The following is a 57671-nucleotide window of genomic DNA, read 5'->3' on the forward strand; positions in this document are numbered from 1 at the left end:
ATACGTTATTAAAAAAAGTACCAAACATATTATCATCATGACAAGAAAACTGACGACTGCTAAGTATATTGGAGGTTGAATGTGTTTGGCTAAAAAGAATTCCACTCTAAACCTTCCGATATAAAAATAAAACATTGTGGAAGTCAGTATCACAAAGGAAATAACACCTTTTAGTTTAGAAAAATATTTTTTAAAGTATTTGTTAAAAAAATTATAGATAGAATGACTAGCCATATATCCAACCAAAAAAGAACAATGACAGGAAAAAAATAGTAAGCCAGAAATTGGTAGATCACCAATCACCTGTAGTCCTGGCATCATAATAATAAAAAAAAGTTCATAGATAACTATAGAGGTCACTAACTTAAACAAGTGAATAGCATATTTTATTTCTAACCCCAAGAATGGAAGCATTCTTGCAGTAAACAAAGAACTCTTTTTTATTAATATAATCGATTGAGACAGCTGAAAAATAAAGATACCAACAATAAAAGATAAATTATTATAGCTACTAATTGATAATTTGATAACCATAGCTAACTCTGAAAGAGAAAAATCATTTCTATTCTGCCCCAATTTTGCAAATTCAACAGCATTAATGTAAAAATAATAAAAATAAGCAAGGAAAAATAAAGAGATTACACTAATGCGCCCAAATTTACTTTTAAAGATAGGACGGTTTAATACACCATGGAAAGAATCATTAATAAAAAGTGTTAAAATCTCCCATATATTTTTGTAATTTATCAAATTTTTCACCAGTTTGTCCTATTTGTTTAATTATGTTCTTAATATCCTGACTTAGTCCCTTATAAGGTAACAAGCATCCTTTGGACATTATATAGATATTGTTAGAGAAACGATTAAGAGTATTCATATCGTGAGACACTATTACAAAACTTCTGTATCTTTTTTGAAAATTCAATAATTCTTCTAGTAATAGAGCTGTATCAAAATCCAATCCACTAAATACTTCATCCGCTAAAATGTAAGGAGTTCCCGAACAAAAAGCTGCAATAATTTGAATTTTCTTTTTCATTCCGAAAGAATATTTTTCTAATAAGACGTCTTTAAATTCTTTCAAATCAAAAATTTCCAGTAATATATCGATTTGATTATAATTAGCATTCTTATAATGTTTCAAAATAAAAGTCAAGTATTCAATGCCAGTCATATATTCTGGTAAATAAAAGTCCGATGGGATATAAAATATCTGCTCTTTATATTCTTTACTTCCAATTTTGTAACCGTTACAAATAATTTCTCCTGTACTGTACGGGATCATCTGTGCTAGGACGTTCAAAAACGTTGTTTTACCACATCCATTCGTTCCAACAATAATGCTGATTTCAGAATCTGGAAATGTACAGGTAATTCCATTTAAAATGTTATCACTCTTAAATGATTGGCTTAATTCACATATATTAAACATATCTTCTCCTAACAATTAGAGAGCTTAGTTTTCTTTAGCTAAGCTCTCTAATTGTTTACTTACATGCAACTCCCATTTGTCCTGACTTAGGCCAATTATATCGCACATTAAAAGCAAAAGAACGACCTCTACTCGTGCAGTACCAAGCATATAAACCAACTGCAGCTAGAACAACAAGGGCTACTACAACCCAAATCCACTTATTTTCCATAGTTTCTTCATATTTTTTATTTAAATAAAGTGAATATTGAATGATAGATGAGTTAATTTTATACGTTAAGTGGCTTAATTTATTAAACACTTTCTATTCCCTATTTATAATTTTATTTTATGATAACGATACTTTGATGTCAATATTTATTTAAAATTAAATTATTTTAAATAAAGGAACTAATTCTGGCGATGATATTATAGTTTTTTAGGGAGCTCCCAAAATCGAAGATAGTTAATTTTATAAAAGAATCTATAAATCCAAAAAAACTAAAAAGACTTAGCCTTTGTAATACAGAGCTAAATCTTTTCGATAATTAATTATCCAACTTTTGGGGTGCAGTTCAAGTCTTCGTTTCTATCAACGCTCTTCGAAAATCAAACTCAGGCGTCGTTGACTTGATTTGATAAATTTCATGTCTACCTGTATCAGTGTCTCCCAGTCTAAATGTGATTTTCATTGAGTGTCGTCTGCTGCATTAACTTTGAAATATCATCACTTCCGACTTACCTTACTCAAGTACGGTCCGCATCTCAGTTCCTTGTTTGACAGTTAATTCATTTGACTATATAGGCAGCAAGCAAAAAGTCTCTGATTGATTCAGAGACTTTTTAACAACAATTAAACCATATCAAATTTAAGTTTCCCTTGTTTGACACCGATTTTGAGAATATTACCAGCAGCTAGTTCCCCTGAAAGAACCAGTTCTGCCAAGTGATCTTCCACTTGTGTCTGGATAGTACGGCGCAGTGGACGTGCACCCATTTCAATATCATAGCCATCCTCAGCCAAATGTTTGAGAGCTGACGGCTGGAATTTAAGAACAATATCTTTTTCAGCCAATTGTTTAATCAACGGTTGAACCATAATCTTAACCACTTCTTTCATGTGGTCTTGCGTCAAGCTGTGGAAGACAACTTTTTCATCAATACGATTGATGAACTCAGGACGATAAGCCTTCTTAAGTTCTTCCAAGATACGTTTTTCCATCGCCTCATGGTCATGTGATAGATCTTGCGCTCCAAAACCGACTGTCTTATCATCACGAAGTGCCGTCGCCCCAAGGTTTGAAGTCATAATAATCAGGGTATTTGAAAAATCAACCTTGCGCCCACGAGAATCTGTTGAAACACCATCGTCAAGCACTTGAAGTAGCACATTGAAAATATCAGGATGGGCCTTTTCAACCTCATCGAACAAGAGAACCGAATAAGGTTTCTGACGAACTTTTTCTGTCAGTTCGCCCCCCTCATCGTAACCAACATATCCTGGAGGGGCACCGTTCAGACGTGAAGCGGCAAATTTCTCCATGTATTCAGACATATCAAAACGAATAAGGGCTGATTCATCATCGAAAAGAACTTCTGCTAAGGCCTTAGCCAACTCTGTCTTACCAACCCCAGTCGGTCCCAAGAACATGAAAGACCCAATTGGACGTTTACCAGTTCGAATGCCAGACTGATTACGACGAATCGCACGACTGATAGCCGAAATTGCTGTATCTTGACCAATAACACGTTTATGTAATTCTTTTTCCAAATTAAGATACTTTTGATTATCTGCCTGCGTCATTTTTTCCACAGGAATCCCTGTCAGACGACTAAGAGTAGCCATGATATGGTCTTCGCTTACCTTGACAATTTTGGGAGTAGCAAGGGTGTCTTCTTTTTTAAGTAAACGCGAAACAGTCTTGAGATCTCCACTTAAAAGTGCTTCATCAATTGGCGAAAGCTCTGCTTGAACTTCTTTTTTTACCATGGTTTGAACAGTCGCACTAGCCTCATCTATCAAATCGATAGCCGAGTCCGGAAGGTTTTTACTGGTCATATAACGATGAGCAGCTTTAACAGCTGTCATCAGGGCATCATCCGAAATCGATACATGATGATAGGCTTCATAACTCGGACGAAGTCCTTTGAGAATCTCAAAGGCATCTTCAACAGCAGGCTCTTCAATAATGATTTTAGCAAAACGGCGCGACAGCGCTGCATCTTTTTCAATATGCTTTTGGTATTCTTCTTGGGTGGTTGCGCCAACCATATGGAGGGTGCCACGAGAAAGAGCTGGTTTGAGAATATTAGCCGCATCCAAGGTACTGTCCATCCCACTGCCAGAACCCATAATCGTGTGCATTTCATCCACAAAGAGGATAATATGCCCATCCGTCTCGATATCTTCGATGATTTGATTCATACGCTCCTCAAAATCACCACGGAATCGGGTTCCTGCAACCACGCTCATCATATCTAATTCCAGAACTCGCATATCACGCAGCTCATAAGGAATGTCACCACCAGCAATGCGTTGGGCTAAACCATAAGCCAAAGCTGTTTTACCAACACCAGCATCACCGACTAGGACGGGATTATTCTTAGTTTTACGACTGAGCACCTGTACCATACGAGAAATTTCTTTGTCGCGGCCCACAACCGTTTCTAAAGCGCCAGCCTGCGCCATAGCTGTTAAATCGCGTGTGAAATCCGATAATTCTCCAGCTGTTGATGGTGGTTTCATCATATCTGTGAAATTATTAGCCTTAGGGCGTTTGGGTTTTTTCAACTCGTGAATGGATTTGACTTGATCTTTGGTAAAGCCCGCATGCTTCTCTAAACTTTGACGGAGACTAAAAATCGAAGACCCCTCACCATCGTTTTTGAGTTTAAATCCAGCTAATTCCAAGATACGGATGGGCATCATTTGCGGATTTAGGAGCATCGCCATCAAGACATGCTCAGTACCAACCTCGTCATCTCCAGTAATCTGACTAATTTGTTCCGCAAAAGCCAAGATGTCAGCGGTCGCTACTGATTGCTCATGAAGATCAAACTGATTAATGCTCTCATCAAAAGTCTTCTCCGACGCTAAAATAGCAGCTGCAAAATAATCATTTTCACCAGTCTCACTGTCAAATTCTCGGAAAGTTAATCCTGCAATGGTTTCATCACTGGAAATTAATCCAAGCAAAAGATGCCAACTTTCTAGCAATTGGCAAGAGAACTGTGTTGCAATAATTTGTGACAGGCCAAAAACTTCCTGCATTTTTTGTGAATACTTAACCATTATGATTCCTTTTTCCTATCCAACCGATGGAGGAGTTTCTTTAACATTCTAGTTCTAATAAAAGGGGCATCTTGTCCTAATACGGCATCAGAAGTCATTGATAACAGCAAGTTGCCTTCTCGCTCCGTGATCACCTTTTCTTCAAATAAGAGTTGAATAAGATCATCAAAAACCTGTTGGCTAACTCGCTCACCAATGGTTGCCATCAAAGAACCCAGCAATTGATGATTATCTGAAAACTTAACCTTGGCAATACGGATGTAGCCGCCACCACCACGTTTACTTTCAACCAAATAACCTCGACTCTCTGTGAAACGTGTCTTTATAACATAGTTGATCTGACTGGGAACAACCTGAAAAGACTCAGCCAGATGAGATCGCTTAATTTCGGTCATACCTGACTGAGCCAACAACTGCTTGATATACTCTTCAATCTGGTCCGAAGTATTTTTTGACGACATTAAGGACTCCCTTTCTTACTTTGACTATAACTGACTATAATTATATCAAATTTTTAAGACATTTAAAACCTTAAACCTTAAACCTTAAGCCTTAAGAATCCTTAGACAGACGAAAAATGTCGGACAATTCCCTCAAGTCTTTTCCGTTTGTTCACCATGTGATATAGTCGAATAAATTAACTTTGAGACAAAGAACTGAGATACGGGCAACAATTGAGTAGGGTAAGGCGAAAGTGAAGATGTCTCAATCTTAATTCAAAAGACTATAAATCCGCAAGACAATAAGAGATAAACTACCTCCTACAAAGGGGAATTAATAGCATTCTAACCCCATATCCTGAATAACTTGGGTTGACATCAGTGGTGTCGCAATCAAACCGATATTACCAGTTATGATAGCCATACTAGTAACAAAGGTTTGACGACCGTCAATGTCACAAGAGTTTGCGACACTTGCAGAAATCGCTGATATCCCACCCACAAAACCAGAAACAAGCAAGAACGCACCTAAGTAATAGAAAACAATAGCGGCATTGTCAAAAATGGCGACTCTGCCCTATTAGACTGCTTCAAAATCAAAAATAGCGGCAATCCAGTCTCTGTGTACAATCGATTATATAGTAAAATGAATTAACTTTAAGACAAATAACTGAGAGGCGGGCAGCACTTGAGTAGAGCAAGGTGAAAGCGACGATGTCTCAACCTTAATTCAAAAAACTATAGTTAGGAAGAAATGACTTGTTTTGTCATAACATTACAATTTCGCTATTTCTAAATTTTGTTAAGTATTAGCCCTTTTAGTCGCGTTTAGCCATAAGAAAGGCACCTCTTTTAACGAGGTGCCCTAGATTAACGATTAATCAATTATTTACCAAGAGCTGCTGCCATTGTAGCTGCAACTTCGTTTTCAAAGTCATTTGAAGCTTTTTCAATACCTTCACCAACTTCGAAACGAGCAAATGCAACAACTTTAGCATTTACTGATTCTAAGTATTGCTCAACTGTTTTGCTGTCATCCATGATGTAGACTTGTGCAAGAAGTGTGTATTGTTGGTCAACTTTAGTGTTATCAAGCATAAAGCGATCCATTTTACCTGGGATGATTTTGTCCCAAATTTTTTCTGGTTTACCTTCAGCAGCAAGTTCTGCTTTGATGTCTTCTTCAGCTTTTGCAATTACTTCATCAGTCAATTGTGCTTTTGATCCATACTCAAGGTGTGGAAGAGCTGGTTTGTTAACCATAGCACGTGATTCGTTGTCCTGATCGATAACGTGGTTCAATTGTGCTAATTCATCTTTAACAAATTGCTCATCAAGTTCAGTATATGAAAGAACTGATGGATTCATTGCAGCGATATGCATTGAAATTTGCTTAGCAAGGGCTTCGTCGCCACCTTCGATAACTGAGATAACCCCGATACGTCCACCATTATGTTGGTAAGCACCGAAAGCTTGATCATCTGTTTTTTCGATAACAGCAAAGCGACGGAATGAAATTTTTTCTCCGATGGTAGCTGTTGCGTTAACATATGCTTCTTCAAGTGTTTCACCTGAAGCCAATTTAACGTTAACAGCTTCTTCGTTGTTAGCTGGTTTAGCTGCTGCAAGTGCTTTTGCAGTTTCGTTTACCAATTCAACGAATTGAGCGTTTTTAGCAACAAAGTCAGTTTCAGCGTTAACTTCAACAACGGCTGCAACATTACCAGCAACGAAAACTCCAGTCAATCCTTCAGCAGCTACGCGGTCAGCTTTTTTAGCTGCTTTGGCCATACCTTTTTCACGAAGTAATTCAATCGCTTTATCCATATCGCCATCAGTTTCAACAAGTGCTTTTTTAGCGTCCATAACACCAGCACCTGATTTTTCACGCAATTCTTTAACGAGTTTTGCAGTAATTTCTGCCATGAGTAGATCTCCTTAACCTATAATCTGAGACAACAATTCCTGGGTATCAGTTCTTGTTACTCTTTAATAACTAACCAAATAAAAACAAAAGAGACTAGGGCTTAGCCCTGCCCCTTTCGCAAGTAATGTCCATTCTTGCCAATCAAGCTCAAATGGTAAAGTGGACCAGTGTCCTTGTTACTTTTCTTAGTTGTTGTCGCCTTCTACAACTTCAACGATTTCTTCGATTGATTCTGCGCTTGCTTCTTCTTGGAAGTCAACACCAGCATCTTCGCCTTGGTTACCTTCGATAACAGCGTCAGCCAATTTAGAAGTAATCAATTTAACGGCACGAATAGCATCGTCATTTGCTGGGATGATAACATCGATCTCATCTGGATCAGCGTTTGTATCAACCATAGCTACAACTGGGATACCAAGTTTTTTAGCTTCTTTAACAGCAATTTGTTCTTTATGTGGGTCAACGATGTACATAACATCTGGAATACGAGGCATATCTTCGATACCACCCAAGAATTTTTCAAGACGTGCACGTTGTTTGTTCAACAAGGCAACTTCTTTCTTAGGAAGAACGTCGAAAGTTCCATCTTCTTCCATGCGTTTGATCTCTTTCAATTTAGCGATACGTTTTTGGATTGTATCCCAGTTTGTAAGAGTTCCACCCAACCAACGGTGGTTGATGTAATATTGACCAGCACGAGTAGCTTCTTCTGCAACTGCTTCAGCTGCTTGTTTTTTAGTACCAACGAACAAGATAACTGCATCGTTTGCTGCTGCGTCACGAACGAAGTCGTAAGCTTGATCAGCTAATTTTACAGTTTGTTGAAGGTCGATAACGTGGATACCGTTACGCTCAGTAAAGATATACTTAGCCATTTTAGGGTTCCAGCGACGAGTTTGGTGACCAAAGTGAACACCAGCCTCAAGAAGTTGTTTCATTGAAATTACTGCCATGAGTAGTTTCTCCTTTTATGTTTTTTTCCTCTTCCAGCCGTCAACTTGCAAGACCACCACGCGGGCAACAGCCCCACAATGGAGCCAGAATGAGTATTTATTGCCTAAGCAACTAGTACAGTCTATCAAAAATCATACCAAAAAGCAAGTCATTGCCTGACATTTTAGCGGCTTCTTTACCCTTTAGATAAATGATTTGTACACATGCGGATGCATTCGGATTTTCTTTTGAACTCCAAAGAGTTCACTTAACCACTTGGTTCAGTCTAATTGGCAACCTTTTATTATCAAGCAATACGGCTACTTGCTATCCTAAGTAACGCAAAAGAAGTGGAGATAGCCTTCTCAAAAGGTGCTCTCCTACTTCTTTAGAGTGCTTGATACAGCCTTGACTTAGTCAGATATAGGATTTCGAATGAGATAGTCAAAGGCGCCGATAGCTGCTGTTGCTCCAGAGCCCATGGAAATGATGATTTGCTTGTAGGCAGAATCCGTACAATCCCCCGCGGCAAAAACACCTGGAATGTTAGTGGCACCCTGCTTGTCAACCACAATTTCACCTCGCTGGTTCAACTCAATACCGCTATCGCTTAACCAAGAGGTGTTTGGAACCAGACCAATTTGTACAAAGACACCCTCTAAGGAAATGCTCTTGTCTTCTTTAGATTCACGGTCGCTATAACGTAACCCTGTCACTTCAGTATCTCCTAAAATCTCTTGAGTAGCAACATTTTTCAGAACGGTTACATTGTCAGTTTGTGCAATTCGTTCTTGTAAGACTTGATCAGCTTTCAGTTCTGGTAAAAACTCTAAAACATAAACATGCTTAGCTAGGCCGGCTAGATCCAAAGAAGCTTCAAGTCCAGAGTTTCCACCACCGATAACAGCCACGTCTTTCCCTTCAAAAAGCGGGCCATCACAATGTGGGCAGTAGGTGACGCCTTTATTACGAAATTCAGCTTCCCCTGGAACGTTAATATTGCGCCATTTGGCACCTAGGGCCAGAATGACTGTTTTCGCCTCTAGAACAGCACCATTTGACAAGGCTAAGGTAATCACTTTGTCTTTCTCAACAGAAGTCACTTTTTGGGCTTTAATGATGTCAACATCGTAACTCTTAGTGTGTTCCTCTATTTGCGCCATCAACTTAGGACCTTCTGTATAGAGGTTTCCGATCATGTTTTCAATGCCAACAGTCTCCATGACTTGTCCACCAAATGTCTCAGCTACTAAGCCTGTTTTCAAACCTTTTCGCGCAGCATAGATAGCCGCACTATTACCAGCTGGACCGCCGCCAACGACTAGGACGTCATAGACTCCCTTATCGGCAAAGGCTTCTTTTGACAATGGACCTGACACCTTATCTACCAACTGTTCAATAGTTGCGCGACCTGATGACCACTCAGAACCATTTAAATATACCGTTGGAACAGACATGATTCCTTTAGATGTTACCTCATCTTGAAACATCCCTCCTTCGATCATCGTATGCGAAATGTTGTCATTTAATACCGACATGATATTTAAGGCTTGAACCACATCGGGACAGTTATGACACGTTAGACTAACATAGGTTTCAAAGTGAAGTTTTTGATCAATAGCTCTGATCCGATCCATCAGATCTGACTCAATTTTCGGAGCACGACCAGAGACTTGCAAAATAGCCAAAATAAATGATGCAAACTCATGTCCTAATGGAATTCCTGAAAAGATGATCCCACTAGCTTCTCCTTTTTTTGAAACTTGAAAACTAGGAATTCTCTCCAGAGTTATCGTCTCACGACTAATACGATCTGACATAGTCTCAATTTCCGTGATAAACTCATCCATTTTTTGAGAATTGGTATCATCGCCAAGACAAACCTGCAATACAATATCTGACTCCAATAACTCTAAATAACTTTGAAGTTGAGATTTGATGTCGTTAGATAATGTCATAGACGTCCTCCTCGTTTTTCGTTTTTCTGATTATATTTTTCCAACTAAATCTAAACTTGGCGTCAAGGTTTCAGCGCCTTCTTTCCACTTAGCGGGACAAACTTCTCCTGGATGCTCGCGAACATACTGAGCTGCATGAATTTTATCAATCAAGGTGCTAGCATCGCGTCCAATACCATCAGCATTGATTTCCATCATTTGAATGATACCATCAGGATCCACAATAAAGGTTCCCCGTTGGGCGAGACCATCTTCTCCTAAGACGTCAAATCCTTGTGATAAAACGTGAGAAGGATCACCAATCATTGGGAAAGTGATTGTTCCCACGACATCAGACTCGTCATGCCAAGCTTTATGAACAAAGTGCGTATCTGTTGATACCGAATAAACTTCCACACCTAGTGATGTCAACTCCTCATACTGATCTTGTAAATCTCCTAATTCCGTTGGGCAAACAAATGAGAAGTCAGCTGGGTAGAAACAAAAGATAGCCCATTTACCTTTGATGTCGTCACTGCTAACTGTTATGAATTCACCTTGATGATAGGCTTGTGCTTGAAACTCAACCATTTCTTTTCCAATTAATGACATATGTGTATCCTCCTTAAATATAATGATATGGTTTAGTCCTATTATATAACAATAATCTTAAATATTCCTTTAGGAGGTACTGAAATGTTCGCGCTTCCATCATTGTTCTTATCAACTTTTCTGTGTCATTTAGTGACAAGTAAGTGAAAGTGACAGAAAATTGATAAACGATCTCCCACCACAGTGACTGTCGTTATCCCAAGACTCGTTATCGTCTTAAATGACCTTATTTCTCAATAGAAGTTTGTTAAAGATTACAAAAGTCAACAATTTGATTAGAGCATCTATGCTACAAGCAAATGATTGACTAGAAGAAAGAAAGTTGGAAGCTAGGTTGCTTAGAAGGGGCTTGCTAAAAAGAAAAGATTACGTTATATTGAAGGTAATTACTTATGGAGGCGCTTACAAATGGTAGATATCAACTTAAAATTACTTGGCAACCCCCAAATTTTTTTAAATGGCCAAGAACAATTTTTCACCTTTTCTAAAGTAAATGCCCTCCTCTACTACCTTGCCATCAATGGTTCTGTCAATCGCGAAGTCGTCGCTAGCTTACTCTGGGAAAACAAAAGTACCCAAACAGCTAAAAAGAATCTTCGAAATACTATTTACCAAGCCAATAAAGGAACTAAAGCTGATATCATTATTTGTCCTAACAGAAACACTATTACATTGAACCCTGATTTAAATATCACAATTGACGTTGACCTCTTTTTAAAGTCACCCAAACATCATTTGGATCTGTATCAGGGCGATTTTTTGCAGGGATTTTATCTCAAAAACTGTGAGGAGTTTGAGATTTGGATATCTAAGCTGCGCCTTCAATATGAACAAATCTTTTTGAAAGCCTCCTACCAAAAGGTAGAAGAAGGCCTTTCTCTTGATAACGAAGAAGATAATGAACAATACCTAAAACAACTCATTGATCGTGACGAATACGAAGAGCGACATTACCAATTATTAATGCGTTTTTACCAACAACAAAAACGTCCTAGTAAAGCCATTGAAACCTATTATCAATTAACCAATCTCCTCGAGAAAGAACTTGGTATTCAACCCAGTAACCAAAGCCAACAGATTTATCAAGAAATTCTAGCCAATCATCGCAATGATTGTACCGTTAGTCACTTTCTCCGAACCAGCGATACCTTTTTAGGACGAAGCGAGGAAATTCGACAATTGGAAACTTTTTTAGCCAGCTGTTTGAACAACCATGATGCCGAAATGATGCTCCTGATTGGAGACACTGGAATAGGAAAAAGAACCTTGGCTAGACAGGTTTTAGCTGCTCAAAGCTCACGCTTTCAAATGGTGACAGCGGAGTGTTTCCGCGAAGAATATGAGAGTCCCTTTCAACTATGGCGTACTCTCCTAAATCACTTAGGAGATCTGGTTATTCAACATAGATTACTAACTCCTCAGAGTTGGAAAATGTCTTTGAAACAACATTTCACCACTATCCTTGGGCAAACAGAAAGCGATGATCATTCGGTTTCACCTAAGCAATTAAACGCTCTTAGCTACTTCCTTGTAGATATCTTACAGCAACTATCTGCCATTAGACCAATGGTTATTCTGATTGAAGATATCCACTGGATTGATCAAGGAAGCTTAGCAATTCTTCAAAAGGTTATTCATCAAGTTACAGCTAGTCCTCTAGCGTTCATCTTTACCAAACACCCGGGAACACCGATTCATCTAGAACATTATTTGAATGCCTTAACGAGTCAAAAGAAATTACATGCCATCGTACTAGAGCCATTCACGCGCCAAGAAAGTTTTGATTTTATTCATAGTCAACTAATTAATCAGACAATCGATCCCGAAGAGTTCGAACGGCTCTATCAAGTCAGCCAAGGCATCCCCTTCTTTCTATCTGAATACACCAAACTCCTTATCAATAAAGAGAAGTTTGTTCCTCTCACACCAGCAATCAAGGCTAAGCTGGGGCTAAAGTTAGCCAATCTAAATAGTTTAGCTAATGAACTATTAAATCTTTTAGCCTGCTGTCCTCAAGCAGTCCCACTTAATACCCTCGCACAGCTAATGTCTGTTTCCTTAGAGGAAATCATAGCTATTGTTGATAATCTTTGCAGCTACTACATTTTAATGGAATCTAACCAAGATGATGATATCGTCATCAATTTTCGAAAACAGATCGTGCGACTTTATTGCTACGATAGATTATCCAAATCGAGAAAACAACTGCTTCACGGACAGATTGCTAAGCGTTTGGAAGAAACGCTTGCTATTTTGCCACCTACACCAAAACTGTTACAAGAAATAGCCTACCATTTTGACCAATCTCATCAAGATATCAAAGCATTAGAATATAGCCTGAATTATCTCGATAACACCTTGGACTATCAACATGAACTTTTTCCCATTTATTCTAAATATTTAGCACGAAACGAATTGTCAACAGATGACCATCAAAAACTCATCGAAAAACAATTTAAAAATGTCCAAGAACGCATTGAACATTTGGAAGCAAAGTATGAAAATAATAGGGATTTTCAAGAGTTAGTGGTTCGTTTTTCTTACTTGGAAGGACGTTACGATATTCGAATTGGTCGCTACCAAGAAGGCATTAGACATATTCGAAAGGTTATCGCCCTGGCGACTGATCTCAAACAATCTTCTTTTTTATTAGAAGGCTACCGACAACTCATCCACTACTGCATTCAAGTAGAAAATAAAGTCGAGATGAAATACTACGCCGAACTATCTTTAGAAGCCGCTGTAGCTGCCAATCATTTTGAAGCTATCGCAATTAGTTTAAGGTTTAAAGGGCTCTATCATCTGATCATCGGAGACTTGGACGAAGCTAAGCGACTTTTAAGGCAATCCATTGATTTTTTCAAGGTTACTCCCTCTTTAGAATCTCAATACACGATTCAAATAGCGGCTGCTTTAGACTATTTAGCCGAAATCTATCAAATCAAGCAAGAATTTGATAAAGCCATTCATTATCAAGAAACGGCTATAAAACTAACCGAAAAAGCAGATGCTGAAGTGCCTGCAAGCGTCTTTTATATCGGATTAGGTATTTCCTACTTCATCATTGGTCAGCTTGATACTTCAGAGCAGATGTTAACCATTGCTAGACAAGGTCTTAACAAACATCTACGCCCTTGGAAGGAAATCCAGTTAGACATTTACTTGGCTATCGTCCAATGGAAAAAAGGAGTTACTGGTCCTGTTATAGACTTACTAAGACAAAAGGATAAACTGGAATCTAGGTATGGTAATCCAAGAGATAAAGGCTTTATTTATTACGTTATGGCAGTGGTTAAATACCATCTACTAACTGCTAAAGAGTCGTTAAGCGAATCCGATTGCTATTATTTAGAAGCGACACTAACAGAATCTTTTGAACGATATTACGAGATTGCTATGGCTAATCTTAATCCTTATCGTGATCACCACCTCTGTTGTGAATTGACACGTTTACGACAAAATTAGCTTAGTTCACACTAAAAACTCCCCATAGTCGCTCTTAAAGAGGTGACATGGAGAGTTTTTTGTGGCTCTTTGTCAACTGTAGTGGGTTGACTTATAGTTAACACCGAGAGAGGACCAGTTTGGTCTTCTCTTTTGTTGTATTCAAAGCAAGATAAATCCGTTTTTTGAAGTTTTCGAAGTTCCTAAAGCCAAAAGCATTTCGCTTAATGACTTTAATAAGGTTGTTGGTCGCCTCTAGTTTGGCATTGGAATAAGGTAGTTTCAGGGCGTTGATAATCTTTTCCTTGTCTTTTAGAAAGGTTGATAAGACGGTCTTGAAGATGGGATGGACTTGTTTGATGGTATCAGAAATGAGTTCAAAGAAGTGTTTCTCCTGCTTTTCTTGGAAATGAAAGAGAAGGCATTGGAAGAGTTCATAGTGGTGACGTAGCTCATCAGAGTAGCTCAAAAGACGTTGCACAATCTCTTGATTGGTCAAGTGCATGCGAAAAGTTGGACGATAAAACCGTTTATCGTTTAGGTTACGACTATCTTGTTGGATGAGTTTCCAGTAACGTTTCAAGGCCTTATATTCGTGAGATTGACGCTCAAATTGGTTCATGATTTGGATACGGAGACGGTTCATAGCGCGAGATAAATGTTGAATAATGTGGAACCTATCGAGAACAATCTTCGCCTTAGGAAACAGTGTCTTAGCGATGTCATAGTAGGGACTAAACATATCCATGGTGATGACTTTAACACGACTGCGCACCTTGTGAGAATACCGCAAAAAATGATTTCTGATGACAGCTTGCGTCCGACCATCAAGGATAGCGATAATCTTGTTAGCATCGAAATCTTGGGCAATAAAGCTCATCTTTCCCTTCTTAAAAGCATACTCATCCCAGGACATGTTCTCGGGTAACCAGGTTAAATCGGTCTTGCACTCAAAGCGGTTGAGCTGCCGATAGACGGTTGACACAGAGACAGACAGGTCTTCAGAGATTTTTGTCATTGCCTCACGACTCATGAGTTTGTCGGTGATTTTGTGGTTAATGATGTTGGGAATCTGGTGATTTTCTCTGACCAGAGAGGTCTTAGCAACAGCCATTTTCCCACACGCTTGACATTTGAAGCGACGCTTTTTGAGACGAATCAGTACTTTACAACCCGCCATTTCCAGATAGGGAATTTTGCAAGGCTTTTGGAAATCGTACTTTGTCATTTTTCCTTGACAAACAGAGCATTGAGGGGGATCATAATCTAACTTGGCATGATACTCTCTGTGAGTGAAGAACTTGTCAAATGTCTTTTCAAAAGTGATGTTAGGGTCTTTAATGTCGAGCGAATCTTTGATATAATCTAGTTGTTCCATATGAGTCTTTCTAATGAGTGGTTTAGTCGCTTTTCATTATAAGTCATATGGGACTTTTTTGCTATATTCAAAAAGACTCCATAATCTCCGAGAAGAATTTACCCACTACAGAAATTATAGAGCCTTTTTTGTAATGTCGTGATAACCCTACTAAAACCTTTAACCGTGTTGCTGTGCCATGATTTGAACCAAATAGAAGACAAACGTTGCAGCAAGGTTAGCAGTGTGCTTATCAATATCATGTGGCGGAGATACTTCCACAATATCGAACCCCACTAACTTGCCACTGGCAGCAATATGTTGTAGCAACAAAACGGCTAGATTTGGATCAACACCAAGTGATTGAATGGCACTAACCCCAGGTGCTGAGCCGACTGCAAAGCAGTCCATATCAATAGTCAGATAAACTCTTGTTTGATTTGCTAAAAAATCATCAATCTTTTGACACACTTCTTGATAGCCCATTTTATAAATATCCTGGCCAGTTAAAAAATGAATGCCTTTTGACCTTGACACAAAGTCAAAGAGAAATAAATTATTATTATGTTCTTGAATACCTAATGCCAAGTAGTTAAATACTCTATCTTCTTGCAAGGCATCATCGAACATTTGGCGAAAACCTGTTCCAGAATTTGGACCCGTATAATCGTAAGGCCTTAGATCAAAGTGAGCATCAAAATTGATCACAGCTAAGTCATCATGACTAGCCAATGTTTGCCTCAATCCATGGTAGTGTCCATAAGCAGTTTCGTGCCCACCACCTAGTACAATCGGTTTGAGATTAAGATCACACATCCGTTTGATAGCCTTGGATAAACTCATTTGTAGTTGTTCCAAAGAACGATTAGGACCATCAATATCTCCCACATCATAGACCATGACCTTATCCCCTAAATGCCATGGTAACTTAGCTAACTGACTACGAATAGCCCACGAACCTTCAACTGCACCGACACGGCCATTGTTAATATAAACGCCCTTATCGCTTTTGAAACCAATGATTGCAAAATGCGTTCCCTCAAAAGGTATTAAGGAAGCATCATTGAGATCAAGAAAGGTCATGACCATACCCCATTTGGCGGTATAGAGATTGTCTTCTATGGCCCCATGGTAGTAACTAGTATTTGATGGATAATAATCTTCTAACACACCTATCCCCTCCTTATGCCTATCGGCAAATAGGTCTGGCTAACAAGACCTAACGACTATTTGCGACAAGCTAACTGTCAATCATTATATCAAAATTGTGCTAAAAAGGCTCTGACACTTGTCACAGCCTTTGATAAATAGCCTAGAATTGAATGGCAAGGTCAACAACCTCTTCAATTTTTTCAAGGAAATTTGGATTCTCTATAACAGCTGAAGCTTTGTTTAGTTCATCATAAATTTCAATGTCTTTATCATCTGATATCATGTCGACTTCTTTGCGGAAAAGATCATAAGCAACTTTTGTTCCAATACCAAGGTCATGATTGTCTGGTTTCAAATCTAGGGCTTGGCAGGCTGCCATAATCTCTGTCGCCACAATACGGCGAGAATTCTTAAGTATTTCGCCTGCTTTTCGAGCAGCTGTTGTCCCCATGCTGACAAAGTCTTCTTGATTTTCACAGGATGGGATAGAATCGACACTAGCTGGATGTGACAACACTTTGTTTTCGGATGCTAATGACGCACAAGCGTACTGAGTAATCATAAACCCTGAATTTAAGCCAGGATGTTTGACAAGAAATGATGGTAATTGACTCAACTGATGATTAACCAAGCGCTCTACACGGCGTTCCGAAACATTACCGATTTCTGAAATCGCAATGCCTAAAAAGTCAAATGGTTGGGCCATTGGTTCACCATGGAAGTTTCCTCCTGAAATAACATGGCCGTCTTTACAGATAATTGGATTATCAGTTACAGAGTTGATTTCAATATCGACTTTTGTTTTCACATAAGCGATACTATCTTTACTTGCTCCATGAATTTGAGGAATACAACGAAGAGTGTAAGGATCCTGAACCCTAGACTGTGTCGCTACCGTTGTATTCTGGCTGTCTTTCAATAGATTACGGATATTTCGCGCAGTTGCTAATTGACCACTTTGTGGACGGATGGTGTGAAGATTTTCTTCGAATGGGCTAGAAATACCATTGTGAACTTCAAGAGAGAGGGCTCCTGCTATATCTGATAATTTTAGTAGTTGTATCGCATCGTAAGTTGCCAAAGCTCCTATTCCCGTTAAGATAGTTGTGCCATTAATCAAAGCCAGACCTTCTTTGGCGGCTAAAGAAATTTTAGAAATGCCAGCTTTATCAAGAGCTTCTTGACCTGAAAGCAACTCACCCTTGTAATAAGCTTTCCCTAGACCCAGCATTGGCAACACCATGTGAGCAAGTGGAGCAAGGTCTCCTGAAGCACCAAGTGATCCTTTTTCAGGAATAAATGGATGAACTCCCTTATTTAATAATTCCAATAATTTTTCGATGGTTGATAAACGAATACCTGAATAACCTTTTACCAAAGAGTTAATCCGGATAAGCATAATGGCTCTGACCGCATCTTCTGCCAAAGGATCTCCATAACCGCTAGAATGCGTACGAATCAAATTTTCTTGAAGTTGGACGGTATCTTCTGTCGAGATGCTGACATTACAAAGAGAACCAAAGCCTGTCGTAATACCATAAACAACTCGTTCTTCTTTGACAATATCATCAACAATTTTTCGAGAAGCATTTACCGCTTCCACGGCACGATCATCGATTTGACAAGTCACGCCTTGACGCGCAACTGCAATCACATCTTCAAGGGTAAGGCTTTCGCCGTCTAGTTTTATCACTCTTGTCATATCTTTTCTCCTAGTTCTATTCTTTATATCAGATGATGATTGGCATGTTTCTTTCGGCCATGCATGACATAATAAACGCTACTTGCAATGACAATTCCTATGGCACCACGAACGAAGTGCATTGGATTATCACCCCAAATCATTAAAAGACTAATCACTACCGCTAATACTGGGATAACTGGACCAAATGGTACGCGGAAGACTACTTTTGCATCTGGTTCGTCTTTTCGTAATTTCATAACTGCTAGAGCAGTTGGGATGTATTGGAAGAAACGAAAGACTACACTCAAACCTGCCAAGGTTTCAAAAGAGCCTGTTAGTAAAAGTGCAATCGTAATCGCACTAGAAATAGCAACTGCTACAACAGGAGCTGCATTTTTATTTTCTTTGGCAATCGATGCTGGAAGCAAACCTTCTTTAGCAATCGCAGCACCAAACCGCGGTACCATGATAGATTCCCCCATATTTAATCCAGTAATTGAAATTAAAGCGCCAATCGAAACCAGCCAAGCGCCAACAGGGCCAATCATTTTAACAAATGCGTCTTGGACAGGAGCATTGGTATCCATGATACCACCACCTAGCATGGCGATCGTTCCGCCGATAATCAACATGTATAAGACAGAAACAATACTAATTGATCCTAAAATAGCACGTGGAACATTTTTTTCTGGATCCCGCATTTCACCTGCAACGATTGAGAGGGTTTCAAAACCAATAAAGCCATAGAAGATATAGACGGCAGTATTTGAGACAGCTCCTAATAAATTTGTTCCTGGTTCCAATTGAACAAAGGGTGTGAAGTTGGGTAGACCGTTCTTAATAAAGAATAGGGTACAGGCTGAGAAGGCAACGATTGGGATCAATTTAGCAATAGTTGCTGTAATGGTAAAGATTTTAGAAGTTCTCAAACCTGCAATATTCATCAGAGATAGCAGGATAACCAAAGCAATACTCAAAGGAATGTTGTATCCTTCAAATGCTGGAAAGGTGATAATGAACATCTTCGCAAAACCTGCTGCCATGGCCGCCCAGGCAAAGATGGTAACTGCCCATCCAAGAAAACCAACATTGAAACCAACGAAGTCACCAAAAGCGCGCTTCGAATATTGAAAAGCACCACCGTTTTTGCCAAAATACCCCGCAACTTCCGCAAAACAAACGGCTAACATGATGGTCAATATCGCTGTCCCAAACATGACAGCGATGGAAGCTGGACCAAGACCTTTATAAATTGACTGTGGCAAGAGAAAAATACCTGAACCAATAACGGCGTTTATCCCATAAAGAGTCGCACCACTCAAGCTAAACTTTGCTTTTTCTCTTTCTTGTTCATTCATATGATTTGACGCCATAATAATACTCTCCTTTTTTGTACATTTTGCGTTCAAATGTTAGCAATAAAGTCATCAGGTGATTATCCCAGTGAATGACTGGATGCTCTACCTGATCAAAGGGATGTCATAAAATAAGTAGCGATGAGAAACTAAGTAGTCCTCATAAAATGTGTAAACAACTTTCATCAAGACGCAACCACAGCCATAGTCACTGTTTGATGCTAATCAATCATCGTTGGGACAGAAATCATAAGGGATTGACGATTACCTACAAGAATGACTTCACTTTTTCCATAATCCAGCCCAAACGGCAAGAGGACGATGATTTTCTTGGTGCTGACTGGGATGGATTTGGGCATCTGCTATCGATGAATCCATTTCCATAACTACCAAATGATTCTCTGCCAATGATAACTTTTTGTGATTGTTCCAATAAATTGTAAGATCAGTAAGGGCATAAATCATTTCAACATCAGCCCTTTTAGGATTGTCCTTGGTCTCTGGCCAAATCGCTTGTAATTGCCCTTGGTAGTGATCATCAAAGATGAGATTCATATCTTGACAGGTGCCGCGACTAATGATCCGGCGATTTCCTTCAAATGCGTAAGGCTGGAAAGGAACCACAGTCGTTTCACGATTGTCATCAATGTCACTGAGAGTTATCGGCTTATCCAATGTCATGATAAGGCGATGATACCCTTCTAGTGAGGTAAAAGTTGTTTGTCTTATGGCTACTGTTGCAGTAGAAAGACGATAGGAAAACTGTCTTTTTCCATAATCGCCAGTTTCAGGATAAAGGTACAATTGTTGCGTTTTTCCACCTGACCAATCCGATAAAATATAGTCCGAAGGTTTTCTAACAGTTACGATTGTCATCTCTTATCTCCTAGCATTGTCTTAGAATAATCCGGTAATATTGCCCTCCTCATCAATGTCAATTTTTTCACTAGCTGGCACTTTAGGCAGACCAGGCATGGTCATAATCGCTCCTGTCAGAGCTACTATAAAGCCTGCTCCCGCAGATACCTTAAGCTTGCTGATTTTAACCGTAAAGTCCTTAGGTGCTCCCAGCTTTTTGGCATCATCGGAGAAAGAATACTGCGTTTTCGCCATACAAATTGGGTAATGCCCAAAACCTAGGCGTTCTAACTCAGCCATTTCTCGTTTGGCAGCTGGAGTTAGGCTAATGCCTTTACCTCCGTACACTTTAGTCACAATCTTGGTTAGTTTTGTTTCAATGCTATCATCTTCATCGTAAACAAAGTTAAAATGATTGTCTTGCTCAGCTAGTTCAACAACTTTTTGAGCTAATTCACGACCTCCTTTGCCACCACTTGCCCAAACATCTGAAATCACTACGTCGACACCACGTTTGGCACAAGCATCATAAACAGCCTGTAATTCAGCATCCGTATCCAGAGGGAATTTGTTAATAGCAACCACAGCAGGTAAACCATAAACCTCTTGAATATTTTCCAAATGTTTGTCGAGATTTGGCAGACCATCGATCACTGCTTGAACATTTTCGGTACCAAGGTCTGCTTTAGCGACACCGCCATGCATCTTCAATGCTCGGATAGTCGCTACCAAAACAACAGCTGAAGGACGTAAGCCTGACATGCGACATTTGATGTCAATAAATTTCTCAGCACCTAAGTCGGCCCCAAAGCCTGCTTCTGTGACTGCATAATCTCCATATTTCAAAGCTAGTTTTGTCGCAAGCACACTGTTACAACCATGAGCAATATTGGCAAATGGCCCTCCGTGAATAATAGCAGGTGTGTGTTCTAAGGTCTGAACCAGATTAGGATGAATGGCATCTTTAAGCAGAGCTGCCATAGCGCCGCCAGCTTTTAAATCTTTAGCGGTAACTGGATTGCCCTCGTAATTGTAACCAATAATAATCTTTTCCAAACGTGCCTTCAGATCAGCTATATTTTCTGATAGACAAAGGATAGCCATGATTTCAGAAGCAACAGTAATGTCATAACCATCTTCACGAGGAACGCCATTAACCTTACCTTGCAAACCGTTGACAATATGGCGCAGTTGACGGTCATTCATGTCTACAACACGTTTCCAAGTAATACGTCTTGAATCAATGCCCAAATGATTGCCTTGATGAATATGATTATCAATCAGAGCTGCCAATAGGTTATTAGCCACACCAATAGCATGGAAGTCACCGGTAAAGTGAAGGTTGATGTCCTCCATAGGAACAACTTGGGCGTGCCCACCACCAGCTGCCCCGCCTTTTATCCCAAAAACAGGTCCTAAGGACGGCTCCCTAAGAGCGATAACAGCCTTTTTACCAATAGCAGTCAAAGCATCGACTAACCCAACTGAAGTCGTTGTTTTCCCTTCACCGGCTGGTGTTGGAGAGATGGCTGTCACCAGAATCAGCTTGCCATCTGATTTATCTTTAAGAGAAACTAGCTGCCGGGCGTCGATTTTGGCCTTGTATTTACCGTAATGACAGAGCACTTCTTCATCAATACCGACTCGGTTGGCAACGTCACTGATCGGTTCCATAGTGACTGAATTTGCTATTTCAATATCTGATAAAACCATGTTTTCTCCTTTATTATTTAAACCATTTCAACGATTGTGTCATAAATGTTATCTGCTAGGCTACAGCCTTTTTTAAGCAGTTCTTCCCCTTTTTGACGATAAGTTGTCACAAAAGCTTCATCCTTAATGCCAGATAAGTTTATGAGAACGTTCAACCATGCTCCTTGTAAGCCTGCTTTGAGGTTTAAAGAGGCAACTCCCAAATCACTAGCCGCGTTGGTGTTTGATTTTCCGACAGCTTTTTGGGTTGTCTCCAAAGCTTCTACCATCAAGACCATCATGTCATAAGGAGACTGGGCTGCTTCTTTCAAAGCACTTTGCATAGCCGTCCGTCTGGCTGCTTTTTCATCATCGGTTTCCTTGGGCATGTCAAAGACTGCTGAAACTAAATTGAAAGCTTCGGTATCCTTATCAATGGCTACTAAGAGTTTATCTTGTAAAGCGCTACTCTTCTTGTGAACGTCTTCAATCTCATCTTGGAAGTCGGCATATTTTTTCTTTCCTAAGGTCAGTTCACAGACCATTTTCGTTAGGGAAATCCCATTGGCCCCTGACAGCGCTGCAGCGGATCCGCCTCCTGGTGCGGGAGCATCTGATCCTAATACTTGAGCAAAATCTCTTACACTTAAATCAACTAATCCCATAGAAACCTCCTATCCAAGTAGATGATTTTCCAAAACTTGTTTACTGTAATCAAAATCTTCAACCTGCAAGTAGTATTCAGCAACATCAACCAAAGCCTTAGCTGGAGCAAGTCCAATCACTTCAGAACCAATAATATTTACCCCGTAGCGCTTAGCTTCAAAACGAATGGTTTCAAAGGTTCGATAAAGTGGGCATTTTTCAAAATTAACCATGTTCATAGACACTTGGGCAATATGGCGATCTTCTAGCATGACACCGATGCCCTTACAGTATTTGTATCCACCACCTGAGCCTCGAATAATTTTAGCTATTTTATTGGCAATATCAACATTGTCCGTATCCAAGTTTACATTGAAAGCTACAAGTGGCATACGCGCTCCTACTGCTGTCACTCCAGCTGTCGGATGGATTTTTCTATCGCCGTAATCTGGAGCCCAGTCATCTTCCAATAATTTTTCTGGCATGCCTTCAAACTGACCTTTACGAACCTTGGCAAGATTTTGACGCTCTGGACGTGTCGCTGAATCTTCATAAAGGAAAATAGGAATACCAAGTTCACTGTTTATACGTTGGGCAACTTTTTTAGAAATGTCAATACATTCAGCTGTGGTGATATCCTTAATTGGCACAAATGGGCAAACATCTGTCGCTCCCATGCGAGGATGTTCTCCCTCATGCTTGGTCATATCAATGTGTTCAGAAGCATATTTTACTAGCTGAAAGGCAACTTCTTGAATCGCTTGGTCATCGCCAACAAGGGTAAATACACTACGATTATGACTAGCATCCGAAGAATAATCTAACAAGGTTACCCCAGCAATACTTTTAGCTGTCTCAACCAGACCATCAATAACGTCTTGATTACGTCCTTCAGAGAAGTTAGGAATACATTCAACAATTTTTGCCATAACAATTTCCTTTCAAGTTATTGAGTTAATAGCGTCTTTTGAATCAACTTCGATAGAGCATCACGGTCGATTTGTCGTACTCAATGACAATCAAAAGCAGACTGAACGACATTGATGAAGATAGAACTGAAAGTCATCAACTCAAGTCAACAACGTCTGCTTTTGATAGCCTATCAAGTACTGTCCGCGTCTTTTGGTTCCTTGTCTAACAGTTAATTCATGTGACTATACCAGTTTTTAGATAACGCTTACATTTTTATTTAAATAAAGTTGCCACTGCTGATGAAACAAGGTCGTCATCAGCTAGGTATGGAATTGTAATGTGATCAGTGTCACCGTGCAAACGATTGTACTCAATAGCTGTTTCAATAGCATGGTCATTTCGTGCCCAGTTACGTCTTGCAACACCGCCCATGGTATCCCAAGCAATCGCTGACTTAACAATCTCATCAACACGTTCGCTACCATCTAAGACTAAGCCAAAGCCACCGTTAATAGCTTTACCAATACCAGTACCACCGCCGTTATGAAGGGCAACCAAACTCATACCACGCGCAGCATTACCAGCATAACACTGAACTGCCATGTCGCAAGTAACGTTTGAACCGTCTTTAATATTTGAGGTTTCGCGGAAAGGTGCATCTGTTCCAGAGACATCATGATGGTCTCGACCAATCATGACTGGACCAATCTTACCTTCACGGACTAATTCATTAAATTTAAGGGCAATATTGACGCGTCCTAAACAGTCTTGGTATAAAATACGCGCCTGTGTACCAACAACCAATTGATTTTTCTCAGCATCACGAATCCAGTTGTAGTTATCTCGATCTTGGTAGCGACGATTTGGATCAATGGCTTCCATGGCAGCATGGTCAGTCGCAACCAAGTCATCATGATTGCCACTCAAGCAAACCCAGCGGAATGGACCGTAACCATAGTCAAACAACATCGGACCCATGATGTCTTCTACGTAGGATGGCCAGATAAAGCCATCTTTATCATCAATACCATTTTTAGAAATTTCTTTGACACCTGAGTCGTAAACAGATTTCATAAAGGCATTACCATAGTCAAAGAAGTAAGTTCCATTTGAAGTTAGTGTCTTAATGGCTTCGAAATGGCGGTTTAAGGTGTCATCAACCATCTTGCGGAAGGTTTCCTTATCTTCAGCCAATAGTTGAGTTCTTTCATCAAAGGTGATCCCTGCTGGACAATAACCACCGTCATACACATTGTGACAGGACGTTTGATCTGACAGCAGATCAACGTGAATACCTTCTTCATTGACATACTCAAGCAAATCAACAATATTGCCATGATAGGCAATGGAAGTCGACTCCTTAGCGTCAAGCGCTTTTTGAGCCAATGTTAGAGCTTCTTCTGGAGTTTCTGCAATTTGGCTGACCCAACCTTGAGAATGACGTGTCTCGATACGAGATTGATCGACTTCTGCCACAATTGCTACCGCTTTGGCAATCTCAGCAGCCTTGCCCTGTGCGCCACTCATACCACCTAAACCAGATGAGATAAAGAGTTTACCAGTCAAATCGCCATCATCTGCTACACCAAGTTTTAAACGACCGGCATTCAAAAGAGTATTAAAAGTACCATGGACAATCCCCTGAGGTCCTATGTACATCCAACCCCCAGCAGTCATTTGTCCATAATTGGTAACCCCCATTTCTTCAGCGATTTCCCAATCCTTCATATTGTCATATTCGCCAACCAAAAGTCCATTGGTAATAATAACACGAGGAGCCTCCGGTTTTGAATGGAACAAGCCGACAGGGTGACCTGATTCAACAACCAAAGTTTGATCTTCAGTCATCACTTCAAGGTATTTTTTGATGAGCTGGTACTGCATCCAGTTGGCACAAACAGACCCTGTTTCTCCATAGGTAACTAATTCATAAGGATAAAGGGCAATTTCAAAACTCAAGTTATTGTCAATCATAACCTGCATGGCTTTAGCTGCTGTGCAATTTCCCTTGTAATCATCGATTGGTTTGCCATAAATGCGTTCTTTAGGTCTCCAACGATAGCCATAAATACGACCTCGCGTTTTGAGTTCTTCCAAGAATTCTGGAATCACTTCTTCGTGAAATTTTTTAGGAACATATCGTAACGCATTTTTCAAAGCGAGTTCAGTTTGCGCTTGAGTTAAACGAAAACCTCTATCGGGTGCGCGTCGAATACCGTCTTGAAATACCGTCTTCTCAGGTAGCACATCATCTAATTTAACTGTCATTGCTGATGCAATGTCTGCTTCACTAAAATATGACATAAAAACGCCTCCTCAAAATATTATTGTCGATGATAGTTTAACAATGGATGGTCAATAAAAAGTCTTTTTATGAGGAACCTAGCTAAAAAGATAAAAAAAGATGCTACTCAGGCTTTTTTGACTAAAATTTGACGCTTTATGGGTAATCTAATAGTATTAACTCATACAATCAACTATAAGGAGGTTTTACATGGTTGCTGATATTTTACTCACGCATTTCAATCAGGTTTTCTGTCCAAATGATCCAGGACACCCTCTCTTCGGTCAGGAAATGAATGATACCCAAATCCTTGAAGACGGATATATTGCTATAAAAGATGGCCTTATTCTAGCCGTTGGGTCAGGTCAACCTGACGCTTCTTTGATCGGTCCAGAAACGGTGACCCACTCTTATGAAGGGAAAATTGCAACTCCAGGCATCATCGATTGCCACACCCATCTTGTTTATGGAGGCAGCAGAGAACATGAATTTGCTAAGAAATTAGCTGGCGTTTCTTATTTGGACATTCTGGCACAAGGCGGAGGAATTTTAAGTACCGTTAGAGCGACCAGAGAAGCTAGTTTCGACACTCTTTATCAAAAATCCAAGAAACTATTGGACTATATGCTACTGCATGGGGTTACGACTGTCGAAGCTAAAAGTGGGTATGGCTTAAATTGGGAAACTGAAAAACGGCAACTCGATGTTGTTGCCGCCCTCAATAAAGACCATCCGATTGATCTCGTTTCGACCTTCATGGCAGCACATGCTATCCCAGAAGAATACAAAGGCAAGAGTCAAGCCTATCTAGATCTCATCGTTGAGGAGATGCTTCCAGCGGTTAAAGAAGATAATCTAGCAGAATTCTGTGATGTCTTTTGTGAAAAAAATGTTTTTACTGCTGAGGAATCTCACTATTTATTAAGCAAGGCCAAGGAAATGGGCTTTAAACTTCGTATTCATGCCGATGAGATTGCCTCCATTGGAGGTGTAGATGTGGCAGCTGAACTTGGTGCAACCAGTGCAGAGCACCTGATGATGGCAACAGATGAAGGTATTGCCAAAATGAGCGAAGCCAAGGTTATTGGGAATTTGCTGCCAGCAACAACCTTTAGCCTCATGGAAGACACCTACGCTCCAGCTCGCAAAATGATTAACAAGGGTATGGCTATCACACTTTCTACCGACAGTAATCCTGGCAGCTGTCCAACCGCTAATATGCAATTTGCTATGCAACTTGGCTGTTTCATGATGGGGCTAACTCCCGTAGAAGTTTTAAACGCTGCCACTATCAATGCTGCTTATTCGGTTAATCGCCAAGATAGCGTTGGTAGCTTCACAGTTGGAAAAGATGCCGATATTGCTATTTTTGATGCACCAAACATCGACTACCCATTCTATTTCTTTGCTACCAATTTAATCCATCAAGTTTATAAAAAAGGTCAATTAATGGTAGATAAAGGACGGATTGTTTAAATGGAATCAAGCCTAAAAGGAGTTTAAGAAATGCCTAAACTCCTTTTTTCCTGCTTTATTTTCACATTATTCAGGCTAAATGTGTTAGCGCCATCAAGATAATATTTCAACTTGACTCAAAAAGAGTTTTAAGGTAGAATATAGTTTGTTATGGCGGTATAGCCAAGTGGTAAGGCACGGCTCTGCAAAAGCTTGATCGTCGGTTCAAATCCGTCTACCGCCTTTTTATACCTGATTTAACAGGAATTAACCGAATGAAAGCCCGTAAAATCGGGCTTTTTTGCTTTTCTCGTTCGGTTACATTCGGCTAAATATTTAAAAGTTGGTGGGCAAAGGGTATAACTTACTTGAACACCTCGCCCAAAAACTTTTCAAGCGTTATCACTTCGACAGTCTCACTATTTGAGATAGGGTCGTTTGGCATCCAATTGTTTTTTTTAAAAATTTAAGTCCATGTTTTTTCCGCCGCGTTGTAAAATGAAGTGCAACAGAAAAGACATGTTCCTCTGATATACTAAAGTCGCCAAACAAAGTATAAAGGAAATATGAACATGTCCACTAATCATTCTACCACAAAACAAGCCTATCACCATCTTTCTGAAGCAGAACGTGGGAAAATGGAAGCCTATCTTTCAGAAGGATTGAAACCAGCTGAAATTGCGAAACGTTTGAGTCGAAATCGCTCTACCATCTACCGTGAACTCAAGCGTGGAACTGTCAGGCAAGTTAAACAGATCAACGGAAAGAAAGTTTACTACGAACAATATGTCGCAGAAACTGCTCAGATTCGTTATTCTGAGGGTAGAAAAGGAAGTTACTATCTGAAACTTGAGAAAGTATCAGAAGCTTTCTTGTTAGCTTTCACAGAAGCTATGCAAGCTAAACCCAGAATTCATAGTGTAGATACTTTTGCCTATTCTTATAAGCTTGAGCATCCTGAGGAAGTTGTTCCCAGTACCAAGACGCTTTACAATTACATCCACCAAGGTTTATTGGACATCAAACCAATTGACCTGCCTAAAGTTGTCCGCATTCGTAAAAAGACTAAGAGCCGCCCATCAACTAAGAAATACCTTGGAACTTCTATTGAGAAGAGACCAGATGATATCAACGATCGTTCAACTTTTGGGCACTGGGAGATTGATTCTGTTCTTGGTTTAAAGACTGCTGGAGAGCCTTCTATTATGACTCTAGTTGAGAGGCAGACTCGTTTTGCACTCACCATTAAACTTCCTAAAAAGAGAGCTGAGTACGTTAATCAGGCTGTTTTAGACTACATGGAAAGCTATCCAATAAAATCAATAACAGCTGATAATGGAAGTGAATTTGCGTTACTAAGCGACCTAGAGGGTGTTGATATCTACTTTGCACATGCTTATTCATCTCACGAACGTGGGACAAATGAGAACTTCAATGGTTTGCTTAGAGAGTTTATACCAAAAGGAGTCTCACTTAAAGGACTTACTCTAGATGACTTAGAGATGTATACCCAAGCTATTAATGATAAACCAAGAAGAATACACAACTATCAGTCTTCTAAAAAACTGTTTGAGCTAGCTCAAACAGTATAAAAATCATTGACTTAGTCTGATGAACACTGTGTTGCACTTAACTTGACAACTGGGGCCATGTTTTTTCCTTTATCTATTCGAAAAAATTTTTGGAGCAGTGCAATTTTTTTGATGCCTTATTTTGGGAGACTAGCGCCTTTGCCACCAAATGTTTTTTACTTTTTTAACTAGCAAAGTCCATTACAAGAGACTGATTGAAGAAGCCGTTTAAACGTCAAAAAACGCTTCTACCTACATGACAAAGCACGTCGCGCTCAAAAGGCTTTTTTCATTTCTATGGCCTCTTTTCTGCTATAATAGAAGTATGACTAATGCAAATAATAAACTACTTTTAATCGATGGATCATCCGTTGCTTTTAGGGCCTTTTTTGCCCTGTATAACCAGATTGACCGTTTCCGTAATCCTAATGGCCTTCACACCAACGCTATCTACGGTTTCCACCTCATGCTAGACAATCTCATGGAACGCGTACAGCCCACTCACATTTTGGTGGCCTTTGACGCAGGTAAAACTACCTTCCGTACCGAGATGTACGCTGATTACAAGGCTGGTCGTGCCAAGACACCTGAGGAATTTCGCGAGCAGTTTCCCTATATTCGGGAAATGCTGGCAGCTCGTGGCATTAGCTACTATGATTTGGATAACTATGAAGCTGATGACATCATCGGAACACTTGATAAGATGGCTGAGCTAGAAGATTTCGACGTCACGATTGTATCTGGTGATAAGGATTTGATTCAATTAGCTGACCATAATACGGTGGTCGAAATTTCAAAAAAAGGCGTAAGCGAGTTCGAAGAATTTACCCCAGCCTACCTGATGGAAAAAATGGGCATCACACCTGAACAGTTCATTGACCTCAAGGCGCTCATGGGCGATAAATCTGATAATATCCCTGGCGTTACTAAAATCGGTGAAAAAACTGGGCTTAAATTGTTGCTTGAACATGGTAGTCTGGAAGGGATTTACGACAACATCGATGGCATGAAACAGTCCAAGATGAAAGAAAACCTTATCAATGATAGAGAGCAGGCCTTCTTATCTAAGACGCTAGCAACCATCAACACCAAAGCACCTATCACTATCGAGTTATCGGACACTGTTTACATGGGACCGAAAGTTGATGATTTGGCTAAATTCTACGACGACATGGGCTTTACCCAATTCAAAAATGCCTTGGTGGGAGAGGCTGAAACACCAACTTTTGAAAGTCCATTTGAAGAGGTCAATGCGGTTTCTGACAAACACTTCAGTGACCAAGATTTCTTCTACTTTGAAATGCTCAATGACAACTATCATGTCGAAGACATTATCGGCTTTGCTTGGGGGACTAAGGAAGCCATCTACGCCTCTACTGACCTAGACTTGCTACAAGCGCCAGCCTTCCAAAAAGCACTGGCTAAGCCTATGCAGACCTTTGACTTCAAACGAGTCAAGGTGCTACTGAGTCATCATGGCATTGACATTCCTGCCCCTAGCTTTGACAGTCGTTTAGCCAAGTACCTACTATCCACTGTTGAGGACAATCAACTATCCACTATCGCCCGTCTCTACACAGCTCTGCCTTTAGAAAGCGATGAAGTGGTTTATGGAAAAGGTGCCAAGCGTGCGGTTCCTGAAAAGGATACGCTGCTCAGCCATTTGGCTAAAAAAGTCCAAGTTCTTATCGAGAGCAAGGAGCCTATGTTAGCCAAGCTAGAAGAAAATGACCAAATCGACCTCCTCTTTGATATGGAGCAGCCGCTAGCAAATGTTCTCGCTAAAATGGAAATCGCTGGTATCAAGGTCAATGGTGGCACTTTAGCTGAAATGGCTCTAGAAAACCAAGTCGTCATCGACAAATTGACCCAAGACATCTACGAGATGGCTGGGCAAGAGTTCAATATCAATTCCCCAAAACAATTGGGTATCTTGCTCTTTGAAACCATGGGATTGCCGCTCGAATATACCAAGAAAACTAAAACGGGTTATTCAACAGCTGTTGATGTTTTGGAACGACTAGCCCCAATTTCACCAATTGTGTCTAAGATTTTGGAATATCGCCAAATCGCTAAACTACAATCAACCTATTTGGTTGGTTTACAAGAATACATCCGCGATGACGGCAAAATCCACACGCGTTATGTACAGGATTTGACGCAAACTGGTCGCTTATCATCAACTGATCCTAACCTACAAAACATCCCAATACGGCTGGAACAAGGTCGTCTCATCCGTAAAGCCTTTACCCCTTCAACTGATAAGGCTGTTCTCCTTAGCTCCGACTATTCACAAATCGAACTTCGTGTCCTTGCTCACATTTCAGGTGATGAGCATTTGATTGATGCTTTTAAACACGGTGCGGACATTCACACGTCAACAGCTATGCGTGTCTTTGGCATTGAAAAACCAGAAGATGTGACTAGCAACGACCGTCGCAATGCTAAGGCTGTTAACTTCGGTATCGTCTATGGCATCTCAGATTTTGGCCTTGCCAACAACCTGGGTATCCCACGCAAACTAGCCAAGGAATATATTGAAACCTATTTTGAACGCTACCCTGGTATCAAGAATTACATGGAAACGGTCGTTCGAGAAGCTAAGGATAAAGGCTACGTTGAGACTCTCTTTAAACGCCGCCGCGAATTACCAGACATCAATTCACGTAACTTCAATGTGCGGAACTTCGCTGAGCGTACAGCTATTAACTCTCCTATCCAAGGAAGTGCTGCGGACATTCTCAAGATTGCCATGATTAACCTAGACAAAGCTCTAATAGACGGCAACTTCAAGACCAAAATGCTCCTTCAAGTGCATGATGAGATCGTGCTGGAGGTTCCTGAGGATGAAATCCCCGCAATCCAAACCTTGGTCAAAGAAGTTATGGAAGCAGCCGTTGAGATGACGGTTCCCCTTCTAGCTGAAGAATCATACGGAAAAACTTGGTACGAGGCTAAATAGACGATTCTAACTCCAATTTTAATGCCTTATGCGGCATGCTGACCGAGCAAAGACATCCTTCTCTTAGCCAGAATGATTACAATCCGCATCTCGGTAGGTCATTAGAACCTAGGCAAAGCACAGAAGGTAACCAACCCTTCTCGAACGTAAAAAATCGAGAACTTGACCTTTACATCATTAGACAACAAACCCCTTAGAAGTATTAATTTGACAATGTTTCTAAGGGATTTTTGTTTTTCAACCTAAAGAAAAAAGATTGAAGACAATGGTCCGAAATGGACTGTTTCTTCAATCTGAAGTTATTCTTTTTAGGTAAGTTGTTCTCTAATAAAGACACCATCTGTTTAAGTTTGTTTTAAGACAGTTGGTTTATACTCTCCTTATCCTAAAAATTTTTCATAACTCTCCGAAAACAAGTCCATCTTCGTGGGCTTGTTTTTATCATGCTGATACAGGCGCTTAAAGGCGCTATAACAAGCTAAGCTAATGATAATAAACACAATCGGTACACCAAATGTCTGCAAACTAATCAAAAATGCGGTATGAGGCGTTTGTTCTTGGTTGCTTACATAGCCTGCAAGATGTAGTCCAAAACCACTTCCTAAGGCGGTCACAGAGGTTGACAGTTTAGCTAACAATAATTTTCCCGCTGTTAAAATAGCAGGGAAATTCTTTCCCGTCTCTGACTCATTGACTTCAATGACTAAAGACAAATCATGCGTCGCTGTCACCATAAAAAGACCCGATCCTATTTGTTTAATTGAGGCAAACAAAAATAAAAGAGGAATATTACTTGGCAGAATTTGCCCCAGTGCAAATAAGCCACTCATTCCCAATACACTAAGTGCGGCCGATAAATAAAATATGCCCTGTTTTGACAAATACTGATTTAATTTTAGGTAAAAACCGGCTCCAAATAATTGCGCTAAAATCGTAAAAGCATAAATCGAGTAGAAATACTCCCGATTAATACTATACTTGAAATAATAAATATTATAAGCATTCATCCATTCAAAAGATAATTGAAAGAAAAAGAAGTATAAGGCATAAGCAAAGAACAATTTATTGGACAAAAGAACTTGAAAAATCTCCTTAGGAGATACCGATTTGGAGACAATTGCTCTTGGTTGGAGATTTGGCAAATGTGGATAAGCCAACAAGACAAAGCTTGCAACTAAAAAAGCAATCACTAGTGTTAAGCTAGAAAAGCCCCTGTTTCCTCCAAATAAATGCAATAAAGGTAAGGCTGAAGTAAAACAAATCAAAGCCGCAAAACTTGAAAAGAAAGTAGCAACACTGGATAAATGAGCACGTGTGTCATCATCTGTAGAAAATCTGGGCAATAGTGACCAATAACTAACATCCATCATCGTATAAAAAATATCGAGTATAAAATACAAAACGCAAACCGCAACAACAATCAACGGCTTTGGCATATAGCTATTAACTGAGAATAGCGCCATAAACACTATAAGAGAACTAATGATGCCGATAAGGTAACACTTTTTAAGATACTCAGAGAATTTCTCCAACAAATAAGCAGCTAACACATCGCTAAAAGCGTCGAAGAAGCGATTGAAAAATAAAATCCCTCCAACTAAAGTAGTCGCTAATTGCAAACTATCGGTTAAATAGAGCATGAGTAACCCGCCTGAAAAACATAAGAGCAAGTCTTTTGAAAATCCTAACATTCCGAAGGCAAGTATTTGTTTTTTTGTCATAACGATAACCTTTTTATAAAATCTTTAGAATATCCTAGCATGCAAAACTATATTTGTCTACTTTTAAAAAATAAATTATAATAACTAAAACTGTTTTTATAAAGGATTTTAAATATGAAAGCAAACGAACGGTTATTAGAGATGTTTATTCACCTCACCAAAAACCATGAGTTAACAAAGAAAGAATTGACTGACATGTACGGCGTTTCAAGTTCTTCCATTCAGCGGGATATCCAGGCCCTTAAACTAGTTCTAGGACAATTTATTGACTGTGAGGATAAAGAGATCATCCTTCAACCTAGCAAGGGAGTTTACCGATTAAATAGAGACTTGCTAGCTAAAATCGGCTTAGGTAATCTTTCCCTACTAGAAGATCATAAACTGTTAGCTATTCTTAAAGTAATCATTAGCAGTAGAGCTTTCACTGAAAAGGAGCTTGGTGATCTTTTAGAGGTTTTAACACCTGATGATTTTGTTTATAAAAACCTCCTCAAGAATGAGGTAACCTTTTACAAAGGTGTGCCTAGCCAATCCATTTTTGATAAATTAGAACTGATTCTGCGAGCTATCTCAGAGCAAAGAATGATTTCCTTTAGCTATACGAAATATTTTAAGACAGTGCAGTTTACTAAAATGGTTGAAATGATTTTCTTCAGTGACATGTACTTTTACATCGCAACAGCAAATCATACGAGTGAAGACGATATTCACGTAGAAAAGCTTAATAAATTCCGCATCAATAATATGGAACATATTAAGCTTTTAGACAAAGGCAAGACAGCACCATATCATCAACGCTTTCAACCTATTGACTTAACACATCGGACCGGTAGTTTTGCCTTCTTTGGAAAACCCATTGAAGTCATGATTGACTTTTATTACGATCCTATCTATGTTCTTGACCGTTTTCCCAATCATCGCATTGTCTCACAACGAACTGAAAATGGGGAAACCGTCACTCGATTATTACTTGAAACCAATGACGGTTATGGCTTAAAAATGTGGCTACTGATGCAAGGCAAACAAGTCAAGGTGATTCGCCCCCAATATCTAAAAAAAGCTATCCAAGAAGAATTACACCAAGTTTTAAAATTATATGATGACTAAAAGCGGCTCTTTGTCAACTGTAGTGGGTTGACTTATAGCTAACACCGAGAGAGGACCAGTTTGGTCTTCTCTTTTGTTGTGTTCAAAGCAAGATAAATCCGTTTTTTGAAGTTTTCGAAGTTCCTAAAGCCAAAAGCATTTCGCTTAATGACTTTAATAAGGTTGTTGGTGGCCTCTAGTTTGGCATTGGAATAAGGTAGTTTCAGAGCATTAATAATCTTCTCTTTGTCTTTTAGAAAGGTTGACAAGACGGTCTTGAAGATGGGATGGACCTGTTTGATGGTATCAGAAATGAGTTCAAAGAAGTGTTTCTCCTGCTTTTCTTGGAAATGAAAGAGAAGGCATTGGAAGAGTTCATAGTGGTGACGTAGCTCATCAGAGTAGTTCAAAAGACGTTGCACAATCTCTTGATTGGTCAAGTGCATGCGAAAAGTTGGACGATAAAACCGTTTATCGTTTAGGTTACGACTATCTTGTTGGATGAGTTTCCAGTAACGTTTCAAGGCCTTATAGTCGTGAGATTGACGCTCAAATTGGTTCATGATTTGGATACGGAGACGGTTCATAGCACGAGATAACTGTTGAACAATGTGGAACCTATCGAGAACAATCTTCGCCTTAGGAAACAGTTGCTTAGCGATGTCATAATAGGGACTAAACATATCCATGGTGATGACTTTGACACGACTGCGCACCTTGTGAGAATACCGCATGAAATGATTTCTGATGACAGCTTGCGTCCGCCCATCAAGGATAGCGATAATCTTGTTAGCATCGAAATCTTGGGCAATAAAGCTCATCTTTCCCTTCTTGAAAGCATACTCATCCCAGGACATGTTCTCAGGTAACCAGGTTAAATCGGTCTTGCACTCAAAGCGGTTGAGTTGCCGATAGACAGTTGACACAGAGATAGACAGGTCTTCAGCGATTTTTGTCATTGCTTCACGGCTCATGAGTTTGTCGGTGATTTTGTGGTTAATGATGTTGGGAATCTGATGATTTTCTCTGACTAGAGAGGTCTTAGCGACAGCCATTTTCCCACACGCTTGACATTTGAAGCGACGCTTTTTGAGACGAATCAGTACTTTACAACCCGCCATTTCCAGATAGGGAATTTTGCAAGGCTTTTGGAAATCGTACTTTGTCATTTTTCCTTGACAATCAGGGCATTGCGGGGCATCATAATCTAACTTGGCATGATACTCTCTGTGAGTGAAGAACTTGTCAAATGTCTTTTCAAAAGTGATGTTAGGGTCTTTAATGTCAAGCGAATCTTTGATATAATCTAATTGTTCCATATGAGTCTTTCTAATGAGTGGTTTGGTTGCTCTTCATTATAAGTCATATGGGACTTTTTTGCTATATTCAAAAAGACTCCATAATCTCCGAGAAGAATTTACCCACTACAGAAATTATAGAGCCCTAAAAGCTAGAAAACTTCAACTAGCTTTTTTCATTGGAAAAAAATCTATTTTTTTGAAAATTTCGCTATCTATGCATATTGTGCATATGTTGTTTAGTAAAATAATAGAGTAATCGTCATATTTGTTCTCATCTAGGAAGATTAAACTATAAAGGAGATTAAGGAGATTCTAGAAAATATGAAAAATAAAACACTTAAAGGGACATCCCTTGTTACTCTCGCACTAGCAGCAAGCGGTGTTACAACTGCCGTACATGCTGATGACGCACAACCTACGGTAAATCCATCTGTCGAGACGTCACAAGTGACACAGTCAACTGAGACAACACATGTCACAGATCAACAACTTGACGGAGCAAAACAACAAGTTGCAACGACTAAGGCTGCTGCCGATCAAGCAAAAGATGTTTACGAGGACGCATCTCAGTCTGAAGGCGTTCAGCAAAAAGTCGTTGAACAAGCAACTACAGACGTCACAACTGCTGAGCAAGCTTCAACGATGACAACTGATCAGGTTAAAGCTGTTGAGTCCGAGGTTGCTCATGCAACAAGTGAGTTGCCTCAAGCTGAACAAAGCGTTGAACAAGCGCAGCAATCAGTTGATAAAGCTCAATCCGCTGCTGATCAGCCTGTAGCACCAATTGTTGACCAAGAAGCAGTTGATACCGCACAAGCAGAGGTGGCAACTAAGTCAGAAGACGTTAAAACAGCACAAGCTGAACTTGATCAGACATCTGCTAAATTGAAATCAGCTGAGTCTGAAGCTAGTGACGCTAAAACGTTGCTAGAACGCGTTGGCTCTGACGAACGTTCTGTTTACAAAACAGATTTTGACTTCAAAGAAAAATACGGCATTACAGCATCTCAATTCTGGTCATCTATCGGCGGACAGTCAAACGTTCTTGCAAAAGATGCTAAAAAATCAGATTTGAGTGAGCAAAACAATCTATATGGCGATGTGTCACAGTTCACAATAGATCGTTTCAGTCGTTTATATGGGACTGACATCGACGAGGCTGATCAGAATTGGGAACTTGATGTGAATAACCTAACTGATTTTGAACTACGCACGCTCACTAATTACGCAGCTAATATGATTAATGGCTTACGCCGAGCTTTGCAAGAGCAATTGCGTAAAGAAGGCTCAGACATTGTCATGCCGCTTGTTCAATTCACAGAAGAATCGTTAGCATCAGCTCGCAAGTACAACGAATGGTTAGTAAAACATTACCCTGCAGGCTTTAAGGGCCACGTTATGCGCGAAGCGCGCAAATCACCTGAGTTGAAAGGCACATTGATTGAGAATACTGTAGGCGAATCTATTGGCAATGGTCAACTCTGGCGTGATCGCCCGACGACTATGGCTAAACTCAAGGACATTTTAACAGACCAGATCGGGCAAATGGCGTTTGAAGATTATTTCGCTAACCACGGTCACACAAGTATGATTCTTGCGACTGACGCAGCAAGTTACGGTAATACTGGAGTTGAGACGTGGACATTTACGCCTGTTCGTTTCGAGGACGGCGCATTCAAGTTCTTATTCAATATGCGTGAGAATGCTGATCCTAAATTGAAAGAACCGAAAAAACTGGCTACAGTTTCAGATGAGGAGCTTGCTAAAGCTAAAGCTGCTGTACAAGCAGTAACAAATCTTGAGAAAGGCGTGAAAGCTGCTACAGATAAACTAACTTCTGCTAAGTCTGCTTTGTCTTCAGCTGAGCAAAAATTAGCCACCGCTAAGAAAGGCGATGCGGCTGCTGCAAAAGCTGAGACGTTGAAACGACTCGATGCGCTTGAAACAGCTAAAAATAAACTTGTTGAGGCTCAAGACAAAGTCAAAGCGTTGAAAGCTGTTATTGCTGACGGTAATGCTAAGCTCAAAGCCCACAACTCAGGTGTTCAGTCACTTGCAGATGCTAAATCTAAATTAGCTAAGGCTGAGAAAGACTTGGCTAATGCTAAAGCTAAGACAGCGAGTGCAAAAGTTGCGTATGATAAAGCGTTAGTAACCTATCAAGATGCTAAGTCTGAATATGCTAAATTACTTGCTGCCCGTGATGCTGAACAAGCTGTTCAAGACACAACTAAACCAATTGACAAACCAACAGATGTCGAACAACCAGGTGAAACAGATGAGCCGGTGGTCACAGATGATGAAGAGAACGTTAAACCTATCATTCAGATTGATCCTGAGACAGGCTTACCTCTCATCGACAATACGCCTCAGGACGTTAAGCCTGATACTGTGAAGCCAACAGACGCTAAAACAGACATTGAGCAATCAACTAAGGCTGATCCGTCTCACTTGCCAATTGACCTTGAGACAGGCAAGCCGATCATCGATAAGACGCCTTCAGAATACCAGCCAACTGGCAATGCGCAAAACAGTGGCATTAGTGCTCACAAAACAAAATTAGACAAAAAAGATGACGATAGTTATAACAAACAAACTCCTTTAAGAACAGGGATCACTCAAAATAATGATGGTTCACTTTCTTACAGTCGTGTTGCAGCCAATAACACCCTGCCAAGTACAGGAGAAAGACATAGCAATAATCCCCTTATTGGTGGATTACTACTACTATCAGGACTTTTCTTTTATAAAAAAAGAAAGTCAAAAATTTAGGTATAACAACATCAAAATTAATATTACAGGAGGTAATAACTAACATGAAAAAAACGACAATCTATTCTTTACTTGCAACTACTGCACTTGCGACAGCCATCATTCCAACTACTATCACACATGCTGAAGACAGTACGACTGTATCCTCTTCAGTCTCAGAACATTACAACGAGTTATCCCAAAACCTAGATAATATCGCCAAGAAAGCCAAAGAATCTGTCAATGCTTCAACGCTTTCAGACACAGACAAAATAAGTATGACTACCAAAATCGATGGTCTACTTGATCGTTGGCAAGAAACATTAAAAGGCGATCTAGCTCTGGGCAGCAGTAGTAACATCTTTCTCACTAACGATTTTGAAACTGCCAGAGACAACATAAATACTGAAGTCTATAGAGCACAACAGATAGCTAAAGTCACAGATCATTACAATAAAATCGTTGCGCAGGCGGATACGCAAAATATCTCACATGAAGACTTAGATAAAACTTTCGATAACAATTTGTATGAAATGAAGTCTGTTGGATCTAAGTCAATTATTCAATCATCTGAAGAAGAGCTTACCAAATTTTTGAATGAATTTGAGGAACAAAAACTATCTAAAAATGGGCAAACCACTGCCCCATCCAGCACAACAGCGTCTACAAGTTCATCAAGCACTAGTTCAAGTAGTAGCCCTAAGCTAGAAACCTCAAAAACTGAAACTGATCAATCATCATCAACTACTCAAACAGAAGATGCTAAAAATAGTAAAACAGACATGAGCGATGATAACTTTGACTTTAACAAACTAGTCGGAACATGGAAAAATGGTAAAGGAAGTACGATTATCATCAATGCTGACGGAACCTATGGTGGGGATGGAACAGGTCATCTTGGTAAGAATGGGACCCGTTACGATAACACCAACATCTGGTCTGTCGGGATCAAGCCAGATAGTAATGCGCCTGGAGCACTAGTCTTTTATGCACCAGCGGGTACCGCTTATCCGGATCGTGGACGTGGTAAAGATGCTAGTAATATCAATAAAGACCGAATCATACTAACAAATGCCTATCCTGAAGGCATTGCTGATGAGGTCTACTATCGTGATACGAAAAACACTAAAGCAACTGGTAACGTTAAAAATAGCACTGATTCCAATAAGAACAATTCCGGTAAAATTGATGGCCTTACAGGTACGACATCAACAGCCGATCAAGATAAGAATAAGGTCCCTACTAATCAGTCTACCCCGGCATCAGCACCTCAAAAAGACACTAAAGCAAAAGCTAAACAATTCAGTCTCCCATCAACTGGTGATACGCAAAGCATTATTACTATAGTTATTGGAATCGCTGTTATTGTCCTTGCCGGATTCTTTGGCTATAAATCTAAAAAACAAAAATAACCCTAGCTGATAAAGCTAAAAAATGACTAGCATCTCATCAGATACTGGTCATTTTTATTAAAAATTAAAGTATTCAGGAAATTTTATGAAACAAAACATAAAGACAGTCAGGTTGTTATTCCTTCTATGCCTCTTCCTATCAGCCTGTTCTTCCAAAAACACTGCCAATCCCCAATACCAAGAAAACCCCACTGAGACCATAACGTCTAGTAAGAGTCCTAAAGCCAGAATAACTACAAAATCGTCAGCAACTTCAAACTCCTCAAGCGCAACAAGGTCTAGCGAGAATTCTAAAGCCAAAATGACTACAGAATCGCCAGCGGATCCAACCTCCCCAAACATGCCATCGTCATCTTCTCAAGAGTCACTCCAATCATCAACACCTTGGAATCCTGAGAAAAGAAAACAATTGGCAACTTTTATGGACGCTTGGGGGCAAGAAATGGGGCAATATCCTTACGAAGACGTGACAGACATTTCTGTTGGTCTTCCCATTATTTACCAAGCCAGAGATGTTCTAGATGTTGGCTACTCTGAGGATAAGCCGACCAATCATGAGTACACTATCGTAGCTACCTACCAATATCGCTGGAATATCAAAGCTTATCATCGCTACCATTTCGCCTTAAAACGTGATGGAAGTCCGGTAGTCCTGTATTCTGGAAGTGCTGTTATTGTCTACAATTCTGATAATACGGTTAACTCTCCTTATAATGTTATGGGAGAGACTGAAAACCAGGATCTCAAAGATGCCTTTGCTAAAATTGTATATTCTGAAAACTAATCATCTTCACAAAAGGATATTAACATGAAAAAAATACTCAATTATATTTGGACAGCTATTTTAGCCCTACTCGTCCTGACAGCTTGTAGTTCTAAACCAAATGTAACAAACCATCAACAGCGTTTATCACAAAGCTTGCAAGATAACAAACAAGACATTTATTATATTTTTAAACGAGATGACACTTCTCCTTTTCAATATGACCATAATGATACGCCTGATTCCATTGTGATTAAAAAGAATGGATACTATGAAACCTACTGGTTAGCCAGTATGGAGCAACCTCCAAAAGGGTTTACCTTAAAGGCACTTTCTAAACTCTCTGACAAAGACATTATTCATAAATTGAAGCAACTGGATGTTGTATCGGTAGATCAAGCTATTAGTGAAATCACAGCAAGCGATGACAGGTATGCTTCTAAACCTGCTAAAGAATTTGGAGTGGGATTCAAGCTTCTTATTCATTCTGAAAAAGGGAGTAAGAAGACCCAATCCGAGACTGTTGAAGTGCTTAGCACAGCAACCAATGAACGTTTTACAACACTCAACCAATTGGACCAAAGTAAAACCTTTACCTTTTCCAAGTCCACTTACAACGGATTAGCCAAAACAAATGAAAACGGCGACACTTTAGAGGGCATTTTCCGTCGCTCGAAAAAGAAGGTCGTGCTTGATCAGCCAGCCTCCCATGATAACTTCCAAATAGACATCACTCTTTCTGAAAAAGACATCCAAAAGATAGCTCAGCTTAATCAAAAAATTGATGAAAAAATGTCAACAAACGATTCCTCCAGCCAATCAAAAGAGCAATCAACTGAAGTCTACCAAGAGTCCAGTGCTAGAACACCTTGGGATGCTGCAAAAAACAAGAAACTTGCGGACTTTATGGTGTCTTGGGGACAAAGTATGGGACAATACCCTTACAAAGATATTACGAGTGACGTTGCCAGAGCAAACATCACTTTTGATGGACAAACACTAGCTGATATTACTTATTCAGAAAATGGCATTAGCAATGCTGAATACACACTAGTCGCAAGCTACGAGCATTGGTATTCCGATATGCAATTGCACCGTTATCTCTTTGTAATCCGAAAAGATGGAACACCACAAGTCCTATACTCACTCAATAATCAAGGATTTTCAGCTAACGGCATCGATTTTGTCTACTACATAGCAAAAGAAACTGAAAATACCGATCTTAAAAAAGGGTTTGCTGATATTGTTAATTGATACCAACTGCCTACGACAAACCATTCAATTAACGATGTTTACATCAATAAAAAGATGTTATTGACAATACCCAATAACAATACCTAAAGTTGAAAACAAAAATCTAAGAGAACTCAACTATGCTTAAATCAACTATCTTGACAACCGTTCTAAGTTGCCAAGAAAAGAAAGAGCAGGCAAGTCTCCCAAGCAATCCGTTTGACCATTATCGCTTGTCTTAGCGTTGAATAAGTTCATTCTTTCAAGTTGCAAGTGATAAACATTTGATAAGCTTCTATGTAATCGAAACATTTTCCGCATAGATAGCCTGAGGGCATGTCGACTAGAAAGCTTTTAAATAGTCAACCTTAAAAACGAATGGTTACAAAAAATAAGAATCTGAGACGTCTGTCTCAGATTCTTTTTAACTATTACATCATTCCACCCATTGGATCCATGCCTGCTGGCATTGCTGGGCTTTCTGGTTCTGGTTGGTTTGCGACAACAGCTTCTGTTGTTAAGATAAGGCTAGCAACTGAGGCTGCATTTTGAAGGGCTGAACGGGTTACTTTAACAGGGTCAATGATTCCTGTTTCAATCATGTCTACCCATTCACCATTTGCAGCATTGAACCCTGTTCCAACTTTGCTATTTTTAAGTTTGTCAATAACAACAGAGCCTTCATAGCCCGCATTGTAAGCAATCTGACGAACTGGTTCTTCAAGTGCACGAAGAACGATGTTGCGTCCTGTTGCTGCATCATCTTCAAGTTCAAGAGCGGCTACTTTGTCAATCACATTAACAAGTGCTGTTCCACCACCAGCAACGATACCTTCTTCCACTGCGGCACGTGTCGCGTTTAAGGCATCTTCAATTCGCAACTTCATTTCTTTCAATTCTGTTTCGGTTGCTGCACCAACCTTGATCACAGCTACACCGCCGGCTAACTTAGCAAGGCGTTCTTGTAACTTCTCACGATCAAAGTCTGATGTTGTTGTCTCCAATTGAGACTTAATCAAGTTAACACGATTAGCGATAGCCGAAGCTTCACCTGCTCCCTCAACAATGACCGTGTTATCTTTGTCAACAGTAATTTTCGCTGCTTGTCCAAGAGCTTGCATTGTTGCGTCTTTAAGGTCAAGTCCAAGGTCTTCTGTGATAACCGTTCCGCCAGTCAGGATAGCGATATCTTCGAGCATAGCTTTACGACGATCACCAAAACCTGGTGCTTTGACAGCTACAACATTGAATGTTCCACGAATTTTGTTAAGAACTAGAGTTGGTAGAGCTTCGCCATCAACGTCATCAGCGATGATAAGCAGTGGACGATTGGTTTTGAGAACTTCTTCAAGAAGTGGTAAGATGTCCTGGATGTTTGAAATTTTCTTATCCGTAATCAAGATAAATGGATTTTCAAGATCAGCAACCATCTTCTCGTTATCAGTTACCATGTATTGTGACAAGTAACCACGGTCAAACTGCATTCCTTCAACCACTTCAAGTTCTGTTTCCATACCACGAGATTCTTCGATAGTAATAACACCATCATTACCCACGCGCTCCATAGCTTCAGAAATGTATTCCCCAACTTTTTCAGAACGTGATGATACCGCTGCAACTTGGGCAATCGCCTCTTTCCCAGAGACAGGTTGAGCAATTTCTTTAAGATCAGCAACTGCTGCAGCTACCGCAGCTTCAATACCACGACGGATACCAATTGGGTTTGCACCTGCTGTCACATTTTTAAGTCCTTCACGCACAATTGCTTGTGTCAAGACAGTGGCTGTTGTGGTACCATCTCCAGCAATATCGTTCGTTTTTGAAGCCACTTCAGAGACTAATTTAGCCCCCATATTTTCAAAATGGTCCTCTAGTTCAATTTCTTTAGCAATGGTTACACCATCATTTGTGATAAGTGGTGAACCAAAAGCTTTCTCAAGAACAACATTGCGTCCTTTAGGACCAAGTGTTACCTTCACTGTATCTGCTAAAATATCAACACCACGCACCATACTTTCTCGTGCATCTGCTGAAAATTTAATATCTTTTGCCATAATTTAAGATATAAAGGGCATCAAACGAACAATAGCAAAATAGGGAGCCTGCTTAGACGCTAGCGTCTAAATAGTGTTCCTCTTTTTGCAGCCATCCCTAGCCCGTATTCAGTTTCAACCAATACGGACTAACCCTTTCTCCTTTCTAGTCTTTCTTACTCTACAATCGCAACAATATCTGACTCACGGATGATTGATAAGTGATCATCACCGTCTTTGACATCAATCCCTACGCCATTTTCAACTAAAATCTTATCGCCTACAGCAACGCTGGGCGCTACTAAATCGCCATTAAGTGTACGAACACCTTGTCCTACGGCTACAACAACTGCTGTCTGAGTTGCTTCGTGAGAAGCACCCGCTAGCACAAAACCGCCAACTGATTTCTCTTTTACTTCTTCAAAAGTCACGACCACACGATCGCCTAATGGTTTTAACATCATATGCCTCCATAAGGATTATTTTCATAATAGCTTTCGAAATAAACTGCATTAGCACTCTTGACAACAGAGTGCTAGCTATTACAAAAACTATTATAGCACTTGGTCAAAAATAGTCAAAATAAAAACGCTAAAAACTAAAATGTTTTCAGCGCTTTATTGTCTTATTTTGATTGACTAAGTTTGATTTCAAAATCTTCGATGACTTTCGAGACATTTTTCTTACCTCGATAGATACCGTAGCCAAATAATAGCATACCTATACTACCAATAATGATTAAGACGAGACCTAAAGCTGTTACCCATAGATTAACCAGATGAAAGAGGGCGAACAAAACCACTCCGATACTTGACACAATAAAGAAGAGTGAGAACCACCGTCCTAAATTTTCAATCATATGTTTTTGATAGGCTATCTCTGTCTCATAACCTTTAATCATTTTTTGATTCGTCATCAGATTTTACTCCTTATAGTTAGTAAGATAGACCTGGATCAAAGAATCCGACAAGCACACCGACAAAAGCAATAACTACCAAAAGAAGCATTACCTTAATAGGTGACATGTTTTTCTTCGCCATTAGCCACCAGCAAAATACGATAAAGATAGCTGTCAACAATCCTGGATACACAGCATCCAACTGATCTTGTAAGACGAGGTACCGATTGTTCCTACCCCTATAAAATATTTTCCAAAACCTCAGCTATCCCATCGCTATTATTATCTGCTACAACATTCCCAATAGCCTGCTTAACCGCCTCTGGTCCATTTGCCATGACATAGCCTTGACCAACAGCTTCAAGCATGTCTAAATCATTGAAATTGTCGCCAAAAGCAATCGTCTCGCTCATAGCGATACCATAATGCTCTGATAACTGCTCAACAGCCCTTCCTTTTTGAATACCTGACGCCATGATTTCTAAATAATAAGGATAAGACTTAGCAATAGACAAGTCAGGATACCGCTCTTTCAGAACGTCTTCAACCACTAAAATCTCATCTGGATTACCCATTAATAGTAATTTATGAATATCAGACAAATGCCCTACATCTTCTAAATTAGATTCCTGGGATGATATTCCTACGACATCCTCTTCTCTGGCAATCCATTGATTGGAACGATCTTGTGACAACCATTTTTCACCACTATAAACATTCCAAGCAATGGTAGGATGTGCTTCTTCCAAATAACGACAAATCTTCACACCATCTTCGATAGGCATGGGTGAAGAATCAATTTCCTCTCCATTTTCATCCTGAATAAAGGCACCATTATAAGAAATAATAGGTGTTTTTGGTAAAAAGTCCTTAATAATAGGTTTAATAGCCTCTGGCATACGAGCAGATACCGGTACAAAATAAATTCCTTTTTCAACAGCTTTAACCAAAGCTTCTTGCGTTCTCTTAGTGACCACCAATTCATCAGTAATCAAGCTTCCATCAATATCGCTAAAAATAATCTTGACCATAACTACCTCCTTTCTAGCAGTTTACCATCTTTTGAAAAGGCTTACCAGTGACGATTGTCATCAAAAAAGACTAGACAAAAGTCCAATCTAGTCTCTCTATTTAATGTATAGTGATGGCTACTTTGCACACAACTAAAACCATAATGTTTTAGTCGTAGGTATAATACCTATTTCTTTTTTAACATAGGCATTTATCAAGTAGTTGCTTGGGATACCAGCTTGCCATTTTCCAAACTAATAATATCATCAAAATAAGGCTTCATTTCCTCTGAAAGATGATGTGTGATAACAATAAGGGAATAGGCATCATCAGAAAGAAGCTCTTTTTCAATTGACTGGGCTAAAGCTTTATTTAAGTTTGAAGTACTTTCATCCAATAATAAGAATTGACTACCATTGAGAATAGCTCTTGCTAGTGAAATACGTTGTTTTTGTCCTCCAGATAAATCAAGCGCTCCTTCGCCAATTAAAGTGTCTAATCCTTTAGATAGTTGACTGATATCATTAGTTAGACAAACTTTTTGAATCACTGATTCTATTTCCTCATCAGAAAAATCATTAGTTAAAGTAATGTTTTCACGTATGGTTCCATTGAAAATATAAGGCGTTTGCTCAACATAGGTTATTTGAGATCGTAAGCTACTACCATTTATGGCTTTCAATGCCTGATCATCAAGTTCTATCGTTCCTGAATCATAGTTTAAACTACCAGTTAGCAATTTTAAAAGGGTTGACTTTCCTGTACCACTAGGTCCAACGATACAATATTTTTTACCTTTTTTAAACGTATAGCTAGCGTTAGAAAGTATCTCATTATTTCCTAGGGTCAGATTAACCTTATTCAACTCTATCTTGGTATTTAAGCTAACATTTTTCAGTTTCATATTATCATTCAGCTGTTCCTCTTTGCTGGCATTAAGGAATTTTTTATGCTTTTCAAAAATAGGGAAAGCAGCTTTGATCTCTATAATATTGGAAGAGAGGTTGCTAACACCATTGAAAATATTAACACTAATATTTGAAACAGAAAGAATATCACCAAATGTTAACATTTTTTGTGCGACAAAAATACCTGAAATCATTAAACTTCCAATTTGTCCTAACACATTACCAAATGCTGCTAAAAAGGTTGCCACGCCAACAATTTTATAACTATCAATTTCAGCTTTTTGAATACTTTGAATTTCTTTATCTGATTTGGAAACTAAAAAATCTTGTTTATTGAGTGAGAAAAGACAAGTAAAACCATTATAAAGATTGGCGATACTAGCTGTAAAATTTTCTTGACTCAGCGTTAGTTTTCCAAAGACAGAAGCCAATTTTTTATCTGCTAGTTTAGGTAAAATAAGGTTGATAATAGCGAGGGCTACAATAACTAGCATTAATTTCCAGTTGAGAAAGGCTAGTGCAAAAACAGATAACAACACTTCAATAATTGCTTCCACGATTGTGTATAACCTCTTAAAGCCTTCATTGCTGATTCGATTACTATCAGTTGTTAACCATGAAACCATCTTACCACTGGTATATTCAGAAGATTGGTTGGGTCGATGCATCGCATAGCTGGACGATATATCACTACGAATATCTCCAATCATTTTTTGTCTAACAAACACATCATACCAAGTTTGAAAGGCAAATAATACAACATAACCAAAATATAGACTAGCACATAGAATAACTTTAGAAAGAAAACTATCAGTTTCTCCAGCTAATAAGCTATTAAAAGCCTCAGCTGTCAAAAATGCTGACCTTAATTTTAAAATAATTGAGACTATAATAACGGCTAATAAAAGCAAGTTTTCTTTATATCTTCTCTTTAAATAAAAAAACATCTATTTCCCTCTTAGACTTTCTTTCCAAAGTAAGTGATTATTATAAAAGTTGTATTCGGCGACTGTCATGTTTTGACTAACAAAAGGGGCAATAATTAGTTGTCCTACCATAAAAGCTGACATATAACCATTTAAAACACTACCGCTATTTTCATTAATAGGTTTACTAGTGTCGTCTAAGCTCTTTTGGATATAATCGCACATTAATTTAGCTGAACCATAAGAATTGATGACATATGCTGTTTGGAGTAGAGGTCCATATCCTGATTCAATAACCGGGCAAGGAAGCTGTTTCTGCATAATTGATTGAGCAAGGTTATACATTAAGGTATAATCATCCGCAGCATTAATAATGAGATCTTGCGGTCCTAATTCCCCAGTTAGAGCAGATAGCTGTGATAAAGTGCTAACGTAGGTAGAGAAGGTTACTATCTGAGCAAGATTTGTATAACGCTCCTTTAAAGCGTCTACTTTATACATTCCAATGTCATTTGTAAAGTAAGCTTGAGCCCCTAGGTTTTTCTCCTCTACTTTATCACCATCAATTAGAATAAATTGCTGGAATCCCATTCTAATTAAGACATCTAGCGTATGACTTCCTACTGTCCCCAAGCCCAATATCACTATTTTGACAGATTCTCTATAACAGTTAAACTCTCGAAAGTCAGTATCGGGAAAACTATTTAAAAATAAATCAGCTCGATTCAAATGGATTGGACTGTCAAATCGTTGTAGAAAATGTCTATCTAGTAAATAATTGAGAATATCTTGTTTCTCAATACTAGATAAATCAGAATAGTTTTCTATGTCTTGGCGATTTCTAAACTCTGACAGAAAGTCTAAAAATTGAAATACTTTTGTATTGTTATCTGTACTAATCGCCAATTGAAGTTCTCGATTCCCTTCATAAACAACAATAGCCCCACCCTTAAATGACCAGTTCAATTCTTTTTTCAACCTAAAATAACTCATTATAATCTCCTACAAAAATTTACAAAAAAGTCTAGGAACCTGCCCTAGACTATAACGAGACTACTTGTTAACAACGCAAATGTTAATTTCTACTTCTGAAATAACAACATCAGTTTCATGAATTTCCATCAGTTTTCCTCCTTAATCATTAATAGGTATATATTATCATTTATAGAATATTCTGTCAATATATGTTTAATAAAAAGTTAGATTTTTCCGATTTTAGCATTAGTTAATATCTCTAAATGTGTCAACGACTATTTTAAAATCAACAACGATATCATTAGGTTGGATTGATTAATCAAAACGGCAACTCCTCTTCCTCAAGAACAAGGTCAGCCAGATCCGCTGCAACATTATTTTCACGCATAGCACGTTGGGCACGACTTTCGAGTAATTGGAAAGATTGTCCCAAAACTTCTGTCATATAGTGTCTTTGCCCATCTTTTTCATAAGAACGCGTACGCAGCTCACCATCTAATGAAATCAAGCTACCCTTCGTTCCATAAGACGCTAAGGTTTCTGCCAAACGCCCCCAAAAGACCACATTGATAAAATCAGCTTCTCGCTCACCATCCTTACCTTTAAAGCGACGATTGACAGCAACGGTAACACGCGCAACAGATTTATCATTGGGAGTTTTTACTACCTCTGGTGTTGCCACCAAACGACCGATTAAAATAGTTTTATTATACATAAGATTTCCTCCTAACTATTTATTCGGAAAATATATGATAAAATGAAGAAAAAAGAAGAAAATAATGGTAGATTTAGCATTTTATAGAGACATGCTGCGCAAACCTTAGAGAAAATTCAATACGAATTAACCTCTGCTCAGTTAGCACACTTAGAAAACAAGGAAATTTTAGATTTTGGTGCCGGATTTGGATTAGTCAGTCAATTCCTGGCTCAAAAGAATCAAGTAACAGCCCTTGAACCAAACGCTGATATGCTTTTTGCGGATGATTCCCAGACCTTTACTAAAATCCAAGGATTTTTAGAAGTTCTAGAAACAGTAACGGAACAATCTTTTGATGTCATCTGCTGCCACAATGCCGAAGATTGGTTGAAAAAGATGATTCAGATAAAACTAACTGTTTCAGACTTAGCTACCTATTCTGTTCAGAATAAATAAAAAGACGGAAAACCGTCTTTTTACTTATTCCAATGCTTCTCTACATCAAACGCTTCGCCAACCTTTGCAGTATCATCTAATTCAATAATGCCACGAACTTGGGGAGCATTCGGCAATGCTAGTTCTCGTGGGCTACACATCATCCCAAAGCTTTCCTCACCGCGTAGTTTACCTGGGAAAATCAAACTTCCACTTGGCATCATAGCCCCTGGCAAAGCAACAATCGTTTTAAGTCCGACAGCTGCATTAGGCGCACCAGCTACGATTTGCACGATAGCATCTTCAGCTACCTGCACTTGACAAATATTGAGATGATCACTATCTGGATGGGCTGTCATTTCGACGATTTGCCCAACCACAAATTTTGGTTCATTATCTGCGATAAGTTTTTCTGAAAATCCTTCTTTAGCTAATTCAGCATTTAAAATAGCAAGGTCCTGATCTGTCAAAAAGACCTGTCCGCGTCCATCAATCTTAACCAAGCTAGACGCTTCAAAGATATTCCAAGCAACAGTTTCTCCAGAGTCTTCAAGGAAAACGCGAGCCAGCTTGCCTTTACGCTCAACAGCCACCTGTTGCCCCTTATCTTCTTTGACAATAACCATAAGCACATCGCCAACATGCTCTTTGTTATAAGTGTAAATCATTTTTCTTACAGTCCTTTCAAAAATGCACTAATCTCTTCTTTAGTTTTACGATTCTTATCCACGAAACGACCAATTTCTTGACCCTTTTCAAAGACAACCAAACTTGGAATCCCAAAAATATCCCATTTTTGTGCCAAATCCATAAAGTTATCACGGTCTATCTGCATAAAAGTGAAGTCACTATGTTCAGTCTCAATATCCTCTAACAAGGGGTATAGGTACTGACAATCCCCACACCAATCAGCGGTAAACAGAAAAACCGTTTTTTGACCTGACTCTATCTGTTCGGTTATTTGCTCGTAAGACAATGCCTTAATCATGCCACAACCTCCTGTGCAATAATCTCACCTTGCTCATAAACGAAATCAAACTGGCGACCATCTGCTAAAACGACACCCCCAGTTGTTTCATTGCCGCCTTCGAATTCATTGATGTAAACAACTTGGATATCTCCAAATTGGCTAAAATAAGCACGAATATCTGCCATACGACGAGCTTTCTGTGCCTCACCAATCTTATAAGCCAGCTGAGCAGCAAGGGCTGTGAGACCCAAACCAAGTAGGGCCCCACCCAAAATGCTTATTTTTTTATTCTTCATAAGCCTTATTTTACCACAAGAAAACAAGAGCAAGACAGTTTTTACTATTATTTTTAGAATAATCATGTTTAGCATTGACTTTCTTACTTATAAAGGTTATGATGGATAAGTAATTAAATGTCAGAGTTATCATGTTTCACATTTTCATCTCCTTTTATTTACGCATCATAAAAGGAAGGAAGTAACTCATTATGGCACAAGGTACTGTAAAATGGTTTAATGCTGAAAAAGGTTTTGGTTTTATCTCAACTGAAGAAGGTCAAGACGTTTTCGCACACTTTTCACAAATTCAAGCTGATGGTTTCAAATCACTTGAAGACGGTCAAAAAGTTTCATTTGATGTTCAAGATGGTCAACGCGGCCCTCAAGCAGCAAATATCGTTAAACTGTAATTAACTGATAGAAAGTCTGAGATAGCTTATCTCAGGCTTTTTTTCTATATATAAAATAGGCCAACCGTCAGCTCTTCACTCCCACACCCTTTTTCATTTATAACTAAAAGTGGTAAAATGCTAGTAAGACTTATACAGATGAGGAGACTGAACTAATATGACTGATTTATTTAATAAAATCAAAGAAGTAACCGAACTCAAAGGCACCTCAGGTTTTGAACAACCTGTCCGCGATTATCTTCGTGAGAAAATCACACCCTTGGTGGATGAGGTTCAAACGGATGGACTTGGGGGGATTTTTGGCATTCGACATCATGAAGATGCCAACGCTCCGCGCATCATGGTAGCTGGTCACATGGATGAAGTTGGCTTCATGATTAAAGAAATCAAAGAAGACGGCACTTTCCGCGTGGTTGAATTGGGTGGCTGGAACCCGCTCGTTGTCAGTTCGCAACGATTCACCCTACACACACCTGATGGTCGGATTTATCCTGTCATTTCAGGGTCTGTTCCACCACATTTTTTACGTGGGACAAACGGCGCTTCACTGCCTAAAACAGCTGACATCATCTTCGATGCAGGCTTTAGTAGTAAAGATGAAGCCGAAAACTTTGGTGTTTTCCCTGGCTCTCTTATCATTCCCGAATCTGAAACTATCCTAACTGCCAATCAAAAACACGTTATCAGCAAAGCCTGGGACAACCGCTATAGCATTCTTATGATACCTGAAATGTTAGAAGCCGTGAAAAAGGAAAACCTAGGCCACACCCTAATCGCTGGAGCTAACGTTCAGGAAGAGGTTGGTCTTCGCGGCGCTCACGTCTCCACAACCAAGTTTAATCCAGAACTCTTCTTCGCTGTTGACTGTTCTCCTGCTGGTGATATTTATGGCAATCCTGGAAAACTTGGGGACGGTACCTTAATTCGTTTTTACGATCCAGGTCATATCATGCTCCCAAACATGAGAGATTTTCTTTTGACAACCGCTGAAGAAGCTGGCATCAAGTATCAATATTACCCAGCCGCAGGAGGTACCGATGCTGGCACTGCGCATCTCAAAAATGAAGGAATTCCTTCAACAACCATCGGTGTCTGTGCTCGTTACATCCACTCACATCAAACGCTTTATGCTATGGATGACTTTATCGAAGCACAAAACTTCCTACAAGCCATTGTGAAGCGACTTGATCGTTCCACTGTTGATTTAATCAAAAAATACTAGAAAGGGCTGAGTAGTCCCACTCAGTAGAACAACTGATGAAAATTGGATTTATTGGTGTCGGTCAAATGGCTTCTGCTATCATCACTGGTATCAAACAAATGAATCATGAGATCATCATCTCTGGTTCTTCACCTCAGCGCTCTAAAGCTATTGCCAAGGAGCTAAATGTTCAGGCGGCTAGCTCCCACCAAAGTTTAGTTGAACAAGTTGATCTTGTCGTTTTAGGCATTAAACCGCAGCTGTTTGAGCCTGTCTTGAACGAACTCGACATTAAAAAACCTATCCTGTCGATGGCTGCTGGAATCACTTTAAATCGCTTAGCTGAATTGACTGATTCTAGCCTACCTCTTATCCGTATCATGCCCAATATGAATGCCAGGATTCTCCAAAGTACAACTGGTATCAGCTATAATCAGCTCGTTAATGAAGATCTAAAAGCGTCGATTAGAGAGATCGTCGATAGTTTTGGAACAAGCTACGAACTAGCTGAGAAAGATTTTGATACCTTTACAGCTCTGGCTGGCTCAAGCCCCGCCTATATCTATCTCTTCATCGAAGCGATGGCCAAGGCTGGCGTAAAAAATGGCCTAAGTAAAGCGCAGTCTCTCGAAATCACCACACAAACGGTTATAGCTAGCGCTAAAAATCTCGTCGAATCTGAAGATAGCCCTCACGCTTTGATCGACAAAATTTGTAGCCCTGGCGGAACTACTATCGCAGGGCTCATGGATCTAGAAAAAAACGGCCTAACCCATACTGTTGTATCAGCTATTGATACTACTATTGGTAAAGCCAAAAATATGTAAAAAGCATAAGCGTCCGATAACCCCATATATTGAAAAAATTCCAAAGTCCTTATTGACTCTGGAATTTTTTTCGGTCATTATCTTGTCTGTGTTCAGCTCACGGCAAATAGGCTTCTGGAACTTCCTTTTGAGTAAGCGTTTCCTCGTCAGAAAAGTTTTCTAGAATAGTAGACTCGTTTTTCTTGCATGATACTATCTATGACAACCATTTGGAAACGTTTGACAGAACATATCTCTTGAACCTTCCGAAAAGATATCACCTATGCTAACTTCATGTCCTTTAGAAACCCATTTCCTTGCAGGTACTCTCTAGTCCATGTTCACCAACAAGCCTATGACATCTGGTTAATTAGCTTGTTTAACATTAAAGACTTGACTAAGATTTGGCTAGGGGCAACCAGCTTGTCTTAACAGATAGCGCTCAACTTTATCGCGACGACTTACTATTGGCGCCTGACAAATGGTAGCAAAACACCCCTAAGGTTAACTTTTTTGTCTAACCTTAAGGGTGTGATCAAGCGTATCTCAGCATCTGCTTATATTGGTGAGATTAGCATGCTTACAAAGGCTATTAAATTATTAAACGTATGCATGGCCATACTATATTTGATATCTTTGGTATGCCAGTAAACAAAAGCCAAGGCAGCTGACATTAACCCATAAGCAATAGCGCTACCAAAATTAGTTGGTCTGTGAACCAGCGCAAAAATGGCTGAACCTGCTATTAGCCCCACCCATTCTTTTTTGGGAAAGAGGTATTTGGCTGCCAACCCACGAAAAATAATTTCCTCCGTAATAGGTGCAACAACGACAACCATGACAAAGAACAGTGGAATTGGTACCATTTTCATCAAATCATACAAACCAGCTTGATTAACCGTATCTGTCTGTCCCTCTAGTTTAAGAACCCAAGAAGAAAGAACATTTCCCAGTACAATAATAGCGTAGGCAATGCTAAGACTCACCCAAAGAGACCTGGTCTTACGTCCAGAAAGTGGACTAAAGATATCACGCTTTTGAGCGATCTGAACTATTAAAGCACCAATTATTAAAAAGACAAACGTACTGCTCGCCGTTTGAACTAAACCAAACGACCCTTTGTCTAAGGACTGATTATAAGCCAAAACACCACCGATAATTAATGAAGGGACTTGACTCAGCAGGAAAAGACCAACCATTAAAACCAAGGTTTTAAAAAACTGTTTCATGAAAACTCCTTAAAATGAACTAGGACTATTTTATCATAAAAAACGATTCAATAAAGTCTTCATTCCTATCATACAAAATATACAAAAATAAATAAGGCTTATTAACAATAGTCGGTAGGGAATACCTATCCCAAAAAAACCGTCCAAAAGAACTAGAAAACTCATAACAATAATCAAAAAGACCAAAGTCCAAGTTGTCGTTAGCTTATTAATAAGCATATTACGCTCATCATAGGCGTTGATATAGGCTTGATGACATTTTTTGGGATCTTTTTGAGTAGCATAGCTTGACCCAGCAATGATAAACAAGACAAAAGCTATTCCTACCAACATTCCCTGCTGATATGCTGACATCTCAAGGATGGGCAATAGCACCAATAAACAAAGACCACCGATAAAACCGAGCATCGTCTGTTTCCTTAGCAGCTTAGCATAAGCTTCTTCTGTTTTCTTTTTTCCCGTATTTTTTATCATTTGCAACAACATAACTTTCTCCTTCTACTCTTCTTCAAAAATAAAGACTTCTTCAATACTTAATCCAAAAAACTTGGCTAATTTATAAGCTAGTTCCAGCGACGCATTATAACGTCCTTTCTCTAGTGAAATAATGGTTTGCCGTGTAACTTCCATAGCATCGGCTAATTCAGCCTGACTCAACCGCTGCGACTTTCGCAATTCCTGAATGCGTGTTTTCATTTCAATCCTTTCTAAGATAATCCGGACAACTAAAGCTTTATTTTTTATGTTTTAACTGACGATAGAGCGAATAACTTCTAATAAAGCAGGCAAAACTTGTTAATAGCAACAGAACCAACAGGGCTCCATTGGCTCTTAAGGGTTGCATTAACATAGATAGCAGAAGCCAACTAAAACCGATCATTAAGTTTCGCAAAGATAAATCATTCAATTCTTTATCTGTCATTTGCCTAATGGTTTTCATTATAAGCCTCTTTTCGTTAGTCTCTTTTTTGTACAGTTAACTTTACATTTATAGTATAGTATACTTTACATTTTATGTCAAGGAAACTTTACACAGAAATTAAAAAAAGACTCAATGACCAAAATCACTGAGTCCCTTTTCATCTATTAAATCTTATTTTTTCAAACGTTCCACATCACGCGCAATCATCAACTCTTCATCAGTTGGGATGACTAGAACTTTGACTTTTGATTCTGGAGTGGTAATATCACCAAAGTAGCCGAAGACATTCTTATCTGGATCCACTTCAATACCGAACCACGTCAAACCAGCAAGCACATCTTGACGCATAAGGTAAGCATTTTCCCCCATACCAGCCGTGAAGACAATCACATCGACACCATTCAAAACTGCCATGTATTGACCGATGAATTTTTTGATACGGTCGACAAACATGTTGTAGGCAAGAGTCGCCCCCTTGTCTTTATTTTGAATGCCAGCTTCAATATCGCGCATATCACTTGAAACGCCTGACACACCAGCAAGACCAGACTGTTTGTTAAGCATATTAATAACAGCCGCTGCATCTTCTAAGTCATCGGCATGTTCAACCAGGTAAGGAATGATAGCTGGATCAATATCTCCAGAGCGTGTTCCCATCATTGGACCGGCAAGTGGTGTAAATCCCATAGAGGTATCAACTGATTGACCATGATAGTTAGCAGTGATAGAAACACCATTACCGATGTGAGCAGTAATCAGTTTTAACTCATCAAGTGGACGACCAAGTTGTTTAGCCGCTTCCTGCGCTACATACTGGTGGCTTGTCCCATGAGCACCGTATTTACGAACTTGCAAATCAGTATAGTACTGACGTGGGATTGGGTACAAGTAAGTAGGTTCTTGCATTGTCGAGTGGAAGGCTGTGTCAAATACCGCTACACTTGTAATATCTGGCAAAATTTCTTTGAAAGCACGGATACCAGCTGCATTGGCTGGGTTATGAAGAGGTGCTAAGGCTGATAAGTCTTCGATTTGTGCCAAAACGTTATCATCGATAAGTGTTGATTCTTTGAAGATTTCCCCACCAGCTACCACACGGTGCCCGACACCAGTAATCTCATCAAATGATGCAATAATACCAAACTCTGTTAAGTTATTAAGAAGTATTTTGACAGCTTCAACGTGGTCAACAATATCACGAACATCTTTTTCTTTTTTACCGTCAAATTTTACCGTAGAGATTGAATCTTTCAAACCGATACGTTCAATAATACCCGCAGCAAGAACTTCTTCTTCAGGCATCTTATAAAGTTGCCATTTAAGACTCGAACTACCAGCGTTAATTGCAATTGTTTTAGACATAAGTCACCTCTTCTGAAATCGTTTACTGTAATACATTAACCATTATAGCAAAAATTTCGCCTAAATGGCATTATCATCTTTCCAGATTTTCAAATTTGCCATAAAACCCTGTAAAACTTCTGGATTTTGAATATCTGATAGGTGATAAACAAAGGTCTCTGGCTTACTCTCAGCCTGCTTTTGCAGAACAAACAAGGACTTAGCATTGGCAGGATGACTAAACATCGTTTCTGGCAAAGTAATTACCGCCAAAACATCCGCATAGCCTGACAACCACTTTTTCAAAAGATCACTTTGACCACTCGTTAAGAGATTTGTTGGTGCCAAAAGGATCGCCAAACCATCTTTTTTCAAGTATTTCAAAGATTGCTCCATCAACAAATGGTGAGCGTAAGTGTGCCCATCAGTCGCTGCGACTTG

Annotated in this window: 50 protein-coding genes, 1 tRNA gene and 1 pseudogene (2 of these 52 running past the window's edge); 14 read left to right on the forward strand and 38 right to left on the reverse strand. The window is 39.4% G+C overall.

The window, feature by feature from the left end:
- The 10 genes from A2G56_RS06230 to ahpC form a co-directional block, all read right to left on the reverse strand.
- Positions 1-759: the 5' portion of a hypothetical protein gene (locus tag A2G56_RS06230; RefSeq protein ID WP_062710482.1), read on the reverse strand. It extends 609 nt beyond the left edge of the window; 759 of the gene's 1368 nt are visible here — the first part of the coding sequence; its start codon is at positions 757-759; the stop codon falls past the left edge of the window.
- Positions 704-1432: an ATP-binding cassette domain-containing protein gene (locus tag A2G56_RS06235; protein ID WP_062710484.1), complete on the reverse strand. Its 729-nt coding sequence runs from the start codon at positions 1430-1432 to the stop codon at positions 704-706. Before A2G56_RS06235 ends, A2G56_RS06230 begins: the two co-directional genes overlap by 56 nt.
- Positions 1433-1487: 55 nt before the next feature.
- Positions 1488-1733 (reverse strand): hypothetical protein, encoded by a 246-nt coding sequence (locus A2G56_RS06240; RefSeq protein ID WP_237334393.1) that lies wholly within the window; start codon positions 1731-1733, stop codon positions 1488-1490.
- Between the two features lie 531 nt (positions 1734-2264).
- The gene (locus tag A2G56_RS06245) at positions 2265-4703 is read right to left on the reverse strand and encodes an ATP-dependent Clp protease ATP-binding subunit (protein WP_062710487.1); all 2439 of its coding nucleotides are present in this window, start codon (positions 4701-4703) and stop codon (positions 2265-2267) included.
- Positions 4703-5164 carry a CtsR family transcriptional regulator gene (locus A2G56_RS06250; RefSeq protein WP_062710490.1) on the reverse strand — a complete coding sequence of 154 codons (462 nt, stop codon included), beginning with the start codon at positions 5162-5164 and terminating at the stop codon, positions 4703-4705. Before A2G56_RS06250 ends, A2G56_RS06245 begins: the two co-directional genes overlap by 1 nt.
- 313 nt (positions 5165-5477) lie before the next feature.
- Entirely contained in the window at positions 5478-5663 is a 186-nt protein-coding gene (locus tag A2G56_RS06255) for a hypothetical protein (protein WP_062710493.1), read from the reverse strand.
- Between the two features lie 365 nt (positions 5664-6028).
- On the reverse strand, positions 6029-7069 hold the full coding sequence (tsf, locus tag A2G56_RS06260) for a translation elongation factor Ts (RefSeq protein WP_062710495.1): 1041 nt from the start codon (positions 7067-7069) through the stop codon (positions 6029-6031).
- A gap of 186 nt (positions 7070-7255) precedes the next feature.
- Positions 7256-8023 (reverse strand): 30S ribosomal protein S2, encoded by a 768-nt coding sequence (gene rpsB / locus A2G56_RS06265; RefSeq protein ID WP_062710498.1) that lies wholly within the window; start codon positions 8021-8023, stop codon positions 7256-7258.
- 393 nt (positions 8024-8416) lie between these two features.
- A complete protein-coding gene (gene ahpF, locus A2G56_RS06270; RefSeq protein ID WP_062710501.1) occupies positions 8417-9961 on the reverse strand; it encodes an alkyl hydroperoxide reductase subunit F in 1545 nt (514 codons plus the stop codon).
- A 30-nt stretch (positions 9962-9991) separates the two neighbouring features.
- Entirely contained in the window at positions 9992-10552 is a 561-nt protein-coding gene (gene ahpC, locus A2G56_RS06275; protein ID WP_062710503.1) for an alkyl hydroperoxide reductase subunit C, read from the reverse strand.
- Positions 10553-10960: 408 nt separating this feature from the next.
- Between ahpC and A2G56_RS06280 the strand changes: the two genes are divergently transcribed.
- Positions 10961-14017, forward strand: a complete 3057-nt coding sequence (locus A2G56_RS06280; protein WP_062710506.1) for an ATP-binding protein — start codon at positions 10961-10963, stop codon at positions 14015-14017.
- Between the two features lie 97 nt (positions 14018-14114).
- Here the strand turns inward: A2G56_RS06280 and A2G56_RS06285 are convergent, their stop codons facing one another.
- From A2G56_RS06285 to A2G56_RS06325, 9 genes are all read right to left on the reverse strand, one after another.
- A complete protein-coding gene (locus A2G56_RS06285; RefSeq protein ID WP_062707495.1) occupies positions 14115-15374 on the reverse strand; it encodes an ISL3 family transposase in 1260 nt (419 codons plus the stop codon).
- A 159-nt stretch (positions 15375-15533) separates the two neighbouring features.
- Positions 15534-16523: an arginase family protein gene (locus tag A2G56_RS06290; RefSeq protein WP_062710509.1), complete on the reverse strand. Its 990-nt coding sequence runs from the start codon at positions 16521-16523 to the stop codon at positions 15534-15536.
- A gap of 142 nt (positions 16524-16665) precedes the next feature.
- Entirely contained in the window at positions 16666-18207 is a 1542-nt protein-coding gene (gene hutH, locus A2G56_RS06295; protein ID WP_062710511.1) for a histidine ammonia-lyase, read from the reverse strand.
- A 23-nt stretch (positions 18208-18230) separates the two neighbouring features.
- On the reverse strand, positions 18231-19562 hold the full coding sequence (locus tag A2G56_RS06300; RefSeq protein ID WP_062710515.1) for an APC family permease: 1332 nt from the start codon (positions 19560-19562) through the stop codon (positions 18231-18233).
- A gap of 264 nt (positions 19563-19826) precedes the next feature.
- Entirely contained in the window at positions 19827-20420 is a 594-nt protein-coding gene (locus A2G56_RS06305; protein ID WP_062710516.1) for a HutD family protein, read from the reverse strand.
- 21 nt (positions 20421-20441) lie between these two features.
- Entirely contained in the window at positions 20442-22115 is a 1674-nt protein-coding gene (locus tag A2G56_RS06310) for a formate--tetrahydrofolate ligase (protein ID WP_062710519.1), read from the reverse strand.
- 17 nt (positions 22116-22132) lie between these two features.
- Positions 22133-22759, reverse strand: a complete 627-nt coding sequence (locus A2G56_RS06315; RefSeq protein ID WP_062710521.1) for a cyclodeaminase/cyclohydrolase family protein — start codon at positions 22757-22759, stop codon at positions 22133-22135.
- A 9-nt stretch (positions 22760-22768) separates the two neighbouring features.
- Positions 22769-23668 carry a glutamate formimidoyltransferase gene (ftcD, locus tag A2G56_RS06320; RefSeq protein WP_062710525.1) on the reverse strand — a complete coding sequence of 300 codons (900 nt, stop codon included), beginning with the start codon at positions 23666-23668 and terminating at the stop codon, positions 22769-22771.
- Positions 23669-23924: 256 nt separating this feature from the next.
- Positions 23925-25955 carry a urocanate hydratase gene (locus tag A2G56_RS06325; RefSeq protein WP_062710528.1) on the reverse strand — a complete coding sequence of 677 codons (2031 nt, stop codon included), beginning with the start codon at positions 25953-25955 and terminating at the stop codon, positions 23925-23927.
- Positions 25956-26145: 190 nt separating this feature from the next.
- Between A2G56_RS06325 and hutI the strand changes: the two genes are divergently transcribed.
- From hutI to polA, 4 genes are all read left to right on the forward strand, one after another.
- Entirely contained in the window at positions 26146-27411 is a 1266-nt protein-coding gene (gene hutI / locus A2G56_RS06330) for an imidazolonepropionase (protein WP_062710531.1), read from the forward strand.
- A 152-nt stretch (positions 27412-27563) separates the two neighbouring features.
- Positions 27564-27634, forward strand: a tRNA-Cys gene (locus tag A2G56_RS06335).
- A gap of 328 nt (positions 27635-27962) precedes the next feature.
- Positions 27963-28982: an IS30 family transposase gene (locus tag A2G56_RS06340; RefSeq protein WP_172793788.1), complete on the forward strand. Its 1020-nt coding sequence runs from the start codon at positions 27963-27965 to the stop codon at positions 28980-28982.
- Between the two features lie 304 nt (positions 28983-29286).
- On the forward strand, positions 29287-31923 hold the full coding sequence (gene polA / locus A2G56_RS06345) for a DNA polymerase I (protein WP_062710537.1): 2637 nt from the start codon (positions 29287-29289) through the stop codon (positions 31921-31923).
- A 380-nt stretch (positions 31924-32303) separates the two neighbouring features.
- Here the strand turns inward: polA and A2G56_RS06350 are convergent, their stop codons facing one another.
- Entirely contained in the window at positions 32304-33644 is a 1341-nt protein-coding gene (locus A2G56_RS06350; RefSeq protein ID WP_062710540.1) for an MFS transporter, read from the reverse strand.
- Between the two features lie 114 nt (positions 33645-33758).
- Between A2G56_RS06350 and A2G56_RS06355 the strand changes: the two genes are divergently transcribed.
- Entirely contained in the window at positions 33759-34751 is a 993-nt protein-coding gene (locus tag A2G56_RS06355; protein WP_062710543.1) for a helix-turn-helix transcriptional regulator, read from the forward strand.
- Positions 34752-34789: 38 nt separating this feature from the next.
- Here A2G56_RS06355 and A2G56_RS06360 read toward each other — a convergent pair whose 3' ends face one another.
- The gene (locus tag A2G56_RS06360) at positions 34790-36049 is read right to left on the reverse strand and encodes an ISL3 family transposase (protein ID WP_062708466.1); all 1260 of its coding nucleotides are present in this window, start codon (positions 36047-36049) and stop codon (positions 34790-34792) included.
- A 303-nt stretch (positions 36050-36352) separates the two neighbouring features.
- On the opposite strand from A2G56_RS06360, the gene A2G56_RS06365 reads away from it, so the two are divergent.
- The 4 genes from A2G56_RS06365 to A2G56_RS06385 all read left to right on the forward strand — a co-directional run bounded on the left by A2G56_RS06365 (position 36353) and on the right by A2G56_RS06385 (position 42211).
- Complete coding sequence (locus tag A2G56_RS06365; RefSeq protein ID WP_062710546.1) at positions 36353-38803, forward strand: SEC10/PgrA surface exclusion domain-containing protein; 2451 nt, start codon at positions 36353-36355, stop codon at positions 38801-38803.
- 44 nt (positions 38804-38847) lie between these two features.
- Entirely contained in the window at positions 38848-40194 is a 1347-nt protein-coding gene (locus A2G56_RS06370; protein WP_062710550.1) for an LPXTG cell wall anchor domain-containing protein, read from the forward strand.
- Between the two features lie 301 nt (positions 40195-40495).
- Positions 40496-40978: a DUF4767 domain-containing protein gene (locus tag A2G56_RS10250; protein WP_157761206.1), complete on the forward strand. Its 483-nt coding sequence runs from the start codon at positions 40496-40498 to the stop codon at positions 40976-40978.
- A 24-nt stretch (positions 40979-41002) separates the two neighbouring features.
- Positions 41003-42211, forward strand: coding sequence for a DUF4767 domain-containing protein (locus tag A2G56_RS06385; protein ID WP_062710558.1), 1209 nt, complete (start codon positions 41003-41005; stop codon positions 42209-42211).
- A gap of 410 nt (positions 42212-42621) precedes the next feature.
- On the opposite strand, the gene groL is transcribed toward A2G56_RS06385, so the two are convergent.
- From groL to A2G56_RS06420, 8 genes and pseudogenes are all read right to left on the reverse strand, one after another.
- Positions 42622-44244 carry a chaperonin GroEL gene (gene groL / locus A2G56_RS06390; RefSeq protein WP_062710561.1) on the reverse strand — a complete coding sequence of 541 codons (1623 nt, stop codon included), beginning with the start codon at positions 44242-44244 and terminating at the stop codon, positions 42622-42624.
- Positions 44245-44399: 155 nt separating this feature from the next.
- Positions 44400-44684: a co-chaperone GroES gene (groES, locus tag A2G56_RS06395; RefSeq protein ID WP_172793789.1), complete on the reverse strand. Its 285-nt coding sequence runs from the start codon at positions 44682-44684 to the stop codon at positions 44400-44402.
- Between the two features lie 164 nt (positions 44685-44848).
- A complete protein-coding gene (locus tag A2G56_RS06400; RefSeq protein ID WP_062710568.1) occupies positions 44849-45139 on the reverse strand; it encodes a hypothetical protein in 291 nt (96 codons plus the stop codon).
- A gap of 19 nt (positions 45140-45158) precedes the next feature.
- Positions 45159-45344: pseudogene (locus A2G56_RS10255) on the reverse strand (PTS system mannose/fructose/sorbose family transporter subunit IID); the annotation flags it as partial.
- Between the two features lie 16 nt (positions 45345-45360).
- The gene (locus A2G56_RS06405; RefSeq protein ID WP_062710570.1) at positions 45361-46152 is read right to left on the reverse strand and encodes a Cof-type HAD-IIB family hydrolase; all 792 of its coding nucleotides are present in this window, start codon (positions 46150-46152) and stop codon (positions 45361-45363) included.
- A 194-nt stretch (positions 46153-46346) separates the two neighbouring features.
- Positions 46347-47987 carry an ABC transporter ATP-binding protein gene (locus A2G56_RS06410; protein WP_062710573.1) on the reverse strand — a complete coding sequence of 547 codons (1641 nt, stop codon included), beginning with the start codon at positions 47985-47987 and terminating at the stop codon, positions 46347-46349.
- Positions 47988-48959: a ThiF family adenylyltransferase gene (locus tag A2G56_RS06415; RefSeq protein WP_062710577.1), complete on the reverse strand. Its 972-nt coding sequence runs from the start codon at positions 48957-48959 to the stop codon at positions 47988-47990.
- A gap of 301 nt (positions 48960-49260) precedes the next feature.
- Positions 49261-49656, reverse strand: coding sequence for a single-stranded DNA-binding protein (locus A2G56_RS06420; RefSeq protein ID WP_018380740.1), 396 nt, complete (start codon positions 49654-49656; stop codon positions 49261-49263).
- Between the two features lie 207 nt (positions 49657-49863).
- Here A2G56_RS06420 and A2G56_RS10675 point away from each other — a divergent pair, with 207 nt between their 5' ends.
- Complete coding sequence (locus A2G56_RS10675; protein ID WP_237334441.1) at positions 49864-50094, forward strand: hypothetical protein; 231 nt, start codon at positions 49864-49866, stop codon at positions 50092-50094.
- A gap of 20 nt (positions 50095-50114) precedes the next feature.
- On the opposite strand, the gene ytpR is transcribed toward A2G56_RS10675, so the two are convergent.
- The 3 genes from ytpR to A2G56_RS06440 are packed head-to-tail and all read right to left on the reverse strand — an operon-like array spanning position 50115 to position 51339.
- Positions 50115-50741 carry a YtpR family tRNA-binding protein gene (gene ytpR / locus A2G56_RS06430; RefSeq protein WP_062710582.1) on the reverse strand — a complete coding sequence of 209 codons (627 nt, stop codon included), beginning with the start codon at positions 50739-50741 and terminating at the stop codon, positions 50115-50117.
- Positions 50742-50746: 5 nt separating this feature from the next.
- Positions 50747-51061, reverse strand: coding sequence for a thioredoxin family protein (locus A2G56_RS06435; RefSeq protein ID WP_062710585.1), 315 nt, complete (start codon positions 51059-51061; stop codon positions 50747-50749).
- The gene (locus tag A2G56_RS06440; protein ID WP_062710589.1) at positions 51058-51339 is read right to left on the reverse strand and encodes a DUF4651 domain-containing protein; all 282 of its coding nucleotides are present in this window, start codon (positions 51337-51339) and stop codon (positions 51058-51060) included. The genes A2G56_RS06435 and A2G56_RS06440 overlap by 4 nt, the downstream gene beginning before the upstream one ends.
- 191 nt (positions 51340-51530) lie before the next feature.
- Between A2G56_RS06440 and A2G56_RS06445 the strand changes: the two genes are divergently transcribed.
- From A2G56_RS06445 to proC, 3 genes are all read left to right on the forward strand, one after another.
- Positions 51531-51731 (forward strand): cold-shock protein, encoded by a 201-nt coding sequence (locus A2G56_RS06445; protein WP_062710592.1) that lies wholly within the window; start codon positions 51531-51533, stop codon positions 51729-51731.
- Between the two features lie 157 nt (positions 51732-51888).
- A complete protein-coding gene (gene pepA / locus A2G56_RS06450; protein ID WP_062710595.1) occupies positions 51889-52953 on the forward strand; it encodes a glutamyl aminopeptidase in 1065 nt (354 codons plus the stop codon).
- Positions 52954-52988: 35 nt separating this feature from the next.
- Positions 52989-53759: a pyrroline-5-carboxylate reductase gene (gene proC / locus A2G56_RS06455; RefSeq protein WP_062710598.1), complete on the forward strand. Its 771-nt coding sequence runs from the start codon at positions 52989-52991 to the stop codon at positions 53757-53759.
- A gap of 536 nt (positions 53760-54295) precedes the next feature.
- On the opposite strand, the gene A2G56_RS06460 is transcribed toward proC, so the two are convergent.
- The 6 genes from A2G56_RS06460 to A2G56_RS06485 all read right to left on the reverse strand — a co-directional run.
- Positions 54296-54967: a CPBP family intramembrane glutamic endopeptidase gene (locus A2G56_RS06460; RefSeq protein ID WP_062710601.1), complete on the reverse strand. Its 672-nt coding sequence runs from the start codon at positions 54965-54967 to the stop codon at positions 54296-54298.
- 33 nt (positions 54968-55000) lie between these two features.
- Positions 55001-55453, reverse strand: coding sequence for a hypothetical protein (locus A2G56_RS06465; RefSeq protein ID WP_062710604.1), 453 nt, complete (start codon positions 55451-55453; stop codon positions 55001-55003).
- A 12-nt stretch (positions 55454-55465) separates the two neighbouring features.
- Positions 55466-55663, reverse strand: a complete 198-nt coding sequence (locus tag A2G56_RS06470; RefSeq protein ID WP_062710607.1) for a helix-turn-helix transcriptional regulator — start codon at positions 55661-55663, stop codon at positions 55466-55468.
- Positions 55664-55700: 37 nt separating this feature from the next.
- Positions 55701-55889, reverse strand: coding sequence for a hypothetical protein (locus A2G56_RS10770; protein WP_172793790.1), 189 nt, complete (start codon positions 55887-55889; stop codon positions 55701-55703).
- Positions 55890-56060: 171 nt separating this feature from the next.
- Complete coding sequence (locus A2G56_RS06480; RefSeq protein WP_062710613.1) at positions 56061-57251, reverse strand: acetate kinase; 1191 nt, start codon at positions 57249-57251, stop codon at positions 56061-56063.
- Positions 57252-57311: 60 nt separating this feature from the next.
- On the reverse strand, positions 57312-57671 hold the 3' end of the coding sequence (locus A2G56_RS06485; RefSeq protein WP_062710617.1) for a class I SAM-dependent methyltransferase. It continues 594 nt past the right edge of the window; 360 of the gene's 954 nt are visible here — the last part of the coding sequence; the start codon falls outside the window, past its right edge — the gene reads right to left on this strand; the stop codon is at positions 57312-57314.

Origin of the sequence: Streptococcus halotolerans (genome assembly GCF_001598035.1) — a bacterium.
GTDB lineage: Bacteria > Bacillota > Bacilli > Lactobacillales > Streptococcaceae > Streptococcus > Streptococcus halotolerans.

What these genes read in the sequence shown, in the direction of transcription:
- A2G56_RS06305 (WP_062710516.1), bottom strand. Translation starts at nt 20,420, where the DNA reads ATGACAATCGTAACTGTTAGAAAACCTTCGGACTATATTTTATCGGAT.
- A2G56_RS06325 (WP_062710528.1), bottom strand. Translation starts at nt 25,955, where the DNA reads ATGTCATATTTTAGTGAAGCAGACATTGCATCAGCAATGACAGTTAAA.
- A2G56_RS06355 (WP_062710543.1), top strand. Translation starts at nt 33,759, where the DNA reads ATGAAAGCAAACGAACGGTTATTAGAGATGTTTATTCACCTCACCAAA.
- A2G56_RS06300 (WP_062710515.1), bottom strand. Translation starts at nt 19,562, where the DNA reads ATGGCGTCAAATCATATGAATGAACAAGAAAGAGAAAAAGCAAAGTTT.
- A2G56_RS06280 (WP_062710506.1), top strand. Translation starts at nt 10,961, where the DNA reads ATGGTAGATATCAACTTAAAATTACTTGGCAACCCCCAAATTTTTTTA.
- A2G56_RS06235 (WP_062710484.1), bottom strand. Translation starts at nt 1,432, where the DNA reads ATGTTTAATATATGTGAATTAAGCCAATCATTTAAGAGTGATAACATT.
- A2G56_RS06415 (WP_062710577.1), bottom strand. Translation starts at nt 48,959, where the DNA reads ATGAGTTATTTTAGGTTGAAAAAAGAATTGAACTGGTCATTTAAGGGT.
- A2G56_RS06365 (WP_062710546.1), top strand. Translation starts at nt 36,353, where the DNA reads ATGAAAAATAAAACACTTAAAGGGACATCCCTTGTTACTCTCGCACTA.
- tsf (WP_062710495.1), bottom strand. Translation starts at nt 7,069, where the DNA reads ATGGCAGAAATTACTGCAAAACTCGTTAAAGAATTGCGTGAAAAATCA.
- ahpF (WP_062710501.1), bottom strand. Translation starts at nt 9,961, where the DNA reads ATGACATTATCTAACGACATCAAATCTCAACTTCAAAGTTATTTAGAG.
- ahpC (WP_062710503.1), bottom strand. Translation starts at nt 10,552, where the DNA reads ATGTCATTAATTGGAAAAGAAATGGTTGAGTTTCAAGCACAAGCCTAT.
- hutI (WP_062710531.1), top strand. Translation starts at nt 26,146, where the DNA reads ATGGTTGCTGATATTTTACTCACGCATTTCAATCAGGTTTTCTGTCCA.
- A2G56_RS06245 (WP_062710487.1), bottom strand. Translation starts at nt 4,703, where the DNA reads ATGGTTAAGTATTCACAAAAAATGCAGGAAGTTTTTGGCCTGTCACAA.
- A2G56_RS06405 (WP_062710570.1), bottom strand. Translation starts at nt 46,152, where the DNA reads ATGGTCAAGATTATTTTTAGCGATATTGATGGAAGCTTGATTACTGAT.
- ytpR (WP_062710582.1), bottom strand. Translation starts at nt 50,741, where the DNA reads ATGATTTACACTTATAACAAAGAGCATGTTGGCGATGTGCTTATGGTT.
- ftcD (WP_062710525.1), bottom strand. Translation starts at nt 23,668, where the DNA reads ATGGCAAAAATTGTTGAATGTATTCCTAACTTCTCTGAAGGACGTAAT.
- A2G56_RS06310 (WP_062710519.1), bottom strand. Translation starts at nt 22,115, where the DNA reads ATGGTTTTATCAGATATTGAAATAGCAAATTCAGTCACTATGGAACCG.
- groES (WP_172793789.1), bottom strand. Translation starts at nt 44,684, where the DNA reads ATGTTAAAACCATTAGGCGATCGTGTGGTCGTGACTTTTGAAGAAGTA.
- A2G56_RS06445 (WP_062710592.1), top strand. Translation starts at nt 51,531, where the DNA reads ATGGCACAAGGTACTGTAAAATGGTTTAATGCTGAAAAAGGTTTTGGT.
- A2G56_RS06350 (WP_062710540.1), bottom strand. Translation starts at nt 33,644, where the DNA reads ATGACAAAAAAACAAATACTTGCCTTCGGAATGTTAGGATTTTCAAAA.
- pepA (WP_062710595.1), top strand. Translation starts at nt 51,889, where the DNA reads ATGACTGATTTATTTAATAAAATCAAAGAAGTAACCGAACTCAAAGGC.
- A2G56_RS06420 (WP_018380740.1), bottom strand. Translation starts at nt 49,656, where the DNA reads ATGTATAATAAAACTATTTTAATCGGTCGTTTGGTGGCAACACCAGAG.
- A2G56_RS06315 (WP_062710521.1), bottom strand. Translation starts at nt 22,759, where the DNA reads ATGGGATTAGTTGATTTAAGTGTAAGAGATTTTGCTCAAGTATTAGGA.
- rpsB (WP_062710498.1), bottom strand. Translation starts at nt 8,023, where the DNA reads ATGGCAGTAATTTCAATGAAACAACTTCTTGAGGCTGGTGTTCACTTT.
- A2G56_RS06470 (WP_062710607.1), bottom strand. Translation starts at nt 55,663, where the DNA reads ATGAAAACACGCATTCAGGAATTGCGAAAGTCGCAGCGGTTGAGTCAG.
- A2G56_RS10250 (WP_157761206.1), top strand. Translation starts at nt 40,496, where the DNA reads ATGACTACAGAATCGCCAGCGGATCCAACCTCCCCAAACATGCCATCG.
- A2G56_RS06440 (WP_062710589.1), bottom strand. Translation starts at nt 51,339, where the DNA reads ATGAAGAATAAAAAAATAAGCATTTTGGGTGGGGCCCTACTTGGTTTG.
- A2G56_RS06250 (WP_062710490.1), bottom strand. Translation starts at nt 5,164, where the DNA reads ATGTCGTCAAAAAATACTTCGGACCAGATTGAAGAGTATATCAAGCAG.
- A2G56_RS06385 (WP_062710558.1), top strand. Translation starts at nt 41,003, where the DNA reads ATGAAAAAAATACTCAATTATATTTGGACAGCTATTTTAGCCCTACTC.
- A2G56_RS06460 (WP_062710601.1), bottom strand. Translation starts at nt 54,967, where the DNA reads ATGAAACAGTTTTTTAAAACCTTGGTTTTAATGGTTGGTCTTTTCCTG.
- A2G56_RS06410 (WP_062710573.1), bottom strand. Translation starts at nt 47,987, where the DNA reads ATGTTTTTTTATTTAAAGAGAAGATATAAAGAAAACTTGCTTTTATTA.
- groL (WP_062710561.1), bottom strand. Translation starts at nt 44,244, where the DNA reads ATGGCAAAAGATATTAAATTTTCAGCAGATGCACGAGAAAGTATGGTG.
- A2G56_RS06465 (WP_062710604.1), bottom strand. Translation starts at nt 55,453, where the DNA reads ATGTTGTTGCAAATGATAAAAAATACGGGAAAAAAGAAAACAGAAGAA.
- A2G56_RS06360 (WP_062708466.1), bottom strand. Translation starts at nt 36,049, where the DNA reads ATGGAACAATTAGATTATATCAAAGATTCGCTTGACATTAAAGACCCT.
- A2G56_RS06285 (WP_062707495.1), bottom strand. Translation starts at nt 15,374, where the DNA reads ATGGAACAACTAGATTATATCAAAGATTCGCTCGACATTAAAGACCCT.
- A2G56_RS06480 (WP_062710613.1), bottom strand. Translation starts at nt 57,251, where the DNA reads ATGTCTAAAACAATTGCAATTAACGCTGGTAGTTCGAGTCTTAAATGG.
- A2G56_RS06370 (WP_062710550.1), top strand. Translation starts at nt 38,848, where the DNA reads ATGAAAAAAACGACAATCTATTCTTTACTTGCAACTACTGCACTTGCG.
- A2G56_RS06400 (WP_062710568.1), bottom strand. Translation starts at nt 45,139, where the DNA reads ATGACGAATCAAAAAATGATTAAAGGTTATGAGACAGAGATAGCCTAT.
- proC (WP_062710598.1), top strand. Translation starts at nt 52,989, where the DNA reads ATGAAAATTGGATTTATTGGTGTCGGTCAAATGGCTTCTGCTATCATC.
- polA (WP_062710537.1), top strand. Translation starts at nt 29,287, where the DNA reads ATGACTAATGCAAATAATAAACTACTTTTAATCGATGGATCATCCGTT.
- A2G56_RS06340 (WP_172793788.1), top strand. Translation starts at nt 27,963, where the DNA reads ATGTCCACTAATCATTCTACCACAAAACAAGCCTATCACCATCTTTCT.
- hutH (WP_062710511.1), bottom strand. Translation starts at nt 18,207, where the DNA reads ATGACAAGAGTGATAAAACTAGACGGCGAAAGCCTTACCCTTGAAGAT.
- A2G56_RS10770 (WP_172793790.1), bottom strand. Translation starts at nt 55,889, where the DNA reads ATGACAGATAAAGAATTGAATGATTTATCTTTGCGAAACTTAATGATC.
- A2G56_RS06435 (WP_062710585.1), bottom strand. Translation starts at nt 51,061, where the DNA reads ATGATTAAGGCATTGTCTTACGAGCAAATAACCGAACAGATAGAGTCA.